This is a genomic window from Thauera sp. SWB20, assembly GCF_000831325.1.
GTDB lineage: Bacteria > Pseudomonadota > Gammaproteobacteria > Burkholderiales > Rhodocyclaceae > Thauera > Thauera aminoaromatica.
Map to the genome: position 1 here is coordinate 1 of NZ_JTDM01000016.1, position 55,632 is coordinate 55,632.

The following is a 55,632-nucleotide window of genomic DNA, read 5'->3' on the forward strand; positions in this document are numbered from 1 at the left end:
CCCGGGAGGGGAGTGAAATAGATCCTGAAACCGCATGCATACAAACAGTGGGAGCCTCGAAAGGGGTGACTGCGTACCTTTTGTATAATGGGTCAGCGACTTACGTTCAGTTGCGAGCTTAACCGAATAGGGGAGGCGTAGCGAAAGCGAGTCTGATAAGGGCGTCAGAGTAGCTGGGCGTAGACCCGAAACCGGATGATCTATCCATGGCCAGGATGAAGGTGCCGTAACAGGTACTGGAGGTCCGAACCCACTAACGTTGAAAAGTTAGGGGATGAGCTGTGGATAGGGGTGAAAGGCTAAACAAATCCGGAAATAGCTGGTTCTCCCCGAAAACTATTTAGGTAGTGCGTCGTACGGACACTTGCGGGGGTAGAGCACTGTAATCGTTGGGGGGGTCATTGCGATCTACCCCGCGATAGCAAACTCCGAATACCGCAAAGTGATATACGGCAGACAGACATCGGGTGCTAACGTCCGGTGTCAAGAGGGAAACAACCCAGACCGCCAGCTAAGGTCCCAAATGCATGGCTAAGTGGCAAACGAGGTGGGAAGGCATAGACAGCTAGGAGGTTGGCTTAGAAGCAGCCATCCTTTAAAGAAAGCGTAATAGCTCACTAGTCGAGTCGTCCTGCGCGGAAGATGTAACGGGGCTCAAGCCATGAACCGAAGCTGCGGATGTGTCTTTGACACGTGGTAGGGGAGCGTTCCGTAAGCCTGCGAAGGTGTCTCGTAAGGGATGCTGGAGGTATCGGAAGTGCGAATGCTGACATGAGTAGCGATAAAGGGTGTGAAAAGCACCCTCGCCGTAAGCCCAAGGTTTCCTGCGCAACGTTCATCGGCGCAGGGTGAGTCGGCCCCTAAGGCGAGGCAGAAATGCGTAGTCGATGGGAAACAGGTCAATATTCCTGTACCGCTCTTAGATGCGATGGGGGGACGGAGAAGGTTAGCTCGGCCATCTGTTGGAATAGGTGGTTTAAGCGTGTAGTCGTGCCGCGTAGGCAAATCCGCGTGGCTTAGATGAGGCGTGATGACGAGGATCCTCGGATCCGAAGCGAGTGATACCCAGCTTCCAGGAAAAGCCTCTAAGCTTCAGTCTAAGAGTGACCGTACCGCAAACCGACACAGGTGGGCTGGTAGAGAATACCAAGGCGCTTGAGAGAACTCAGGAGAAGGAACTCGGCAAATTGATACCGTAACTTCGGGAGAAGGTATGCCCCTGGTACGTGAAGGCCCTCGCGGCCGGAGCGGAACGGGGTCGCAGAGAATCGGTGGCTGCGACTGTTTATTAAAAACACAGCACTCTGCAAACACGAAAGTGGACGTATAGGGTGTGACGCCTGCCCGGTGCCGGAAGGTTAAGTGATGGGGTGCAAGCTCTTGATCGAAGCCCCGGTAAACGGCGGCCGTAACTATAACGGTCCTAAGGTAGCGAAATTCCTTGTCGGGTAAGTTCCGACCTGCACGAATGGCGTAACGATGGCCACACTGTCTCCTCCTGAGACTCAGCGAAGTTGAAATGTTTGTGAAGATGCAATCTCCCCGCGGCTAGACGGAAAGACCCCATGAACCTTTACTGTAGCTTTGCATTGGACTTTGACGGGACTTGTGTAGGATAGGTGGGAGGCTTTGAAACCGGGACGCCAGTTCCGGTGGAGCCAACCTTGAAATACCACCCTGGTGTCGTCGAGGTTCTAACCCAGGCCTGTGAATCCAGGTCGGGGACCGTGCATGGTGGGCAGTTTGACTGGGGCGGTCTCCTCCCAAAAGGTAACGGAGGAGTACGAAGGTCACCTAGGTACGGTCGGACATCGTACTGATAGTGCAATGGCAAAAGGTGGCTTGACTGCGAGACCCACAAGTCGAGCAGGTGCGAAAGCAGGTCATAGTGATCCGGTGGTTCTGTATGGAAGGGCCATCGCTCAACGGATAAAAGGTACTCTGGGGATAACAGGCTGATTCCGCCCAAGAGTTCACATCGACGGCGGAGTTTGGCACCTCGATGTCGGCTCATCACATCCTGGGGCTGTAGCCGGTCCCAAGGGTATGGCTGTTCGCCATTTAAAGTGGTACGTGAGCTGGGTTTAAAACGTCGTGAGACAGTTTGGTCCCTATCTGCCGTGGGCGCTGGAAGTTTGAGAGGGCCTGCTCCTAGTACGAGAGGACCGGAGTGGACGCACCCCTGGTGTACCGGTTGTGACGCCAGTCGCATCGCCGGGTAGCTATGTGCGGAAGAGATAACCGCTGAAAGCATCTAAGCGGGAAACTCGCCTCAAGATGAGACTTCCCCGGGGCCTCGAGCCCCCTGAAGGGTCGTTGAAGACCACAACGTTGATAGGCCGGGTGTGTAAGCGTGGCAACACGTTCAGCTAACCGGTACTAATTGCCCGTGTGGCTTGATCCTATAACCTTCAAAACAAAACGAACTCAACCCCCTGGTTGCCAAAACAACGCAACCAGACAATCACACAACACTTCTTCCTAACTTTGGCCTGCAAACCACGCAGGCAACAAGTCAAAGTCTGACGACCATAGCTGTGTGGAACCACCCCTTCCCTTCCCGAACAGGACCGTGAAACGCACATGCGCCGATGATAGTGAGGTCCGCCCTCGTGAAAGTAGGTCATCGTCAGACTAACCACACCAACACAACGCCCCACGCACACATCCGTGCCTGGGGCGTCGTGCTTTACAGCTGCCGGATCCCCCCGCACTCCGCGAGTGCGTACGTGGCGGCAAGGCGCGCCCTCGGGCACAATCCAAAGCTGTACCGAGTTTCCGGGGATCGCGATGAAATTCGACCTCATCATCGTCGGCGGCGGTCTCGCCGGGGCCGCGCTTGCGGTAGCGCTGCGCCGTAGCGCACTGCGGATCGCCGTGATCGAACATGCTGTGCCGCGCCGCCCCGAAGGCTGGGACGCCCGCGTCTACGCCTACAGCCCGGTGAGCGCACGCTTCCTGGACCAGCTTGGCGTGTGGGCCCATCTGGACCACCAACGCCTCGCTGAAGTCGCCGAGATGCGTATCCACGGCGATGCGGGCGGCGAGCTCGTATTTTCGGCCTACGACAGCGGACTCGAGGAGCTTGCCTGGATCGGCGAGTCCAGCTTGGTTCATGTCGAAATCTGGGAGAGCCTCAAGCGCCAGCACAACGTCACGCTGTTCTGTCCAGCGGCGCCGGAGGCGCTCGAGATCGACGAAGATGCGGCGACGTTGCGCCTGGGCGACGGTCGCAGCCTGAAAGCCGCGTTGGTCGTCGGTGCGGACGGACGCGACTCCTGGGTACGCGAACGCGCCGGAATCGCCGCGACGATCACGCCCTACGGCGAGCGCGGCGTGGTGGCCAACTTCGTCTGCGAGCGCCCCAGTCGCGGTGTCGCTTACCAGTGGTTCCGCGCCGACGGCGTGTTGGCTTGGCTGCCCCTGCCCGGGCGTCACATGTCCATGGTGTGGTCCGCGCCCGACGCGTTCGCTGACGAGCTGCTCGGGCTCGAGGCCGAGGAGTTCTGCGCGCGCGTGGAGGGGGCTGGCGGCCGCGCGCTCGGCAAGCTCGAGCTCGCCGGCCAGCGCGCCGCTTTTCCGCTGCGTCTGATGCGCGTGGAAGAGACGGTGCGCCCAAGGGTGGCGCTGATCGGAGATGCCGCGCATGCGATCCACCCGCTCTCGGGACATGGCATCAACCTCGGCTTTCAGGATGCGAAGGCGCTGGCGGAGGTGCTCGACGCGCTACCGTCCTGGCAGGACGCAGGCGATCTTTCGGTGCTGCGGCGCTATGCGCGCATGCGTGCGGAAGAGCCCTTCCTGCTGCAGTACACGACGCATGCCCTGAGTCGCTTGTTCGGGCGCCAGGATCCCCTCTCGGCGACCCTGCGCAATCTCGGGATGAACCTGACCGGGCGGGTCCCGGTCTTAAAAAATGCGCTGGTGCGCTACGCTGCCAACGGTCGCTTCTGAACCCTGTGGAGAACTTGATGAAAGCCCTTTCCGTCCCGTCCCTGATCCGGCCCCTCGGCCTCGCCCTGGCGCTCGGTGCGACCACGTTCGCACACGCCGACGAAGCCGGGGTCAAGAAGAGCATGGAGGCCTTCATCGGCTCGCCGGCGGTGGAGAGGGTGACTCGTACCGACTATGCCGGGCTGTACGAGGTCGTGCTCAAGAACGGCCAGCTCGTGTATACCGATGCGAAGAACAGCTTCATCATCGACGGCAGCATCATCGATACCGCCACGCGCCGCGACGTGACCCAGGCGCGCCTCAATCAGCTCTCCGCGATCGACTTCTCCACCCTGCCGCTCGACCACGCGGTGAAGGTCGTGAAAGGCAAGGGCACGCGCGTGATCGCCACCTTCGAGGATCCCAACTGCGGCTACTGCAAGCGCCTGGGCAAGGAGCTCGCGCAGATGGACGACGTCACCGTGTACACCTTCCTGTATCCGATCCTGAGCGAGGACTCGCGTGTCAAGTCGGACAACATCTGGTGCGCGAAGGACAAGGGGAGGGCGTGGACCGACTGGGTGGTCGATGGCAAGGAGCCCGCCAAGGCGAGCTGCGATACCGCGACCATCACGCGTAACGTCGAACTCGGCCAGAGCCTCCGCATCAGCGGCACGCCGACGATCTTCCTCGCCGACGGCTCGCGCATCGGCGGCTACCTGCCGCGCGCCGAACTCGAAAAGGCGATGGACGCCGCCAAGCGCTGATCCCTCGCAGGGCGCGGGCGGACGGTCACGCCCGCGCCGCGGATCGGGTCAGTGCGGCATGGGCGGCTTCATCCCCCTCGGCAGCAGCACCCACATCCGCCCCTGCTGACGCATCTTCCCGGCCTCGCGGCCAGCCTCGGCACCGAATCCCCAAAAGAAATCGGCACGCACTGCGCCCTTGATCGCGCCCCCGGTGTCCTGCGCCATGACCAGGCGCTCGAGCGGGCGCTCGCTGAGCGGCTGCGTGGTCGAGAGGAACACCGGTGCGCCCAGCGGCACGTAGCGCGGATCCACCGCGATGCTGCGGCCCTCGGAGAGCGGCACGCCGAGCGCGCCCACCGGCCCGCCGCCAGAGGCGGGCAACTCGCGGAAGAAGACGTAGCTCGGGTTTGCATTGAGCAGTTCCTGCAGGCGCCGCGGGTTGTCCTGCGCCCAGCGCTTGATCCCATCCATCGAGGCCTTGTCCAGCGTCAGCTCGCCCTGGGCGACCAGCCAGCGTCCGATCGACTGGTAGGGATGGCCGTTCTGGTCGGCATAGCCGACCCGCACCAGGCTGCCGTCGGGCAGCTGCACCCGCCCCGAGCCCTGCACCTGCAGGAAGAAGAGTTCGATCGGATCGTCCGCCCACAGCAGCACCGGTGCCGGGACCTGGCGTTCGGAGAGCTGCTGGCGGTTCCAGTACGGCAGCACCTTGTTGCCGACGAGGCGGCCGCGCAGGCGCAGGCTCTTCAGTTCCGGATACACGTCGGCGAGCTCGATCGTCAGCATGTCCTGCGGCACGCCATGGATCGGCCAGGTGCTGCGTCCGCCGCGCGTGCGACTGCCACGGATCAGCGGCTCGTAGTAGCCGGTCACCAGCCCGTTCGCGCTGCCGTCGGGATTCACCACCTGCCAGGGCGTGAAGCGGCTCTCGAGGAAGCGACGCACAGTGCCGCCGTCGGGTGCTCCGCCCAGGCGGGCGGCCTCCTCGCAAGCTGCCTTCCACGGTGCCTGGCGCACCAGGGTGCTGCAGGAGGCGCGCAACGCCGGCCAGGCCGCCGACAGCTCGTCGCGCTGCCAGCCTTCGATCGCGCCCCAGTCGCTCGCCTGCAGCGCGGCTGCGGCTGGGGCGGCCGGGGCAGCCGGAGCGCCCGGCGTGGCGGCTGGTGCGGCGCCGGGGCAGGGCGCGCAGCTCGGACAGGGTACGCAGGGGCGCTCTCCGGAGGGTTCGGGCGTGCCGGGCAGGGCGGCGCAAGCGGCCACCAGCAGGGCGGAGAGGGAAGGGAAGAGGGCGTTGCGGGTGCGGCAGAGCATCTTGCGGGGCATTGGTTGAACTCGGCTGTCTTTGCCGCCAGTATACCGGGCCCCCACAGGCTGCCGGAGACGGAAGGTGTGGCTGATCTTTCTCGAACTCGGTGTCGCGCTCGCGCTGCTGCTGGTCGTAGGGCTCGCCCTGCGCCAGTCGTCCGCGCACGCGCGCGACCGGGACGATTGCGGAAACCCCGATGACCAAGGAACTCGCTGAGCTGCTCGCCCGCGCCGAAGGCGTGCTGGCGCGCCTCGAAACCCTGCTGCCCGGCCCTGCCGCCGCGCCCGACTGGGACGCCGCGGTCGCCTTCCGCTGGCAGCGCCGCCACGGCCGTACCGCGCTGCGCCCGGTGCGTGCGCCGCACCGCATCATGCTCGCCGACATCCAGGACGTGGACGAGCAGAAGGCGCGCATCGACCGCAACACCCGCCAGTTCCTCGCCGGCCGGCGCGCCAACAACGTGCTCCTCACGGGCGCGCGCGGCACCGGCAAGTCCTCGCTGATCAAGGCCCTGCTCAACGAATACGCCGCGCGCGGCTTGCGCCTGATCGAGGTGGACAAGACCGACCTGGTCGACCTGCCCGAGATCGTCGAACTGGTCGCCGGCCGGCCGGAGCGCTTCATCCTCTTCTGCGACGACCTTTCCTTCGAGGAGGGCGAGGACGCCTACAAGGCCTTGAAGAGCGTGCTCGACGGCTCGGTGTCGGCGATGTCGGACAACGTGCTGATCTACGCCACCTCCAACCGCCGCCACCTGATGCCGGAGTACCACGACGAGAATCTGCAGGCCCGCCATGTCGATGGCGAGGTGCACCCGGGCGAGGCGGTCGAAGAGAAGATCTCGCTCTCCGAGCGCTTCGGCCTGTGGATCTCCTTCTACCCCTTCAGCCAGGACGAGTACCTCGACATCGTCGCGCACTGGCTGCGCAGCTTCGGGGCGAGCGATGACGAAATCTCCGCCGCCCGCCAGGAGGCGCTGCAGTGGGCGCTGATGCGCGGCTCGCGTTCGGGCCGCGTCGCCTGGCAGTTCGCCCGCGACCATGCCGGTCGCCTGCAGGACGACGCGCGATGACGCGCAAGCGGGTGGAGGTCGCCGCCGGCGTGCTGCTGCGCGAGGACGGTTGTTACCTGCTCGGCCAGCGCGCGCCGGATGCGGTGTATGCGGGCTACTGGGAGTTTCCCGGCGGCAAGGTCGAGCCTGGCGAGAGCCCGGCGCAGGCTCTGGTCCGCGAGCTCGACGAGGAACTCGGCATCCGCGTCACGCGGCTGCGGCCCTGGCTGTGCCGCGAGCACCTCTACGAGCATGCCCACGTCCGCCTGCACTTCCACGAGGTTGCGGCCTGGGAGGGCGAGCTCGCCGACCGGGTGCACAGCGCCCTCGCCTGGGTCCGTCCCGAGGGCCCCGCGCGCGAGCCGATGCTGCCCGCCAACGGACCGATCCTGAAGGCCCTGCGCCTGCCGCGCACGATGGGCATCACCCAGGCGGCGGAGATCGGCGTAGAGGTCCAGCTCGACGCGCTCGAGCGTGCGCTCGCCGGCGGTCTGCGCCTGGTGCAGGTGCGCGAGGCGACGCTGCCCGATGCTGCACGCGAGGCCTTCGCGCGCGCGGCGCTGGCGCGCGTGCGGGCGCATGGCGGGCTGCTGGTGGTGAATGAGGACGAGGTGCTCGCGCGCCGCATCGGCGCCGACGGCGTGCATCTGCCGGCGCGCCGGCTGATGGCGGTGCAGGCGCGACTGGATTTCCCCTGGGTGGGGACGTCCTGCCACGACCGCGCGGAGCTCGAGCGCGCCGCGGCGCTGGAGCTCGACTACGCCTTGCTCGGACCGGTGCAGCCGACCCTGACCCATCCCGGCCAGGCGGGGATGGGCTGGGAAGGGTTCGCGAGCACGGCGGCGGGCCTGCCGCTGCCGGTGTTCGCCCTCGGCGGGCTGGCAGCGGATGACATGGAGCGTGCGCGCGATGCCGGCGCGCACGGCATCGCCGCGATCCGCGCGATCTGGAGGCCCGTCCGGGATTGAAGGCGCACGCGCCGCGAGGCGGTGGCGAATCCGCCCGCGCCGGCGGCGTTCAGCGCTGCGGCATCTCGCCCGCGCCGGGCGGCTGGTAGTCGATCTCGTCGAGCGGCGCATCGGGCGGCGAACTCGGCACACGGTAGCCTTCCGAGGCCCACTCGCCGAGGTCGATCTGCTTGCAGCGCGCCGAGCAGAACGGGCGCCAGCGACTCTCCGGCTTCCATTCGACGTCCTTGCCGCAGGTGGGGCAGCGCACGGTGCGGGCCCGGGTGTCCATGTTCACAGGCTGCAGAAGGTCAGTTCGAAGGCGACGTCGCGCTCGGCCACGCGTGGGCGTGCGACGGTCTCGGGCAGCATGAAGCGCACGTTGAGTGCGTACTTGTTGGCGCTGATTTCGGGCACCACGGTCTCGGACTGCGCCAGACGCACGCGCAGCATCTGTGCGGTGCGCCCCGCCATGGTGAGCTGGAAGGCGCCGGCACGTGCGTGCAGCGGCTCGGGGTGGCCGCTGGCGCGCAGCAGGCGCAGCACGATCTCGATGCCATCGCGGATCGGCGCTATCGGCTGGATCCAGGTGCCGAGGTCGCCGCGGCGCACGGCCGGGTCGCGATTGAGCCAGTAGTGGTAGGACGGCAGGTCGAACTGGCAGACTCCGCCCGGGATCGCCGCGCGGCTGCGGATGCTCATCAGCCACTCGTTCTCGCGCAGGTACTGGCCGATCTTGCCTGCCATCGCGAGCAGCCCGGTGGAGGCCTGCTCGATCTCGTAGAGCGCGCCGGCAAGCGCTTCCTCGGAGATCTCGGGGTTGTTGCGGAAGGACATCAGGATCTGGCGCTGGCGCTCGAGTTCCTGCACCAGGTCGACCTTCAGGTCTGCGCGGCTCGCCACTTCGAGCGTCTCGAAGATGGTCAGCAGCGCGACATGGTGGTCTTGCGGCGCCGTGCCCGCGGTGAAATGGGCAATCTTGAGGAGCAGGTCCTCCAGGCGCAGCAAGGTGCGGATGCGCTCGTTGAGAGGATATTCGTAGCTAATCACCGCAGCGTGTCCGCCTGTATCGCACCTGTTCAGAGTCGCGCCGATGATAGCACAGGCCCCCTTCCCACCATGGCGAGGCACGGTTTCAGTGCGTCGCCGCGGCGAGGTAGGCGGCGTGCAGGCGATCGACCTGTGCGTGCAGGGATGCGAGCGTGCCGGCGTTGTCGAGCACGTCGTCGGCGGCGGCCAGACGTTGCGCCCGACTGGCCTGCGCGGCCATGATGGCGCGGATCTGTTCATCGACGAGCCCGCTGCGCGCACGCACGCGCGCGACCTGCAGCGCCTCGGGACAGTCGACCACGCAGATGCGGTCGCAGCGCTCGCGGTAGCCGCCAGACTCGACCAGCAGCGGCACTGCGAGGATCACGTAGGGGCCGCTGGCCGCCAGGCACTGGCGGGCGCTCTCGGCGCGGATCAGCGGGTGCAGGATGGCCTCGAGGCGGCGGCGGGCATCGGGCTCGCGGAAGGCGAGCGCGCGCATGGCGGCGCGGTCGAGGCGGCCATCGGGCGCGATCATGGCGTCGCCGAAGGCGACGTGGATGGCCTCGATCGCGCCGCCGCCGGGGGCGGTGAGCTCGTGGGCGATACGGTCGGTGTCGACCACGCTCGCGCCGAGGGCGGCGAAGCGGTCGGTGGCGGCGCTCTTGCCGCTGCCGATGCCGCCGGTGAGGCCGACGATGTAGGGGCGCTTCGCGCTCATCTCCTTCTCCGAATCAGCGCGTGCAGGCCTGGCGCCGGGCGCGCAGGCCGGGCGCGGCCGATTCGACGATGCGCAGCTCGTTGGCCGGGACGTTGGCCTGGATGCGGTAGCTGGTGCCCATGCGCGGCTCGATGCCGGCGTTCTCGACGCCCTTGGCACGCAGTTGGCCGAGCAGGATGCGGGCGCGGTTCTCGGTCTTGAAGAGGCCGAGCGAGACCGCGTTCTGGTTGGGGCCGGACTCCTGCACGATGAAGGTGTCGCTGACGCCGAGCAGGTTGAGCTCGACGACGCGGCGCTCGGCCTCGCTGCGGTTGCGCTGCGGCGGGATGCGCACCCACCAGGCCTCCGGCGTCTCGCTGCGGCTGCGCGCCGCGGTGATGCCGATGCGGCGCAGGCGCTGGGCGAGGCGATCGGCCTCGCTCGCGCCGAGGTCGGCCCAGACGTGGCAGAGGGCGGGCGGCGCCGGCGAGGGGGCGGGGACCAGGGCAGGCTCGGCGGGCGGGGGCTCTGCCGCGGGGGCGATCTCGGCTGCCGGGGGATGGGCCGGCTCGGGTGCGACCTGCGCTGCGGGGAGCGTGGCGTCGTCCGTGGCGGCTCGCGCCGGGGCGTTGCCGGTCGTGGTGTCGGGTGGCGCGGCTGCGGTGGCCTCCGGCGCGGAAGGCGCGCGGGCGACGACCGCGGCGGGCGGGGGCGGTTCGGCGGCGACGGGCGCGAGGCCGGTGGCGCCGGTCTCGTTTGCCAGCCGGATACGCTCGGGATGCAACTGCGCGGCGATGCGCCCCGCCTCGCCCGCCGGCGGCTCGCCACCCAGCCAGCCGCCGATCGCCGCGAAGGCGAGGGCGTTGAGGATGAGCAGCAGGATGAGCAGGAAGCGCAGGGTCGTCATGCCTTGGTGTCGCAGGGGGGGCGGGGAAGGCGGGGCGCTCCGCCGGCCTTGCCGGCCGAGCGCGACCGCCAGCTCGTTCAGCCGACCTTGGGCAGGTGGGCGAGCGAAGTTGCCACCGCCTCGGCCGGGTAGTCGAAGTCCTCGAGCTTGCCCGAGAAGTAGCGCTCGTACGAGCTCATGTCGAAGTGGCCGTGGCCGGTCAGGTTGAACAGAATGGTCTTCGCCTCGCCGGTCGCCTTGCAGGCGAGCGCCTCGTCGATGGCCTGACGGATGGCGTGGCAGGACTCGGGCGCCGGGATGATGCCCTCGGCGCGTGCGAACTGCACCCCCGCCTCGAAGGTCGCCAGCTGCGGCACCGCGGCGGCCTCGATGAGGCCGGCGTGCAGCAGGTTCGACACCAGCGGCGAGTCGCCATGGTAGCGCAGGCCGCCGGCATGGATTCCGGGCGGCATGAAATCGTGGCCCAGCGTATACATCTTCATCAGCGGGGTGAAGCCGGAGGCGTCGCCGAAGTCGTAGGCGTACTGGCCCTTGGTCAGGGTCGGGCAGGAGGTCGGCTCCACCGCCACGCAGCGCAGCGTGGCGGCGCGCTTGTCGCCCGCGGCCTTGTCGGCGAGGAAGGGGAAGGCGATGCCGGCGAAGCTCGAGCCGCCGCCGCAGGGGCCGATGACGACGTCGGGATAGAGGCCGACCTTGTCGAGCTGCTTCTTCGCCTCCAGGCCGATGATGCTCTGGTGCAGCACCACGTGGTTGAGCACCGAACCCAGGGTGTAGTTGGTGTCGGCGCGGCCGGCGGCCTCTTCCACCGCCTCGGAGATGGCGATGCCGAGCGAGCCGGGGTTGTCCGGGTTCTCGGCGAGCAGGCGGCGGCCGGTCTCGGTGTGCGGCGAGGGGCTGGCGAAGACCTCGCCGCCCCAGGTCTGCATCATCAGGCGGCGGTAGGGCTTCTGGTCGTAGCTGACCTTGACCATGTAGATGCGCACCTCCAGCCCGAACATCTGCCCGGCGAAGGCGATCGACGAGCCCCACTGCCCGGCGCCGGTCTCGGTGGTCAGGCGGGTGATGCCGGCCTGCTTGTTGTAGAAGGCCTGCGGCACCGCGGAGTTGGGCTTGTGCGAGCCGGCGGGCGAGACGCCCTCGTACTTGAAGAAGATCTTCGCCGGGGTGCCGAGCGCCTGCTCCAGGCGCACCGCGCGACACAGCGGGCTCGGCCGCCACAGGCGGTAGATCTCGCGCACCTCCTGCGGGATGGCGATCCAGCGCTCGGTGCTCATCTCCTGTTCGAGGATCGCCGGCGGGAAGATGACCCCCATCTGCTCCGGCGTGGCCGGATGGCCGTCGGGGCCGAGCGGCGGCGCGAGCGGCGTCGGCAGATCGGCGGCGACGTTGTACCAGTGCGTCGGGATGTCGGCGGCGTCGAGCAGGATGCGGGTGGCTTCCATCGTTGTTTTCTCCCTTTCGATTCTTGTCAGTGGGTGGGCGGGGCGGGCAGGGTGGCGACCGTGCCCAGGCCGGTCAGCACCAGATTGTCGGTTCGTCGCAGCGGAATCTCGAGCAGGTCGGCGAAGCTGTCGGCGGCGCCGCCGCCGAGCAGGCAGAGCGCGCCGGGGTGCTCCGCGATCTGGCGGAACATGCGCTCGACTGCGCCGGTCTGGGCTTGCAGGCAGCCGGAGCGGATCGCGTCTACCGTGCGTCGCGGTTGCCACGCGAAGCGACCCTCGGCGAGCGGCAGCTGAGCCGTGCCGCGGGCGAGCGCCTGCTGCATCAGCTCGACCCCGGGCAGGATCAGGCCGCCGAGGAAGTCGCCCGCCGCGGAGAGCAGGTCCACCGTGGTCGCGGTGCCGGCGGTGACGACCAGGCAGGGGCCGGCATGGCTGTGGCGGGCACCGATCAGCGCCGCCCAGCGGTCGGCGCCGAGACGCTCGGGGTTCTCGTACAGGTTGCGCACGCCGGCGCGCGCGGCGGTGGGCAGCAGCCAATCGACCCGCAGCGGTGCGCAGGCCGTGGCGATGCGCGCGGCGACGCTGGTGCCGGCGACGTTACAGCCGAACACGCGCGCGAGTCCCGGCCAGGCGCGGCAGGCGGCGGCGAGCATGTCGATCTCGGCGTGGCCGACTGCCCCCTCGGCGAGGGCTCGCGCGGGGGCGTCCGCTGCGATCACGCGCCATTTCACCCGGGTGTTGCCGGCATCCACGAGCAGGATCATCGCGAGCCGTCCAGCAGCGGACGCAGCGACACGTCGCCGGCGAGCACCCGCTGCACGCCGTCCCCGGTGCGCAGCAGCAGGGCGCCGTCGTCGTCCACCCCGGCGCAGGTACCCTGCAGCGTGGCGGACTCCCCGCGGACCGCCACCGGTAACTCGGCGAAGGCGTTGCGCTGCTCCCAGGCGCCGCGCAGGGCGGGGAAGCCCGCGGCCGCGTAGGTGTCGAAGAGGCGGTGGAACTCGCCGAGGATGGCCGCCAGCAGGACCGGACGCGAGGGCGGTTCGCCGCCGAGCGCAGCGGCGAGGTCGGTGACGCCGGCCTGGTCGGGAATGGCGGCGTCGGCCGGCAGGCGCAGGTTGAGACCGATGCCGATCACCGCCGCGGGCGGGCGACCGCGCACGGGGAGGAGTTCGACCAGGATGCCGGCGAGCTTCTCTCCGTGCACCAGCACGTCGTTGGGCCATTTCAGCTGCACCCCCTCGACGCCGAGCTGCTCGAGCGCGCGCGCGAGCGCCAGCCCGGCGGCGAGCGAGAGTCCGGCCGGCGCCGGGGTACCCGGCGCGAAGCGCCACAGCAGCGAGAAGGTGAGGCTGGCGCCCTCCCAGGACAGCCATTGCCGCCCGCGCCGCCCGCGCCCGGCGGTCTGGCGGTCGGCCACGAGCACATGCACACGACCGTCGTCGGCGGGCGGCGCATCCACGAGACGGGCGTTGGTCGAGTCGCAGCACTCCACCCATTCGAGGGCGAAGTCGCGCGCACGCGCGCCGAGGAGGGAGGCCAGTTCGGTCGCGCAGGCGCGCGCCGAAGGCGTGGATGGACGGATGGAGGACAAGTGCGGAAGCGGCGGATCGAAAACCGCATTATCCGCCAAGACCGTGGGGGATGCGCTTCCCGCGGCATGGATGCGCTGCGCCCCGTGCGCCGGCCGCGCCAACGCGCCCCCGCATCGAGGCGACCGGGGCGATCAGCGCCCGCTTTCCTCCGTCTCCGGCGCGCGCTCCTCGTCCATGCCCAGCTCCTGGATCTTGCGGCTGATGGTGTTGCGGCCGATGCCGAGCAGCTGCGCGGCCTCGATGCGGCGGCCGCCGGTGGCGGCCAGCGCACGACGGATCAGGGTGCGCTCGAAATCGCGCGTGAGGCGGTCGAACACCTCTCCGGGGCGCGAGGCGATCAGGCGGTCGGCCTCGCTGCCCAGGCCCTCCATCCAGTTCGATGGCGACTCGCGGCCGGGTTGCTCGCGCATCTCGGGTGGCAGGTCGGCGACCTCCACCACCTGCGCCGGCGCCATCACGGTGAGCCAGTGGCACAGGTTCTCGAGCTGGCGCACGTTGCCCGGGAAAGGCTGAGCCTGCAGGTATTCGAGCGTGGCCTCCGAGATGCGCTTGCGCTCGACGCCGAGCTCCTGCGCGCTCTTCTGCAGGAAGTGCCGCACCAGCAAGGGGATGTCCTCATGGCGCTCGCGCAGCGGCGGCAGGCGCAGGCGGATGACGTTTAGGCGGTGGAAGAGGTCCTCGCGGAACAGGCCCTGGCGCACGCGCTCCTCCAGGTCCTGGTGGGTGGCGGCGATCACGCGCACGTTGGCGCGGATCGGTTGCTGGCCGCCGACGCGGTAGAAGTGGCCGTCGGAGAGCACGCGCAGCAGCCGTGTCTGCAGCTCGGCCGGCATGTCGCCGATCTCGTCGAGGAACAGCGTGCCGCCGTCGGCCTGCTCGAAGCGGCCGCGGCGCTGGGTGGCGGCGCCGGTGAAGGCGCCGCGCTCGTGGCCGAAGAGTTCGGATTCGAGCAGGTCGCGCGGGATGGCCGCGGTGTTGATGGCGATGAAGGGCGCGTCGCGGCGCGGGCTGTGGCGGTGCAGGGCGCGCGCGACCAGTTCCTTGCCGCTGCCCGACTCGCCGTTGATCAGCACGGTGGCGTGCGAGTGGGCGAGCCGCCCGATGGCGCGGAAAACCTCCTGCATCGCCGGGGCCTGGCCGAGGATCTCGGGGGCCAGGGTGGCCTCTTCGCTCGCACCGTTCTGGTGCGCGGTCTGCTCCAGCGCACGACGGACGAGCGCGACCGCCTGGTCGACGTCGAAGGGCTTGGGCAGATACTCGAAGGCGCCGCCCTGGAAGGCCGCGACTGCGCTGTCGAGGTCGGAGTAGGCGGTCATGATGATGACCGGCAGCTGCGGGTGGCGCTCCTTCACCTTCTGCAGCAGGTCCAGCCCGGACTCGCCGGGCATGCGGATGTCGGATAGCAGCGCGGCCGGCGGCTGCGGTGCGCGCTCGAGCTCGGCGAGCGCGTCGCCGGCGGAGCTGAAGCTGGCGTGGTCGATGCCCTCGCGGCCGAGCGCCTTTTCCAGCACCCAGCGGATCGAGCGGTCGTCGTCGATGATCCAGACGGTGTTCATATCGTATGCACTATTCTGGTGCGCGCTCAGGCACGCTCGGTAATCGGCAGCAGGATCGTGAAGCAGGTGCGCCCGGGACGGCTATCCACCTCGATCATGCCCTGGTGTTGCTCGATGAAGCTCTGTGCGAGCGACAGGCCCAGACCACTGCCGCCCTCCCGCCCCGAAACCAGCGGATAGAAGATGCGATCGCGGATCTCCTCGGGGATGCCGGGGCCGTCGTCGATTACTTGCAATTTGAGTGCCAGTTTGTGACGGCGCTTGGCGAGCGTGACCTGGCGCGCGATGCGGGTGCGCAGCAGGATCTCGCCGTGGCCGCCCAGCGCCTGTGCGGCGTTGCGCACGATGTTGAGCACGGCCTGGATGAGCTGCTCGCGATCGGCGGTGAGCTCGGGCAGGCTGAGGTCGTAGTCGGGGACGATGCCGATCGAAGGAAACTCGGCGAGGATCAGGCGGCGCACGCGTTCGAGCACGTCGTGGAGGTTGATCGAGGCCGGGCGCATCATGCAATGCGAACTCAGCAGGCGGTTCATCAGGTCCTGCAGGCGGTCGGCCTCGGCGATGATGACGTCGGTGAATTCGCGCAGCTGCGGGTCGTCGAGTTCGTGCTGCAGCAGCTGGGCCGAGCCGCGGATGCCGCCGAGCGGGTTCTTGATCTCGTGCGCGAGGTTGCGGATGAGCTCGCGGTTGGCCTGCTGCTGGTGCAGCAGCTGCTCCTCGCGCGCGACGCGCAGCTGCGCGTCGATCGGGCGGAATTCGAGCAGCAGGCGCACGCTTGCGGTGTCGACCGGCGTCACCGTGCAGTCGAGCCGCAGCGGCTCGGCGTCGCCGCGCTGCACGCTGATGTCCTGGCCGGTGTAGCTCCAGTTGGTGCGCAGCGCGTTGTCGAGCGCCGCGGCCAGGCCGGGCGGGCTGCCGAGCAGGCGTTCGAGCGGTTGGCCGAGCAGCTTGCGCCGGCTGATCGCGAACAGGTTCTCCGCGCCCGCGTTGAGGTAGCGGATCACCAGCCCGGCGTCGACGAGCACGACCGCCGAAGACAGCAGGTCGAGTCCGGCGAACGGGCTGCTGGGGCTGCTGGCGGCGTGGGTGGGGTGCGATGGCATGGGCGCGTCCTGTTGTTCGGTCGAGGACATGCAAGAAGCGCGCCAGGTCCGGGTCATCGCAGGCCGGAGATCTCCCGGCGCAGTGCATCGACATTGCGCTTGTGCAATTCGACGCGGTCCTTGAAGGGTCGCACGCGGTCGAGCACCTTCTGGTAGTTGCGCTCGTCGCCGAGACGGATGGATTCCTGCTCGGCGAGCGCCTTCTCGGCCTCGGCCAGCTTCTGCTCCTCGGTGCGCAGTTCTTCCTGCAGCACCTGGCGGCGGGCGTCGTCACGGCCGCGCTGCTCGTTGGGGCTCACGCGCGGGAAGTCGCCGCCCGTGGGCGTCTCGCGTGCCGCCGGAGCGGCGGGACGGCGCACGGGGGCGGGCACCGAGGACACCGGCTGGTCGGACTGCAGGCGCACGCAACCGCGCGCGAGTGCGCGATCGTTGGTGTAGGTCACCCTGCCGTCGGCATCGGTGCACTTGTAGATTTCGGCATGGGCCGGCGCGGCAAGGCCGGCGAGCAGGAGCAGCGGGAGGATTCGATACGGTCGCATGCGCAGGTCCGGAGGGGCGCGGGGACGGCAGTAACGGGCTGCAATGCCGTCATCCTTGCGGGTCAGGCCCGATTAGACCCCAGAAAAAAGGGACGGGCAACGCCCGTCCCTTCCGTCCTGCGCAGGATTTCCCGGCTTACAGGCTGTAGTACATGTCGAATTCCACCGGGTGGGTGGTGATGCGCATGCGATCGACCTCTTCCATCTTGAGCGCGATGTAGGCGTCGATGAAGTCGTTCGAGAACACGCCGCCGCGGGTCAGGAACTCGCGATCCTTGTCCAGGTACTCCAGCGCCTGCTCGAGGCTGGTGCACACGGTCGGGATCAGCGCGTCCTCTTCCGGCGGCAGGTCGTACAGGTTCTTGTCGGCCGGGTCGCCCGGGTGGATCTTGTTCTGGATGCCGTCCAGGCCCGCCATCATCAGCGCGGCGAAGCACATGTACGGGTTGGCCAGGGGATCCGGGAAGCGCGACTCGATGCGGCGGCCCTTCGGGTTGGCGACGTAGGGGATGCGGATCGAGGCCGAGCGGTTGCGCGCCGAGTAGGCGAGCTTGGTCGGGGCCTCGTAGTGCGGCACCAGGCGCTTGTACGAGTTGGTGCCCGGGTTGGTGATCGCGTTGAGCGCGCGGGCGTGCTTGATGATGCCGCCGATGTAGTACAGCGCGGTCTCGGACAGGCCGGCGTAGCCGTTGCCCGCGAACAGGTTCTTGCCGTCCTTCCAGATCGACTGGTGCACGTGCATGCCGGAGCCGTTGTCGCCGACGATGGGCTTGGGCATGAAGGTGGCGGTCTTGCCGTACTGGTGGGCGACGTTGTGCACGATGTACTTGAGCACCTGGGTCCAGTCGGCGCGCTGGGTCAGCGTGCTGAACTTGGTGCCGATCTCGCACTGGCCGGCGTTGGCCACTTCGTGGTGGTGCACCTCGACCGGCACGCCGCAGGCCTCGAGCGCGAGCACCATGGCGGCGCGCACGTCGTTGAGGCTGTCGACCGGCGGAACCGGGAAGTAGCCGCCCTTGACGCGCGGACGGTGGCCGGTGTTGCCGCCTTCGAACTTGTCGGCGGTCGACCAGGCGGCCTCTTCCGAGATGATCTTGCTATACACGCCCGACATGTCGACCGACCACTCGACCGAGTCGAAGATGAAGAACTCGGGCTCGGGGCCGAAGAAGGCGGTGTCGCCGATGCCGGTGCTCTTCAGGTAGGCCTCGGCGCGCTTGGCGATCGAGCGCGGGTCGCGGTCGTAGCCCTTGCCGTCGGAGGGCTCGATGACGTCGCAGGTGATGACCAGCGTGGTCTCGTCGAAGAAGGGGTCGATGTATGCGGTCGACGGCTCCGGCATGAGGATCATGTCCGAGGCCTGGATGCCCTTCCAGCCGGCCAGCGAGGAGCCGTCGAAGGGGTGGCCGTGCTCGAAGTGCTCTTCCTCGAAGGCCGACACCGGCAGGCCGACGTGATGCTCCTTGCCGCGAATATCCGTGAAGCGCAGGTCCACGAAGCGCACTTCGTTTTCCTGGATCATCTTCATGACGTCTTGGGCGTTCATTTTGACTCCTGGTGAGATGAGGCGTTGTTGCGTTGAGCGGGTGGTGCAGCGGCCTGGGGTCGATGCGCCGGATTCGTGTGAGCAGGGCTAAGCACTTAGCGTGCCAGCCCTATGTCAGCGCGCAGGGCATTGTGCCACAAGGCTGCGAGCCCGAAATCGGTGCCTCGGCCCGGTGCGGATGCACTTCAATGGTGCGGATGTGCTCCCTGAATGCACTACTATGGTGCGAGCTCCACGAAGACGCGGATGTTGCGGTAGTGCGGATGTTCCGCGAGCCAAGTCTGGCGGTGCGATCGCAGTGCATCGAGCGCGTCCGCATCGGGGAGGGAGGGCAGGATGATTTCCACTTCCACGCGCTGGCCGAGGTAGTGGATCTGCACCCGCCGAGGGTCGGCGAAGCCGGGGCCGAGGAGCTTGCGCATGTGCGCGAGGATTTCGTCGCGCTCGGGCAGGGGGCCGGGCGGCACCGCCTGCAGCTCGCCATCGTCCTCGGGGTCGATATGCACCAGCACGTCGCGCACCTCGGGGTGGGCGGCGCGCACGCGCAGGTACACCGCGTCGGACACGCGGTGCCCCTCGGAGACGGTCAGCCGTGGATCGACCTGGACGTGGGCGTCGCACAGCACGCGGTCGGCCATCCGCCGGGTACGCATTTCGTGCAGGCCGATCACGCCCGGCGTCTCGCGGATCGTCGTGCGCAGGCGCTCGAGCTCCTCCTCCGGCAGGCCGGTGTCGATCAGTTCGCGCACCGACTTCAACGCCAGGCGGATGCCCATGTGCAGGATCAGGAAGCCGACCACCGCCGCGGCGAGCGGCTCCAGGAAGGGGTAGCCGGCCAGGCTGCCGCCGATGCCGGCGGCCACGACCAGCGAGGACGCCGCGTCCGAGCGTGCATGCCAGGCGTTGGCCTCGAGCATCGGCGCGTTGAGGCGGCGTGCGGCGGCGAGCGAGAAGCGGAACAGGCCTTCCTTCGCGGCGAGGGTCAGCAGTGCCATTCCCAGGGCCGCCGGATGCAGTACCGGCAAGGCCCCGATGTTCTGCAGGCGGATCCCCGAACTCCACAGGAAGCCGACGCCCACCGCCGCCAGGACGGAGCCGAGCACCAGCGTGGTGACGGTCTCGATGCGGCCGTGTCCGTATGGATGGTTGGTGTCGGCCGGATCGGCGCTGTGGCGGCCGGCGAGCAGCACCAGCAGGTCGGTGATCAGGTCGGAGAGGGTGTGGGCGGCGTCGGCCACCAGGCTGAACGCGCCGGCGAACAGGCCGATGACGACCTGGCCCATGGTGAGCACCGTGTTGGTCACGATGGCCACCAGGGTGGCACGCTGGATGCCACGGCTGCGGGCGAGGTCGTCCGCGCCCGCAGAGGGACGCGCAACCGGGGAGGAGGCTTGGCGGGAGTGCATGAGGGGGGCGCGGCGGACGCGCTATACTTCGACCGCCCTCATTTTAGACGGATGTTCGCATGGGAACCCTGTCGGAACTGTTGACGCTCGCCCACGAGCGCGCCGAAAGCCTCGGGCTGCCCTACCAGGGCGCGCTCACCCCCGCCGAAACCTGGCAGGTGATGCAGCTCGCCCCCGGTGCCAAGCTGGTCGATGTGCGCACGCGCGCCGAGCTCGACTGGGTGGGGCGCGTGCCCGGCGCGATCGAGATCGAGTGGAAGAGCTATCCCTCGATGCAGGAGAACCCCAACTTCCTCGCCCAGTTGAAGCACCAGGTCGACCCCGAGGCGCTGGTGCTGTTCCTGTGCCGTTCCGCCGTGCGCTCGGACTCCGCCGCGCGGCTCGCCGGCGCCAACGGCTACGCCAACTGCTACAACGTGCTCGAAGGCTTCGAAGGCGACAAGGACGCCAACAACCAGCGCAACCGCATTGGCGGCTGGCGCCTCGCCGGCCTGCCCTGGTACCAGGGCTGAGCGGCAACAAATCCTTACCCGGCCCCGCCCGCCGCGGTCGAACCCGCGGCGGCATGCGGGGTCCGACGCCCGCAACCCCGGGATTGCCCCCTCCCAACGGATCCGGATACCGAAACAATGCAAGTCTCCACCATCAGCTTCGACCGCTTCAACGTGCTCGCCGACAACGAGGCGCAGGAGCGCATCCGCGCCGCCCGCGCACGCCTCGGCGAGCGGGCGGTGCTGCTCTGCCACCACTACCAGCGCGCCGACGTGTACCAGCACGCCGACCTCACCGGCGACTCGCTCAAGCTCGCGCGCCTGGCCTCGCAGACCGATGCCGAGTACATCGTGTTCTGCGGCGTGCACTTCATGGCCGAGGTCGCCGACATCCTGTCCAAGCCCAGCCAGATCGCCATCCTGCCCGACCTCGCCGCCGGCTGCTCGATGGCCGACATGGCGAGCCTGGCCAAGGTCGAGCGCTGCTGGCGCGAGCTCGCCGAGGTGCTCGGAAAGCCCGACGAGCTCATCACCCCGGTCACCTACATCAACTCGGCGGCCGACCTCAAGGCCTTCTGCGGCGAGCACGGCGGCATCGTGTGCACCTCGACCAACGCGCCGACCATCCTCGACTGGGCCTTCTCCAAGCGCGAGAAGGTGCTGTTCTTCCCCGACCAGCACCTCGGGCGCTGGACCGGCTTCAAGAAGGGCATCCCGCTCGACGAGATGGTGGTGTGGGACCCCGACCTCGAGTACGGCGGCCTCACCCCCGAGCAGATCCGCAAGGCGAAGATCCTGCTGTGGAAGGGGCACTGTTCGGTGCACCAGATGTTCCAGCCGGTGCACATCGACCGCTGGCGCGAGAAGCACCCGCACGGCTTCGTCATCTCCCACCCCGAGAGCATGCTCGAGGTGTGTCAGAAGTCCGATTACGTCGGCTCCACCGAGTTCATCCTCAACACCATCACCCAGGCGCCGCCCGGCACGCACTGGCTGGTGGGCACCGAGCTCAACCTGGTGAGCCGCCTCGCCGAGGAGATGAAGCCGCAGGGCAAGGTGGTGCAGTTCATGGCGCCCACGGTGTGCATGTGCTCGACCATGCAGCGCATCGACCCGCAACACCTGGCGTGGACGCTGGAGAACCTCGCCGAGGGCAAGGTGGTGAATCAGATCAAGGTGCCCGCGCACGAGGCCGAGCTCGCGCGCATCGCGCTCGACCGCATGCTCGCGGTGTCCTGAACACGCGATCCGCGCTCGCAAGAACCGGGGGCGTCTCCCGCGAGGGGGCGCCCCCGTTGCGTCCACCGGGCGCCGTAGCCGCCTCAGCCGCGCGGCCAGAGGACCATCTGCGTGCAGCGGAAGAGCGCGATCACCCGCCCGCTGGCCTCGTCGGTGACGGTCGCGTCCCACACCTGGGTGGTGCGTCCGAGGTGCTGGGCGGTCGCGCTGCATGCGATCGCGCCCTCGCGCACCGTCCCCAGGTGGTTGCTCTTGAGCTCGATGGTGGTGAAGGAGTCCGCGCCCGCGGGCAGGTGGGCGATGGTCGCGTAGCCGCAGGTGGTGTCGGCCAGCGCGACGACGCTTGCGGCGTGGAGGAACTCGTTCGGTGCCGCGTGCAGCTTCTTTACCGGCATCCGGCTGTTCAGCCGGCGCTCGTCGAGCGCCAGCATCTCGATGCCGAGGTAGCCGGGCAGGTACTCGCCGCCGGCCTCGTTCAGGGTGTGGATGCTGACTTCGGGACGCAGTGCGCTCATCTGGGGCTCCTTCATGAAGACTCGCAATGGAAAGCGTTGATGAGGATAGTCTTCTTATTGCTTCCGGATAAGTCGATAATCTTGTTCGTTGCGTCAACGGATCATTGACATGAACTGGTTACCGGCCTGGGAGAGCTTCGTCCGCGTGGTCGAGGGCGGCAGCATGGCGGCCGCTGCGCGCACGCTCGGCTGCACGCGCGCCCAGGTCAGCAAGCAGGTCGCCGAGCTCGAACGCCGCCTCGGCGCCGCCCTCTTCGAGCGCTCCACCCGGCGGCTCGTCCTCACCCCCGCCGGGGAGGTGTTCCTGCGCCACGCGGCGCGCGCACTGGAGGCCGTGGACAGCAGCGAGATCGCGGTGCGCAACCTCGGCGAGCGCCCGAGCGGCACGCTGCGGGTGAGCGCGACGCTCGCCTTCGGGCGTCACTTCGTCGCGCCCCTGCTGCCCGTCGTCACGGCGGCGAACCCCGGGCTGGAGATCGAGCTGGTGCTCACCGACCGCCTGGTCGACCTGGTGGACGACCGCATCGACCTCGCGCTGCGCATGACCGCGCGGCCGCCGGAGGATGCGGTCGCGCGCCACCTGCTGCGCCTGCGCTGGGTGCTCTGCGCGGCGAGCGCCTATGTCGAGCGCCACGGCAGCCCGCGCGAGCCGGCCGAGCTGGCGCAGCATGCGTGCATCGGCCACCCCGCGATCGGCGCCGCCCCCTGGGGATTGGTCGCCGCGGCTGGCGCGCAGGCCCGCGTTGCGGTGCGCAGCCGCGTCCGTTTCGACAGCCTCGATTGCACGCTCGACGCGGTCCTCGCCGGCCACGGCATCGCCATCCTGCCCGCCTACCTGTGCGAGCCGGCGCTGCAGGCCGGCAGCCTGCGCACCGTGCTCGACGGCTGGGAGCCCGCGTTCGACGCCGGCCGCGACCTGTACGCCTGCTACACGCCGGGCAGGGTGGGGGTATCCAAGGTGCGCGTCTTCATGGATGCGTTGCAGCAGCGGCTGCAGCCGCTGCCGTCGTGGGCCTGCGCCGCGGGTGTGGGCGGGTGAGACAGGCGGTGAAAGCCTCGGCGAAAGGTGGCGAGCCGGGGCGGGCGGCCGACGAAGCCGTGCCGTCGATCGTGCGCCGGAGGCTTTAACATCCGCTTCCCGCCCGCATATGATGTCGCGTGGCCTTCACCCCGGCCGGAGTCGCCTCCGCTCATGCCCCTGCGTATCTGCTCCTACAACATCCACAAAGGTTTCTCGCAGTTCAACCGCCGCATGGTGGTGCATGAGCTGCGCGACCGCCTGCGCAGCCTGGATGCCGACCTCGTCTTTCTGCAGGAGGTGCAGGGCCTGCACCTTGGCCATCCGGCACGCCACCCCGACTGGCCCGCGCTGCCTCAGCACGAGTTCCTCGCCGAGGACGCCTGGCAGCAGATCGCCTATGGCGGCAACGCGATCTACGACCATGGCCACCACGGCAACGCGATCCTGAGTCGCCACCTCATCCTCAGCACTGCCAACCAGGACGTCTCCGACCATCGCTTCGAGCGCCGCGGCCTGCTTCACTGCGAGGTGCAGCTGCCCGAGTTCGACGTGCCGGTGCATTGCGTGTGCGTGCATCTGGGCCTGATGGCGGGCAGCCGGCGGCGCCAGATGGAGGCGCTCGCCGAGCGCATGGAAGAGCTCGCCCCGGGCAACGCGCCGCTGATCATCGCCGGCGACTTCAACGACTGGCGCAACCGCGCCGACGACCTGCTCGGGCGCCGGCTCGGGCTTGCCGAGGCCTTCGGCAGCGGACGCGGGCGACCGGCGCGCAGCTACCCGAGCACGCTGCCCTTCTTCCGCCTCGACCGCATCTACGTGCGCGGCTTCCGCGTGCGCCAGGCGCAGGTGCATTACGGCGCGCCGTGGGCGCGCATCTCCGACCATGCGGCACTGACCGCCGACCTGGAGCCGGTGGGCTGATGCAGTTCCTCGCGGGCAACGCGGTCGCGTTGCTGGAGAACGGCGAGCAGTACTTCCCGGCGCTGGAAGCCGAGATCGACCGTGCCGAGCGCGAGATCTTCCTGCAGAGCTACATCTTCGAGGACGACGGTACCGGCGCGCGCATCGCCGCTGCACTCGCACGCGCGGCGGGCCGCGGGGTCGCGGTGCGGGTGATGGTGGACGGCTTCGGCGGGCGCAGCTTCGTCTCGCGGCTGATGCCGCGCCTGCGCGAGGCCGGCGTGCAGGTGCTGATCTACCGCCGCGAGCTGCGTACCCTGTCGCTGCGCCGCCATCGCCTGCGCCGGCTGCACCGCAAGGTGGTGGCGATCGACGGCCGCGTGGCCTTCGTCGGTGGCATCAACGTGGTGGACGACTTCGATGCGGGCGCGCTGCCGCACCCGCGCTACGACTACGCGGTGCGCGTCGAGGGGCCGGTGCTCGCGCCGGTGGTGGCCTCGGCGCAGCGCCTGTGGCGGCTGGTGGCGTGGGCGAGCTTTCGCAGGCGCGCCGCCCAGCCGCTGCTGGCGCCGCCGCTGACCGACGCGGCGGGCTCGATCCGCGCCGCTTTCGTAGTGCGCGACAACCTGCGCCACCGCCATGCGATCGAGGAGGCCTATCTCGATGCGATTGCCGGCGCGCGCGAGGAGATCGTGCTCGCCAATGCGTACTTCTTCCCGGGGCGGCGCTTCCGCCAGGCGCTGATCGACTCTGCGCGGCGCGGCGTGCGGGTGACCCTGCTGCTGCAGGGCGTGTCCGATCACCCGATGCAGGTGTATGCGACGCGCGCGCTGTATCCGATCTTCCTCGACGCCGGCATCCGCCTGTTCGAATACCACCGCAGCCATCTGCACGCCAAGGTGGCGGTCATCGACCACCAGTGGGCCACCGTCGGTTCGAGCAACATCGACGCCTTCAGCCTGCTCCTTGCGCGCGAGGCCAACGTCTTCGTGGACGATCGCGGTTTCGCGGCGGAACTGCGCGCGAGCCTGGAGACGGCGCTGTGCGCCGGCGCGCGTGAACTCCGGCGTTCGGACTGGCGGCGCCTGCCCTTGCTGCGCCGCGGGCTGAGCTGGCTCGCCTACCAGCTCGTGCGCCTGGCGATCGGCATCGCCGGCTACGGCGGCGCACACTGAGTTCGCGACGACGCCGGCGCGAATGTCGGGCGCGGCGTGCTCGGCTTCAGCCGATCAGGCGGCGGTGCTCGATCTTGGTGCAGCGGTCGCTCACCACTTTCAATCCGGCAGCGGCAGCCTTTTCCGCGGCTGCGGGCGCGATCACCCCGAGCTGCAGCCACACGCTGCCGGCGCCCACGGCGATGGCCTCGTCCACCACCGCCATCACGTCTGCCGGCTTGCGGAACACGTCGACGATGTCGATCTTGCCCGGCACCTCGTGCAGGCTGGGATAGCACTTCTGACCAAGCACCTCCCCGTAGGCCGGGTTGACCGGGACGATGGTGTAACCGGCGCGCTGCAGGTAGTGCGCGACCTCGTGACTGGGGCGATCCGGCTTGGCCGAGATGCCGACCACGGCGATCGTGCGCGCCTGCTGCAGCAGGCCGCGGATGGCCTCGGGTTGCGTGCTGATGTCGTTCGGATGCATGGGGTTTCCTCAGGAGAAGCCGTCGGCCACCGCCTGGCGGCGGCGCGGCACGGCAGCGAGCGACCAGTGGGCCCGCGCCCACGCCCACGTTTCGGCGAGCGGCGCGGTGGCGAGCATGTCGGGTGGATTGTGGCCGAGAAAGCGCAGCGCGGCCATCAGGGCGACCTGCGGCGGATGCGCGTCGATCGCGCGCGCCAGGGTCTGCTTGGAGAGCTTCTCGCCCGCGGCGTTGGTGGCCAGCGGCAGGTGGGCGTAGGCGGGCACCGGCTGGCCGAGGAGGCCGAGCAGGTGGATCTGACGCGCGGTCGAATCGAGCAGGTCGGCGCCGCGCACGACGTGGGTCACGCCCGCCTCGGCGTCGTCCACCACCACGGCGAGCTGATAGGCGAAGAGCCCGTCGGCGCGCTTGACCACGTAGTCGCCGGCGTCGGCGGCGAGGTCGATCTCCTGCTCGCCCTGTACCGCGTCGCAAAAACGCACCACCCCTTCCGCACGCACGCGCCAGGCGCGGCCCGCGCGCCCCGGCGGCAGGCCGCCGCGGCAGGTGCCCGGGTAGCGGCGCGAGCCGTCGCGCGCGAGCGGCTGGTCGGCGAGTTCGCGTCGGGTGCAGGCGCAGGGATAGGCGAGGCCGGCGGCGCACAGGCGCGCGAGCGCGGCCGCGTAGGCGTCGCCGCGTTCGCTCTGGCGCACGACCGCGCCGTCCCAGTCGAAGCCGAAGCGTTCCAGCGTGGCGAGGATGCCCTCGGCAGCGCCGGGGACCGTGCGCGGGGTATCGACATCCTCGATGCGCAGCAGCCAGCGTCCGCCGTGGGCGCGCGCATCCAGGATGCTGCCGACCGCGGCGACCAGCGAGCCGAAGTGCAGCGCGCCGCTGGGCGAGGGGGCGAAGCGGCCGACGTAGCGACCGACGCAGGGGGCGGCGGGGTGGCCTGTACCGGGGCAGGGGGAAGGGAGGGGCTGCTGCATGGCGAGGATCGTATCGACCGGGCGGGCGCTTGTGCAACGCGCGGCGGCCAGATTCGCGGGACCGACATTCGAGGCCGCCGACCCGTTCGGCGGCGTCTCGCGCCAAGGGTGGCTGCGGCGCGGTATCCGGAGCCTAAGCCCCGGCTGCGGTGGATTGCGTCAGGGGGGCGGAGTGGTCGTCCCGCCATCGAGTGCATCGAACGCCGCGAAGCGCGCAGGATGCAGGCCGGCGGCGGCGAGGTCGGCGAGGTACTCGGTGGAGGCGAGGTAGGCGAGCTCGGCCTCGCGCGGGGTGGTGAGCGGATCGCAGGCGCGCAGCGCGGCGTCCACCCGGCCGGGGTGTACGTGCACCAGCGGGCGCGGGCCGGTGGCGGCGAGGAAGCGGCGCATCTTCGGCGCGAACGGGCGCTCCGTGGAAAAATCATGCAGGCCGCTGAAGCCCGCGTTGCAGGGCAGGCCGGCCTCGCGCAGGCGGCGGTGGAGCCCGCGCCCGAGGGCGGAGATGAACCAGGCCTTGTCCACCGCCTCGCGGCGTCGCAGGCAGCGCAGCGGCGGCTCGACGCAGTCGCGCACCCACACGCGGCCGCGCGGGTGGCGGCGCAGCAGCTCGGCGATCAGCGCTTCGCGCACGCCAGGCAGCACATGCACGTGCTGGTGGCCGTCCACATGGTCGGGTGCGTCGCCCCAGGCGTCCTCGAAGGCGTCGAACTGGGCGCGGATCTCGTCCGCCACGGCGTCCGCCGGCAGGCGGCGGGCGAGGGCGGCGGCGAGCAGGCGGCCGAGCGGCGGCAGGCGCTCGCCCCAGGCCCGCCGTGCCGCGGCGCTGAGCGGAGGCTGGTCGGTCAGGGTCAGGTGCAGGCCGACGTCGGCCGGCGCGCGTGTCATCAGTGCGCGCAACGGCGGCGCGGCGCGGCGCCAGTCGGGCAGCGCGCTCATGCAGCTCGTGGCCGACAGCCGGCCGGTCTCGACGAGCGCGGCGATGGCTTCGCTGACACCGGGGGCGAGGCCGTAGTCGTCGGCGCACACCACGATCGGACGGGTGCCTGGAGCGGCAGGGCGGGAGGGGGCTTGCATGTGATCGGCGCTGCGGGCGGAAAGCCCGCAGTATCCCGCACCCGGTCCTCCCGCGGTGCAGTCCGTGCGGCGTTGCCCGTCCCTGCGAGCCAGCCGTGCTCCGGGCGCGCCGGGCAGGGCGCGAATGGTTTATCGTGGACGCCTTCGCTCCGGCTGCGGAGCCCACTCGCCGGTTGTTCCATCGTGTCGCACTCCGACTCGCTCGATGCCCACCCCCATGTGCCGCCCGCCTCCTCGGCACACCCCCGACTCTCGGTCGTGGTCCCGCTCTACAACGAGGGCGAAACGGTGGAGGCGCTGCATCGGCGCCTGTCGCAGGTGCTTGCGGCGCTGGAGCTGTCCGACTGGGAGATCGTCTGCGTCGATGACGGCAGCCGCGACGACACCTATGCCCGCGTGGCCGCCCTGTGCGCGGGTGACCCCCACCTCAAGGCGATCCGCTTCGCGCGCAACTTCGGCAAGGAGGCGGCGATGGCCGCCGGGCTGCAGGCGGCTGGGGGCGACGTGATCGTGCTGATGGACGGCGACCTGCAGCATCCGCCCGAGCTGATCCCCGAGATGCTTGCGCGCTGGCGTGGCGGGGCGATGATGGTCACCGCAGTGCGGCGCTCGCGCGTCACCGATCCCTGGCTGCGGCGCAAGCTGACTCGCGGCTTCTACGCCTTCTTCAGCAAGGTCTCCGAGGTCGAGCTCGCCGAGGGCGGGGGCGACTTCCGCGTCTTCGATCGCGCGGTGGTCGACGCGATCAACAGCCTGCCCGAGCGCACCCGCTTCATGAAGGGGATCACCAGCTGGGTGGGCTTCCGCCAGGAGGTGGTCGAGTTCGAGCCCGCGCAGCGCGCCGGCGGCGTCTCCGGGTGGTCGATGCTGCGCCTGCTGCGCTATGCGATCGACGGCCTGTCCGCCTTCAGCACCCTGCCGCTGCGGGTCTGGTCGGTGATCGGCCTGATGATGGCGGGGCTCTCGGGCTTGTACGGACTTTTCCTCGTGCTGCGCACGATGCTGTTCGGCATCGACCTGCCCGGCTACGTGTCGCTGATGGTGTCGGGGCTGTTCATGTCCGGCATCCAGCTCATCAGCCTGGGGGTGCTCGGCGAGTACGTGGGGCGCATCTTCACCGAGGTCAAGGGCCGGCCGCTGTTCCTGGTGTCGGAACGGCTCGGCTTCGAACGCAGGCCGGAGCGCGATCGATGATCCCGCCAGGCGGGACGGCGGGTGCGCCGGCCGCGGCGGCATCCGTCGGGGCGCATGGCGCGATCGCGCGCGGGCTCGCCCTCGCCGTGCTGGCGCTGGCCGGGGTGTTCGTGCTGCTCACCTTCGACCAGCACGGCATCAGCAACGACGAGGAGGTCCAGCATGTCTACGGCCGCCTGCTGCTCGACTTCTACGCCTCCGGCTTCGCCGACCGCCAGGCCTTCGAATACAAGAACCTCTATCTTTACGGGGGCTTCTTCGACCTCCTCGCGGCGGCCTTCGACCGCGCCGGGGTGGCCGAAGGGCCGGCGCTGTGGGACCTGCGCCACCTGATCTCGGCCGTCTTCGGTCTCCTCGGGCTGGCCGGCACCTGGCTGCTCGCGCGCCGGCTCGCGGGCGAGTGGGCGGGGCTGGCGGCGCTCGTGCTGTTGTCGATCACCGGCTCGTGGTCGGGCGCGATGTTCACCCACACCAAGGACATCCCCTTCGCCACCACGATGCTGTGGGCGCTGTACTTCAGCGTGCGCGTGCTCGACACGCTTCCCGCGCCGCCGTGGCGCGTGCTCGCGGGGCTGGGTGTGGCGCTCGGCTGCGCCTTCGGCCTGCGCATCGGTGCGGTGTTCGCGGTGTTCTACCTTGGCGTCGGCGTGCTCGCGGCGACGGCCTTGCAGCCGGGCGGGCGGGTGCGTTTCCTGCTTCGCGGCGTGCTGGCGCTGCTGCCGGCGGCGGCGATCGCGCTGGCGCTGGGCGCGCTGTTCTGGCCGTGGGCGGCGATGGAGCCGGGTAACGTGCTCACGGCGATGCGCGCGTTCTCGCATTTCAGCTTCGAGCTCGACACCGTGCTGGCCGGGCGCGTGATGAACGTCGGCGAGGTCCCGGGGCATTACCTCGCGGCCTACCTGCTGGTGCGCCTGCCGGAGCTTTTCCTCGCCGGGCTCGCGCTCGCGCTGCTGCTCGGCGTGCGCGCCGTGCCGGCGCTCGCTGGCGAGCAGGCCCTGCGCGCGGCCCTGCCGTGGCTGCCGGTGGTGCTGGCAGCGCTGTTCCCGCTCGTCTACACCCTGCTTGCGGCGCCGCCGCTGTACAACGGGCTGCGCCATTTCAGCTTCGTGCTGCCGCCACTGGCGGTGCTGGCGGGCATGGGGCTCGTGCGCGCATGGCACGGCCTGAGCGTCCGTCCGCCGCTGCTGCGCCGCGCCGTGCTGGGCGCGTGCGCCCTGGCGGTCCTCGGCCAACTCGGCCAGCTCGCCCGCCTGCATCCCTACGAGTATCTCGCCTACAACCGCCTCGCGGGCGGCGTGCAGGGGGCGGTCGGGCGCTGGGAGCAGGACTACTGGGCGAGCAGCCTGCGCGAGGCGGTGCACGCCCTCAACGCCCTGGTCGCGCGTGTGGAGGGGGGGCAGGGCGACACTATTCCGTGGCCGTGTGCGCCGAGCCGCTGCAAGCCCAGGTGTGGCTCGCGCCCGGGTTGCGCGCGACGCGCGACTGGTGGGGGGCGGACTTCTACCTCTCCCCCACCCACATGGGTTGCGACGAGGCCATGCGGGGCCGCGTGGTGGCGCAGGTCGAGCGTGCGGGGCTGGTGCTGGCGGTGGTCAAGGATCGGCGCGCGCTGGTTGGCGAGGAGCGGCGGCCCCGATGAGCCCGTCCGGCGGATGCGCGCGCTTCCTGCGCTTTGCCGCGGTGGGGGTGGTGGGTACGCTCGCCCACTACGCGCTGTTGCTCGCGCTGGTGGAGGGCGCGGATGCGCCGCCGCTGGTGGGGGCCATCGCCGGATTCATGCTTGGCGCGCTGGTCAACTACGCCCTCGCGCGCCGGCTGGTGTTCGCGTCCACGCGCAGCCACGCCCAGGCCCTGCCGCGCTTCTTCGCCGTGGCGCTGGCCGGGCTGGCGTGGACGACGCTGCTGATGAGTCTCTTCATGGAGCTGCTCGGCCTGCACTACCTGCTCGCCCAGGTGCTGACGACCGCGCTGCTGCTGCTGTGGCACTACGCCGGCAACGCCCTGTGGACCTTCCGCCGCGGCCGGCGCGACACGGAGAGCCGATGAGCGCACAGGCTCCCGCCGGTACGCCGCCGCATCGCCTCGAGGCCGACCTCCTGCTCGTGCTCACCACGTTGATCGCCGCGGCGGGCTGGATCTTCTCCAAGGAGGCGCTCACCGGCATGCCGCCGCTGATCTTCATCGGCCTGCGCTTCGCCATCGCCGGGCTGGTGCTGGCACTGTTCTCGCTGCCGCAGCTGCGCGCGCTCGATCGGCGCGGACTGCGCAACAGCCTGCTCGTCGGCGCGCTGTTCGCCGGCGGCATGGTGCTGTGGATCCTCGGCCTGTCGCACAGCAGCCACCTCGGCGAAGCCTCGTTCATCTCCAGCATGGGCATCGTCATGGTGCCGGTGTTCGCGCGCCTGTTCTTCGGCGACCGTCCGCCGGCGAGCACCTGGTTCGCGCTGCCGCTCGCACTCGCCGGCTTCGCCTGCCTGTCGCTCGACGGCGGCTTCGAGGTCGAGCTCGGGCAGTGGTTCTTCCTCGGCGCGGCGCTGGTGTTCGCGCTCATGTTCAACGTCAATTCGCACATCGTGCGCAACGTGCCGGTGCGCGCGCTCAGCGTGGTGCAGATGCTCGCCGTCGGCGTGCTGGTGCTGCCGCCGGCCTTGCTGATCGAGACCTGGCCGCAGGCCTGGAGCGCGCCGGTGCTCGGCTGGCTGCTCGCGAGCGCGCTGCTCGCCACCACGCTGCGCTTCCTGCTCCAGCTCCACGGCCAGAGCCTGACCACGCCCAGCCATGCGGCGCTGATCATGATGCTCGAGCCGGTGTGGACCGCGCTCGCCGCGGCGTGGTGGTTCGCCGAGACCATGAGCACGCTGCAACTCGCCGGCTGCGGGCTGATCTTCCTTGCCCTCGTGGTGAGCCGCTGGGCGTGGATCCGCGGCCTCTTCGGCGGGCGCGGCTGAACGATCGGGGAGAGAGATTCCATGGCTGTCCGTACCCTTCTGCGCATGGGTGATGCGCGCCTTCTGCAGCCGGCCGCGCCGGTCGGCGAATTCGGCACGCCTGCGCTCGCCGCGCTCATCGAGGACCTGTTCGACACCATGGCCGCGCACGGCGGTGTGGGCCTGGCCGCGCCGCAGATCGGCGTCGGCCTGCAGGTGGTGATCTTCGGCTTCGAGCGCAGCGAGCGCTACCCGGACGCCGCGCCGGTGCCGCGCACCATCCTGCTGAACCCGGTGATCGTTCCTCTCACGGAAGAGCGCGAGGAGGGCTGGGAGGGCTGCCTGTCGGTGCCCGGCCTGCGCGGCATGGTGCCGCGCGCCACACGCATCCGCTACACCGGCTACACGCCCGCGGGCGAGCCGATCGAGCGCTTCGCCGAGGGCTTCCATGCGCGCGTGGTGCAGCACGAGTGCGACCACCTCGCCGGCGTGCTGTATCCGATGCGGGTGCGGGATTTCCGCCGCTTCGGGTTTACGGACGTGCTGTTTCCGGAGCTGCAGGGATAGCCAAGGCCTGGCTTTATCCCCAGGACGGGGGTGGCGGCCCGGACTGCTATCCTGATGATTGTTTCGATCACGTCCAGAGGGGTCGTCCGATGAGGCTGAAAACCTGTCTCGGTTGCGGGGTCGTCGTGCTCGCATCGCTGTGGCTGTCGCTGGCGCATGCGGCGGACAAGGCCGTCCTGTTCGAGAATGTCTTCGTCTTCGACGGCAGGAGCAGCGAGCGGGGCCGCTCGCCGGTCAACGTGCTGGTGGTGGGCGACACCATCCAGACCATCTCGGCGGCGCCGATCGCGCCGCCCGCGGACGCCGACCTGACGCGTGTCGCCGGCGGGGGCCGCACGCTGATGCCCGGCCTGATCGATGCGCACTGGCACTCGATGCTGATCGGCCAGAAGCTGGTCGATGCGATGACCAGCGACGTCGGCTATACCAATCTGCGTGCGGCGCAGGTCGCCGAGGCGACGCTCATGCGCGGCTTCACCACGGTGCGCGACATGGGCGGGCCGGTGCAGGGCCTGCGGCGTGCGATCGAGGAGGGGCGTTTCCCCGGGCCGCGCATCTTCCCGTCGGGCGCGATGATCTCGCAGACCGGCGGCCATGGCGATTTCCGTCTGCCGCACGAGGTGCCGCGCGCCGCCAGCCAGGGTCTCAGTCATACCGAACTTACCCGCACCGCCGCCATTGCCGATGGCGCCGACGAGGTGCTGCGGCGCACCCGCGAACAGCTGATGCTCGGCGCGACGCAGATCAAGCTGATGGCTGGCGGTGGGGTGACGTCGATCTACGACCCGATCGACGCCACCCAATACACCCAGGACGAGATCCGCGCCGCAGTGGCTGCGGCAGAGAACTGGGGCACTTACGTTACGGTGCACGCCTACACCAGCCGTGCGGTTCAGGTCGCCATCGAGGCCGGGGTCAAGGCGGTGGAGCACGGCCAGCTGGTCGATGAGGAGACGGTCAGGCTGATGGCGCAGAAGGGGATCTGGTGGTCGCTCCAGCCCTTCCTCGACAACGAGCTCGCCAACCCGCAGGCCGGGGCCAACCGGGTCAAGCAACTGATGGTGGCGGCCGGCACCGATCGCGCCTACGCGCTGGCGCGCAAGCACGCGGTGAAGGTGGCCTTCGGCACCGACATCCTGTTCTCGGGGGACAACGGAGAGGTGCAGAACGCACGCCTGGTCTCGCTCGAGCGCTGGTATCCCCCCGGCGAGGTCCTGCAGATCGCGACCGGCCACAACGGCGCCCTGCTCGAGCTTACCGGCGAGCGCAACCCGTATCGCAAGCCGCTCGGGGTCGTCGCCGAGGGCGCGCTCGCCGACCTGTTGCTTGTCGATGGCGACCCGACGGCGGACCTGTCGCTCATCAAGCGTCCCGAGTCGAGCTTCGTCCTCATCATGAAGAACGGGCGCATCTACAAGAACCTGCTGCCCTGAGCGGCGCCTTCGCTGCCCCCCATGCGTTCGAGTTTGCTCATCCGTGCCGGCATGGTGGCGCCGGTCACCATTGCGCTGCCGCCGACGGCGGGCGCACAGCCGCCAGCCTCCGCCGACTTCCTCGACGCCGAAGGGGGCGCCGGTCAGACGTTAAACAAAAAATGCGGCCGCAAAGCGTTGCTAGATGTGGTATTACCCTTGCTTTGCCTCACTTTGTAGTCACTTATATATACACTTTGATCGTTGCTGTACGAAGCGAGGCCTCTTTATCGTTTGTTCAGGCCGCTTCGTCACCTTCGGATTTTTTGTCGCAAAAATTCCCTTCTGGGAGTCCGTGACCGCTCCTGGGTCACTACCTGAAACTTCCTGCACTGACTTTCAATGTGCAGGAGGTAAGGACAGTGAAAATTCTACGCCGCAAGGCCGTCTGCGAAAAGCTTGGCGGCATCAATGACGTAACGCTCTGGCGGATCACTCGCGATGATCCGACATTCCCAGTATCCGTCCAGCTTAACAAAAGAGTCGTCGGCTGGCTTGAGCACGAGATTGATGCGTGGCTCGAACAGAAGGCCGCTGCCGCCCGCGCTGTCAGCAACAACGCTGTCTATCCCTGATCGCCGCGATTCCGCAGGCCAGAAGGCAGGGGTCGATGATGCGCAGCCTAGGAAAAGCCGCAGCTCTTGATGGACAGATTGATCGACTGCGACGTTCGGCTTACCTCAGCAGTAGAGGCATCTCTCCAACCGGGCAGTTCCAGCTCGACCTGATCTTTCCGAACTCAATGGAAAACAGAGATGACCTGCGGCACATCCCCAATGACTACGCAAGATCATCTCTGTTTACTGTTGGCAACAAGCGAGTGCCGCGCCGGGCGTTCATGCACGAAACACTATTCCATTACAACGAGCACATTTCAATTCTCTACACAGGCATCGAACTCCGCGCAGAAGATGACGAACTCGTGTGGCTGCAAATCCTGAACTATGCCCAAAAGGTGGCGCTCGGTGAGCCGTTCGAATTTTCCGTCAAAAACTTGGTGGCGGACGTCGGTTGGCACAAAAATGGCCGCTATTACGATAAGGCCCGTGAGTGCATCAGCCGTCTGAAGGCCAGTGAAGTTCTGGCGCTCAACAGTAAAGCGTATGGAAGGAGCGGTGCGATTTCACTCATCCAGAACTACATAGTGCTCAACGACGAGCATGGTAAGCCAACCCACTATCGAGTCTGGATGAATCCCAACTTAATTTATTTGTTTGCTGGCAATACGTTTACCAGCCATTCTTGGACTGCCTACCGGGGCTTGTCGCCGGTCGCGAGGCGCTTGGCAGACTACATTGAAAGCCACAGGCATCCGTACCCCTTGGCTCTAACAAGGTTTCGCGCCATGTGCGGGTCAAACAACAAAGACATAGCCGATTGGCGACGAACCGTAAGAAAGGCATGCGCTGAGGTGCAAGCCGCCCAGATTGCCAAGATAGCTTTTCTATCCAGCGATGACTACATCTGCTGTGGGGACGGGTAATCCGAAAAAAGCAGCTTGACACTTTTCTTCTAGGCCCGCAATTGCGGGCTTTATTGAGTCCGGAAATTTTCCTCGGAGTGGCGACTCGAAGTTATCCACAGAAACAACGTTTGGATGCCATTTCTCGTGACAGATGACCCATGCAGCGTGACAGATGACCCATGTTGGTTTTGCAGTTTATGGGTCATCTGTCACGGTTTCGAGCTGCTTACCCAGCGATCTTGCGGCTCTTGATAGGTCGTCTGTGGATAACTGCTCGACCGCCATCAGCATGTCTGAAAAAACGTGGATTTTCGTGACAGATGACCCATGAAATTTTGGGCCGGCATAAATTTTGAAACTCAAAAGCGTGACAGATGACCCATAAAAGCGTGACAAATGACCCATGAAAACGTGACAGATGGCCCATCTCACACAGATCAAATTCCATCGTAACCTACTGTTTTAAATGAAAATTTAACTTCACCAGCAAAGCCGCTAACCTTCTTTTTAACCATTTCTTTAACCAAAAGAAGCCTTCGCTCCCTCCGGTCGCTGCGCGTCCGCCCGTGGATAACTCGCAAGCGAGTTCCCCACCGGCTCCCTTGCTGGGGCTACTCGCATTTTTCAAATGCCTGATGGGCTACTTGGGGTCGGCTGTTTCCAATATGCCTTCGGTGGGCCTGGCCGGAGCCCACCCGTCCCTTTCAGATGACATCGTAACGTTACGATAACGTAGCGTTACGATGTTACGGTGCAGGCTCCTGCCCGGCAGCCGGTGCTTCCAGCAGAACAGAAGGCTCCACCCCCAGCGCCTCGGCCAGCTTGAAGATGTTGAGCAATGCGATGTTGCGCTGCCCACGCTCAACCCCCCCCAGATAGCTGCGTGCCAAGCCACTTTCCAGTGCTAGGCGTTCTTGCGACCACCCTCTGGTCTTTCTGATTTCTATCAGCTTCAGGCCGAAGCGTAGTCGGGGATCAAGGGCCATATTTCTCTCTTCTTAAAGAGAAATGACTCTATGAGTACCCCCTCTATAGGGCTACGCCCGATAAGTACCCGCACTATGAGTGACAATTGAATGCAGGCGCCATAAAATGGCCTCTATAAGTAACAAAATGGAGGAAATGACGTATGGCAAGCGTCTGGAAGACTGCGGGGATGGGAGCGGCGGCGCTGGCAGTTCCTGTGGCTGGGCTTTCAGGTCTCGCTGCCGCTGGTCTTACGCTGATTCTTGTACTGGCGATGTTCGGCGTGGGGCCTGCGCGCCTGTCACAGACATCGCTTTGGGGGCTGTTGACCAGTGAGCTGATGCTCTATCTGCTGATTTCGCTGGCACTCTTCGCGCTGTCCTTCCGATTTCTGGCGCGTCTGCAGGCCCGCTGCCAGGCCCTTGTCACCAGAATCAACACCCAGCATGGGCTGTCATTCGATGCTGGACATCTCCTGGGTTATCCCGCGCCGGCATTCCTTGTTTTTGACTCCCAGAATCGCAAGATCGCGGCCTGCGATGTGGTCAATGACGCATACAAACTGCACGACTTCTCCTGGCTGCTCGGCTGGCAGATGACCTGGCGCGAGGTCGAGAGCATGGAGATGAACGGCGGCAGCCGTCAGGTCAACGCCAGCGGCATGAGCGTGCCGACCTTCGAGCGCACGGTACGCGCCAAGGACTTCGCCGTCGAGCTGCAAACCGCCGATCCGCAACAACCACTGCTCAGCTTTCCCATGAGCCGTCGGGCGGCGGAAACCTGGTGTGCCAGGCTCAACGCCCTCTTCAACGGATAACCTCGCGAGGAACTGCGATGAAACACTACCGGAGCTTGCTGCTTCTGCCTTTTGTATTGACGGGTTGTGCCACAACCGACATGCAGGGGGCGCTGGATTCCCTGAACGGACTAGGACACTCCATTGGAACCAGTCTGGCGCAAGCGGCTACGCCTGCAGGCGCGGCAAACCGCAACAGCGTGCTGGGGACTCCACTGCATAACGCCTTGCGCCAGAATCTGTCTACCGACGGTCGCGCCCCGGAGTGGCCCAAGGTAGTGATCAGCAATCTGCAAATTCCGGCTGATCAGATGACGCTGACCCGTAGCCTTACGCTCAAAGCCAGTGATTGCATTCGCTTTGACGCCGTGCTGTGGCACGACGCCAAGCGTTCCGAGCGCTTCAGCAATCTGTCGCTATGTGCACCGGAGTTGCCGAAACAGTCGAACAATTTCGTGCTCACCTGGAAGAGCTTTTCCATCTCCGGAAAAACCAGCGGCCAGGTTCGCACCGACGGCCCAACCCCGCCGTACAGCAAGTTGCCCAGTGACCCGGCGATGGAACGCTGGTTGATGAATCAGTTCGGCCTTTACTATGTGGGTTCGCTATTGACGCTGGTCGGCTATGACTCCAATTTCACGATCGATGACCGTCGCTTCTGGATCAGGAACATCAAGGGATGAACGCACTGCTACTTGCCGCCCTGCCGCTTGTGCTGATGGACGGCCAAGCACCAGATATCGATCACTGGTTGCGCATTGAGCCGGCCATCGCCGCCGCCGTGGAATGCCGTCAAACCTTGCCGCTGCACATGCTGGACGGTATTGCACCCAATGCTCCCGGCAGTTGGTCGCTGGTGCCGACGCGCAGCTTCACGGTGTTCGGGTTGCCGGTGCAGCGCATCGAGCTGTTCATCGACCCGGATGGTGAGCTGGGTGCAAGCTATACAGCGGTGATTGAAAAGCGCAGCCTGCAGCAGGCGCGCAAGCAGCTCAACCTCATCAGCGCGCGCGAGCGCATAGGCCAGCTCTCGGCAGATCAGCCCAATGATGAAGTACAGCTGGTCTGCACGGTCGCCGCAACGGAGCAAGGGTGAGCATTCAGCGCATCCTCTCCGGCGGCCAAACCGGCGTAGACCGGGCAGCGCTGGATTTCGCCATTGCCCGGCAAATTCCGCACGGCGGCTGGTGCCCGGCAGGCCGACGGGCCGCTGATGGCGTCCTGGATGCGCGCTACCAGCTGCAGGAAACCGAATCCAGCGGCTATCGTCAGCGCACCAAGTGCAATGTGCTGGATGCGGATGCTACGCTGATCATTTACCGAGGCAGACTGGAAGGTGGCAGCTTGCTCACTCGCGATCTGGCGACGGGACACGGCAAGCCGCTGCTACTGTGCGATTTGCATGCCCCTACAGAAGAGCTGTTGGCTGCATGGCAAGACTGGTTGCTTAGCCATCCCGTCACTATTCTCAACATTGCTGGCCCGAGTGAAGCGCGCAACCCCGGTATTTACCTGCAGGCGAGCGCGCTACTGGAGCTTTTCTGGAGCAAGGAACATGAGCCGATCTGATGCCCGCTGCGCGACACCCTATATCTACTCGGGTGAGTTGCAGATTCGCCCCGAAGTGGATGCCGCGCTGGCTGCGCTGAAAGACAAACCTTACACCGCCATCCCCAGCTGGAAAAACGATGGAACCTGGGAGCTGTGGACGGTGGAAGGCGACGGCGAAACCGAACCCTGCATCATCAGCGGCCCATCGACCACTTACCCCTGCGAGGCCGATGCACTGGCCGCCGGTGCGGCCTGGCTATCCGGACAACGCTGAGCAACCTCAATTCCATCCCTCGCTGACAAAGCCAACGCCACGGCGGCTGATCTCGACCAGCGGTCTGATGTCTTGCACCTGGACGATTCCTCGGTCATCACGAGCTGCCGAACCCAAAGCCCGCTGCAGAACCAGACGCACACTGCGCGGTGGCAAGGCTTGCAGACGGGACAGGACATCATCATCCAGTCGCTCGGCAAAGGCGTTACCCCAGCTCGACTCGTCGCGGAGTCGGTTGTAAATCGACTGCGCAATGCTTCTGACCTGCTCCGGCCTGGGCGGTTGAATGTGCAACACCGTCAGCCGTGAGCGTAGCGGCCCCGGAATCGCCTCCAGCTCATTCGCGGTCGCCATCCAATTCACATGACTGGCGTCGATGGCAAAGTCGCGGATCGACAGGTCGATGAAATCTCGCGCACTGCGCGGTTCCAGCAAGGTATAGAGCGCGGCCAGCGGGTCGTATTGCGGTCGCCCGTTGCTGGCCTTATCCAGCTCATCGAGCGCCACCACCGGGTTGGCCAGTGGCTGGTAGGCCAGCAGCTCAAAGAGCTGGCCTGGCTCGGAATTGCTCCAAAATGATTCGGAACCGGCGAGCGGCGAACTTGATTGCGTACTCGCCATGTCGAAGACCCGGAACGGTAGCACGGTAACCGTCCGAGCGACCCCGTTCCCCGGCGGTGCCGAGGGCTTCAGAGGTCGACGACGTGCCTGAGCAGTCCGAACGACACGCGCCAGCCGGGCTCGTTCTCGCAGTCGACGCTGGCCGTCTTCTGATTGATGCGCACGATGGTGCCGATGCGCGTCTGCAGATGGCGATCCTCGAAGCTGACGCGATCGCCGACGCGGAAGTCCTCGCGGGTGGGACGTTGGGCGGGCTTGGCGGTTGGCACCTGAGGCGCGGCGCGGCTGTCGGCAGGGAGTTCGATCGCTGCATAGGGCAGCGTCCAGGTCGCACGGGTGGCGTCGTCCTGCACCGTGACTTGAGTGTCCTTCATCGCCACCACGGTGCCGCTTCGCAGTTGCAGTGCGGCACCCGGGGCTTTCCCGTCCACGAAACGCACCCGTTTCCCCAGGTTCAGATGCAGCCGGATCTGCACGATCCGCGACGGATCCGACATCAGACGCTCGATCACGCGCGACAGGTGGAACAGTTCGAGCGAGCTTGCGCGGTTGAGGGCTTCGAGGGTGGCGGGATCCATCAGGGCGCGGGCTTCCAGTTCATCGGCAGCAGTTCGTCGAGCCGGTCCATGCGGTGGCCGGGCAGGCGCGTGAGCACATCCTTCAGGTAGGCGTAGGGCTCAATGCCGTTCAACCGCGCCGTCTCGATCAGCGAGAGTGCCACGGCGGCGGCCCGTCCGCCACGTGGACTTCCGGCAAACAGCCAGTTCTTCCTCGAGATCGCCACCGGCCGCATCGCCCGCTCGGCGGTATTGTTGTCCGGCGCGAGCAGGCCACTGTCGGCAAACACGGTGAGCGCTGTCCAGTTCGACAGCGCGTAGGCAAACGCACGTCCCAGCGGCGAGCGCGGCAGCAGCGTCGGCTGGTGATGGGCGAGCCAACGGTGGAACGCGGTCAGCACCCGCCGGGTGCGCCCTTGGCGCACGCGCAGGCGTACGTCCGGGTCGGCCTCGGCCAGGCGACGCTCGATGCGGTAGATCAGCCCGATGAAGCGCAACGCGTCATCGGCCAGCCCGGGCGGCGCCCCCTTGGGGGCGGCCTTGATCACATCGAAGAACTTGCGCCGCACATGCGCCCAGCACGCCACATGGGTGACGCCCTCGCGGAAGCTGGCGTGGTAGCCGCTGTAGTCGTCGGCCTGCAGGTAGCCGCGCCACGCGCCCAGGATCCGGCGCGGATGCGTCCCGGATCGATCGGCCGTGAAGTCGTAGAGGGCGGCCGGAGCCACCTTGTGCCACTGACCCTCATCGTCCTTCTGTTGCCCGCCGGCCAGATAGACCCACATCCGGGCGGTGATCGTCTTGCCGGGGGCCTGAAGGGCCAGCGTGGTGTCGTCGGTGAAGATCACCGGGCTCGAGAGTACGTGGCGCTGCAGGGCCGGCATCAACACGGCGAGCAACTCGGTCGCATCGAGCACCCAGTCGCACAGCGTCTGACGTGACAGGGCAACGCCTTGGCGCGCAAAGATCCGCGACTGTCGCGCCAGCGGGCAGTGATCGAGGTATTTCGACACCATCACGTGGGCGAGCAGCCCGGCGCCGGCGTTGCTCCTGAGCAGCGGCGAGCCCTGGGCCGTAGCAGTGCGCACGGTACTGCGGCCGTCGGCGCTCTCGCAGCGGTACTTCAGGCGCACGTTCTGGATCACTTCGAGCCGGGCGGGGATGTACTCGAGCAACTCCGAGACCTCCTCGCCGATGCGCTCGAGCGAGGCGTAGCCGGCCTTCTCGGCATCGGAGAGGTCGTGCTCGACGCGCCGGCGCGGCAGATCCGGGCTGATCGCCGGCCGCCCGCCCTTGCGCCGGGTGTGAGCGCCGACCTCGCGCCGCTCCTCGGCCGGCACAGGGAACTGTACTGGGTCGGACCACAGTTCTGCCTGCCCGAGGTGGATCACCTCGCTGCGCGGCCCGAACAGGCGCCGCCGCAGCTCGACCAACTGGTGACGCAGGGTATCGAGCTGGGCGTCGAACTGCGCACGCATCGCCTGCATCTGCTGCCCCAGCTCGAGCACCAGATCCTGCAGCGGAGCAACCTCCGTGGGCAGGCTGGCGCGATCGATCGGGGCAGGCAGGTTCATGGGCCATGAGCATGCCAGCACCGGCACCTCGGGTGAATGCGGTGAATCACCGATTGCCCACGCGGCCGCGACTTACCCCACGACGCTGGCCGCCACCGGCGCCAGGCGGCGTGTCCGCGACAGATCGATACCATCGAGCCAGGCCAGCAACTCGCTCATCGCCAGGCCCTCAGCCGACAGCCGCGCGGGGTCGGTGAAACGCCCGCGCTCCAGGCGCTTGTACAGCACCCAGAACCCATGGCGGTCCCACACCAGCAGCTTGGCCTTGTCGCGGCGCCGACCGATGAACACGAACACCTGACCCGAGAGCGGGTTCATGCCCATGCAGCGCGACACGATCTGCGCGAGCCCATCGATCGACTTCCTCATGTCCACCGCTTCGCTATAGACGTGGGCGCGGATCGCCGAGGACAGGATCACGGCAGCCGCGCCAGCACGCGATCGAGCACCTGCCGCGCAGCCGCCCCGTGCAGGCGCAGCGTCATCGATTCGGGCAGCACGACTTCGATCTGCATCGCATCGACCTGCCCCGAGGAGGCTGGCTGCACGAGCGCGATGAACCGGCCGCCGGCTTCGCCGACTGCCGACCCTGCCTCGACAGCGGCCAGGCGGTTGATGCGGTGCCGGAACGTCGACAGCGCCAGGCCGGTGGCCTGGCAATACTGCGGAATGCTCAAGCCTTGCCGGCGCCGCTGCTGCTCATGCGAGCGCCAGAATGCATCGTCGCGATGCACGCGCCGCTGAACGCCCGCTTCGCCACGGTCCTGAGCCGGTGGTTCTTCCAGCGCCATCAGTCTGTCCTGCTCCATCATCGTCGCTCTCCTGAAGTGAATTCGGGAGCCGCAACGATCGGCGATTCAGCGCTGACCGGGAACTACGGGGTTGCTCGGACGGTTACGTAGCACGAGCTGATCGGCAAGCCAGCGTGCCGCCTCGGTTTTGCCGATGCCCGCCGGGCCGACCAGCAACACGGCAGGCCAGGACACCCGGCCATCGCCCAGACTGGACAAGGCGAAGTGATCACGCATCAGCTCGGCCAGTTCATGGAAGTTTGGAAAGGCCTGCGCGAACTCATCCAGAAGGGCTTTCCAGTCCGGGGGCAGCAGGCCCAGTTGGCGGCTACCATGGCCCGCCCGCTTGATCCGCTCCGCCATCGCCTGTGCGCGCTTGAACTTGTCGTCGCCTTTCGGTCGGTGGCGATCCACGAACGTCTCCAGCCCGGCTTCATCGAGAAAGACGATGCTCGGCAAGGGCATTGATTTAGCGGTTTCTGTCGGCTGCTCCTGAACCTGTTCCGGTTTGGCTTCACTCGGGACGGGCTCATCTTCAACCGCTATGGCGGCGCGTACATCTTCGGTCGTCACCTTGCCCAGATCGAGCACCACCTGCTGTACACCCTGTTCGACGATGAGCTGGCGGCTGCGGCGCACTTCTTCGGCAAACAATCCTTGGATGCCGTCGTGTTGCGGGCAGCGTTTCGGACGGATGCCGTCCCCGACAACCTGTACACCGCAAACGGGGCATTTTTGCAGCGAAAGGTGCTTGGTCTGGGCAATCAGATCGAACACGGCTGCTGCACGTTCGCTGTGGCGTCGCGGCGGCTGGTAATGAATGGCCAGGCGATCCCGGTTGCAACTCACCGACAGTGAGCCCTTGCGTGCGACCACTGTGGGCGGCAGCAGACATTCCACCTGGGCAAACAGATGTGCCACCACGGCCAAATGCCCCGGCGCGGGTTCGACGATTTGCCGGGCAAGCCAGGGGTGTCGCGCCTTGAGCGCAGCAATGGCGGCTTCGTATTCCCGCAGGCGCAACGGGCGGGCTTGCTTTGGTTTGCGCATGATGGCCTCTCAGATTGCCTAACTATAATTTACTATAAGTGCGATTTACGCGAATCGCCAAGCTCCGTACTCTCGTCTTGTCAGCCAATAAGTCTTATAGTGATTTACAGTGAATTTAGAGATCCCGACATGCCAACCCTTGCCAACGAACAATTGCCAGGCTTTGCCGCCGCCTTGATACGACTGCGCGGGGAAACGCTGGGGCGGATCGCTGAAGCCACCGGTATCCGCACTGCCAACCTCTCGGTCTGGCTACGTGGCAAAGAGCAGGTGATCTCCGCCAAACGACTAGTCGGCCTGTTGCACCACCTCGGTGTGGAAGGCGGGCGCCTGCGTAGCGACGTGTTGCACCAGTGGCAGGATCGTGGGGCACTGGATGACAGCAAGCTCGTGCTAGGCAAGCTGCTGGCCGACAAGCAGTCGGTGTGGTTGTTTCAGGATGAGCAGCCGGGGCTTATCAAGACCCGCTTTCTGTTGGCTGGCGATGTGCTGATCCGCATGGAGATCGAGCCGGGCGTCGATCAAGCCCTTGATTTGGCGACAGTCGTCAGGGTGGATCGTGTCATCAGCACCCCTACAGCATTGGCCGGGGTACCAATCGACTCGTTGGCATCTGCGCGCAACGTCCTCTTGGCCCTGGCGGAGCAGACCGCATCGGACGTGGGTGACGAAGAGCTGCTGGAAGGGCTGATGTTCCGTCTGACCGAAACATTAGGCAGTAATGTCACTTCAGCGCAGGGCTGGCAACAACTGGAGCAGGCGCTGCGCTTTGCATTCAACGCAGGAGCCCAGCCTGGCGACATCGCCAAGCTGGTTGATAGCCATTTCCGCAGCGGCGGCAACGCGGACATGCCGCCAGCTCAGTAGGCAAAAAAATACGCTGCTTCCAGCCTCTGGGCTTTCAAATCGAACTGCGCTGATCGCAATAACCGTTGGCTGGTCACATGCCCCGTTACTCCCTATCTGGCACTACGTTGTTTCCAACAAGGCGCAACGTTCTTTCCAATGCTCTGTTGTTCGGGCACATGATCAGGCAGCGAAAAGCTAATTTCCGGCCACGTACATTCCAAAGTTGTACAACGTACATTCCAAATCCCTCGACTGTTATTGCTTATCTTGTGCCCAGGTTAGTGAGTAACGGGGCATGGGTCTTTGTGACCAGCAAAAATTATCTGTGCGATCAGATCGGGCTGCCGGCTAACTGTGTAAACAGTGTGGCGGCATGCTGGCAACAACGTGGCAACCTTGTGCGAACAATGTGTTGAATGGGTGGCAAGGATGGTGGCGACAATGTGGTCACCCTATGGCGACAGTGTGTAGCCATGGTGGTGACAGTGCGGCACTGCGCCCCTTGTTACCACATTCAACTCACAAGGGCAGTAGCCAAGAACAATCTTGCTGCTTCCGCAGCATTCAAATGATAGACTCCAAACGACTTAAGACGACTTTCAACTGCAACCTTCGAGCGCCATCGACATGAGCACAGAACCGTGGGTTACCGCCGATCACGTCGCCCAGCACTTGGGCGTGGCCAAGGACACCGTGTACCGCTGGCGCGAGCGCAAGGGTCTGCCCGCACACCGCGTGGGGCGGCTGTGGAAGTTCCAGCTCTCCGAGGTGGATGAATGGGTGCGTGCAGGCGGCGCAGATGAAGATGTCGGTGAGCCGGGGAGTCGGCATACATGAGCTCCATGGCATTCCCCCGCCAGAACAACGGCGGTAGCAAACCGTTTGGGTCTTTGAGGCAAGGTTCATGACGACCACAGAACAACAAATCGAACTCGATCTGATCGCCAAGCTCGGCGACCTCAAGTACACCTATCGCCCCGACATTCGCGACCGTGCCGCGCTCGAAGCCAACTTCCGAGCCAAGTTCGAGGCGCTGAACCGCGTGCACCTGACTGACAGCGAGTTTCAACGCTTGCTCGACGGCATTATCACACCCGATGTCTACGCCGCTGCCCAGCGGCTTCGCAACATCAACAGCTTCGAGCGCGACGATGGTACGCCGCTGAACTACACCTTGGTGAACATCCGGGACTGGTGCAAGAACGACTTTGAGGTCGTCAACCAGTTGCGCATGAACACTGACAACAGCCATCACCGCTACGACGTGATGCTGCTCATCAACGGCGTACCGGTGGTGCAAATCGAGCTGAAGACCTTGGCGGTCAGCCCGCGCCGGGCCATGCAGCAGATCGTTGATTACAAGACTGACCCCGGCAATGGCTATAGCAAGACACTGCTGTGCTTCCTGCAGCTCTTCATCGTCAGCAACCGCACTGACACTTGGTATTTCGCCAACAACAACGCACGGCACTTCAGCTTCAACGCAGATGAGCGCTTCTTGCCGGTTTACCAGTTTGCCAGCGAAGACAACAAGAAAATCACGCTGCTCGATAGTTTTGCCGAGAAGTTCCTAGCCAAGTGCACTCTAGGGCAAATGATCAGCCGCTACATGGTGCTGGTGGCCAGCGAGCAGAAGCTGCTGATGATGCGGCCATACCAAATCTATGCCGTCAAAGCCATCGTGGAGTGCATCCACCAGAATTGCGGCAACGGCTACATCTGGCACACCACCGGCTCAGGCAAGACGCTGACTTCGTTCAAGGCGTCCACCCTGCTCAAAGACAATCCGGACATCGACAAGTGTCTGTTTGTGGTGGATCGCAAAGACCTGGATCGCCAGACTCGCGAGGAATTCAACCGCTTTCAGGAGGGCTGCGTCGAAGAGAACACCAACACCGAGACACTGGTGCGCCGCCTACTGTCGGATGACTACGCCGATAAAGTCATCGTCACCACCATTCAGAAGCTGGGCCTGGCTCTGGATGGGGCCAACAGACGCAACTACAAGGAGCGGCTGGAGCCATTACGCAACCAGCGCATGGTGTTTATCTTTGATGAATGCCACCGCTCACAATTTGGCGACAACCACAAAGCCATCAAGGAGTTCTTCCCCAACGCCCAGCTTTTTGGCTTTACCGGCACACCCATCTTCGAGAAGAACGCCAGCTACCAGCAGATCGAAGGTCAGCAGGCCAGTTACCGCACGACCGACGACCTCTTCCAGCGTTGCCTGCATCAATACACCATCACCCACGCCATCGAAGATCGCAACGTCCTGCGCTTTCACGTGGATTACTTCAAGCCCGAAGGCAAGAATCCTCCCAAGCCTGGTGAAGGTGTGGCCAAGCCCAAGGTCATTGAAACCATTCTCGCCAAGCACGATGCAGCGACCAATGGCCGCAAGTTCAACGCGGTGTTGGCAACGGCCAGCATCAACGATGCCATCGAGTATTTCGAACTGTTCGCGGAGATTCAAAAACAAAAGACCGAGCAAGACCCTGAGTTCCGTCCGCTGAACATTGCCTGCGTATTCTCTCCACCTGCCGAGGGCAACAAGGACGTACAACAGATTCAGGAAGACCTGCCGCAAGAGAAAGAAGATAACCAGCAAGACCCCGAAGGCAAGAAGGCGGCGCTCACGCGCATCGTGACCGATTACAACGCGCGCTTTGGCACCAACCATCGCATCAGCGAGTTCGACCTGTACTACCAGGATGTGCAAAAGCGCATCAAGGATCAGCAGTATCCCAACAGCGATCTCCCCGCCGCGCAAAAGATCGACATCACCATCGTGGTGGACATGCTGCTCACCGGTTTCGACTCCAAGTACCTCAATACCCTATACGTGGATAAGAACCTCAAGCATCACGGCTTGATCCAGGCGTTTTCGCGCACCAATCGCGTGCTGAACGACAGCAAGCCCTATGGCAACATCCTCGACTTCCGTCAGCAGCAAAAGTCGGTCGAAGACGCGATAGCACTGTTTTCCGGCGAGAAGATCGACAACCCGCGTGAAATCTGGCTGGTGGAATCCGCAGCAGAAGTCATCCGCAAGTACGAAGCTGCCGTGGCGGGCATGTCGCGCTTCATGGCCGACAAAAACCTCGTGTGCGAACCCGAGGCGGTATACAACCTCAAGGGCGATACCGCCCGCATCGAGTTTGTCAACCGTTTCAAGGAAGTGCAGCGGTTGAAAACCCAGCTCGATCAGTACACTGATTTGGCACCCGAGCAGAAAGCGCACATTGACACCGTCCTGCCGCCCGACCAGTTGCAGAGTTTCCGCAGTACCTACCTGGAAACCGCCAAGCGTCTGAAAGAAATACAGAGCAAGGAAGGCGATCAGGCTCCGCCAGAAGTGCAGCAGCTTGATTTCGAATTCGTGCTCTTCGCCTCAAGCGTGATCGACTACGACTACATCATGAGCCTCATCGCCAAGCTGACCCAGCAGAAGCCCGGCAAGCTCACCATGAACCGTGAGCAGCTCATCGGCCTGATCCAGTCCGATGCCAAGTTCATCGACGAGCGTGAGGACATTGCCGAGTACATCCGGGGCTTACCGGTCAACGAAGCATTGGATGAAAAGCAAATCCGCAGCGGATTCGACCGCTTCAAGGCAGAGAAAAAAACACGGGAACTCACCGATCTCGCCAACCGCCACACACTGGACGCATCAGCGCTGCAAGCCTTTGTCGATGACATTTTGCGCCGCCGCATTTTCGATGGCGAACGCCTCTCCGAGTTGATGGCCCCGCTGGAACTTGGCTGGAAAGCCCGCACGCAGAAAGAGTTGGCCCTGATGGAAGAGCTGACACCACTGCTGCACAAGCTCGCCCAGGGTCGAGAGATTGCTGGTTTGGCTGCCTATGAGGAGGGGCGATGATGGGAACCGTCTTTACACAGGGGGCGCAGTGGGTTCGTGCGGACTTCCATCTGCACACCCGCGCAGATCGTGAGTTCAAGTACACAGGCGATGACAACTTCTACAACAGCAATTATGTGAACGCGCTGGAGAAAGCAGGTATCCAGCTGGGCGTCATCACCAATCACAACAAGTTCGATTTTGAGGAGTTCAAAGCGCTGCGCAAGACAGCGCAGAAGAAGGATATTGCGCTGTTGCCCGGCGTCGAGCTGTCGGTCAATGACGGGGCCAATGGCATCCACACCTTGGTTGTTTTTTCCGACGACTGGTTGGCCGATGGTCATGACCATATCAACCCCTTCCTGGGCGTTGCGTTTGAAGGAAAAATCCCTGCCCAGTACGAGCAGGAAAACGGGCGTTCCTCTCTGTCACTGTTGGAAACCATCAAGAAGCTGGAAAGCTATCACCGCGACTTTTTCCTTGTCTTTGCCCATGTCGAAGCACCGAGCGGACTGTGGGCCGAATTGGACGGGGGGCGTCTTGCCGAACTGGGCCAGAACGAATTCTTCCGCCGTCGCACGTTGGGCTTCCAAAAGGTACGCACGTACAACAAGCTGCAAGAGAAAAGCAAACCCTGCCGGACTAAAACGCAGCAGCATCTAGGTGGCTGGTACCCCGCCGAACTGGAAGGCTGCGACGCCAAATGCATCGAAGAGATTGGTCAGGGCAAAGCCTGTTACCTCAAATTGGGTGAACTGTCCTTTGAGGCGGTCAAGTTTGCTCTGAGCGATTCTGCTTCGCGGGTCGCCACGGAGCCGCCCAAGCATCTCGCATCGCACATCCGCAGCATTCACTTTGACGGGGGCATCCTTGACGGGAAAACGCTGCATTTCTCGCCTGAACTGAACACGTTGATCGGCATCCGGGGCAGCGGCAAGTCTTCCATTCTGGAAGCAGTGCGCTACGCCCTCGATATTCCTCGCGGGGAGAAGGCGCAGGACACCAAGTACAAGGATGAACTGATCCGCCACACTCTGGGCAGCGGCGGCAAGGTGACGCTGACGGCCTGTGACGTATACGGACAGGAATTCACCATCTCCCGCATTTTTCGCGAAGCGCCGAACGTCTATCTGGACGGCAAATTGCAGCCCGGTGTATCGATCCGGGAAACCGTACTGCGCCGTCCGATCTACTTCGGGCAGAAAGACCTTTCCAGCACCGGCGAAGGTTTCGAGACCGATCTAGTGGAAAAGCTGGTGGGCGAAAAGCTCCGCACACTGCGAGACGAAATCGAAACCCAACGCCAGCATGTGCGTGATGCAGCAAGTCGCTGGCTCAAGCTCAACAATACTGCCGAACTCAGGCGTGATTACCAGTCCCAGCTCACCGATGCCAACTTCCGGCTGAAGAAATTTGAAGAGTACGGGGTTGCCGACAAGCTGCAAAAGCGCCTTGGCTTCCAGCAGGATGCCAGTGCACTGGCACGCATGAAGGAGCGGGCAGACAGCTTTGTGCTCGCCCTCGGGCAATTGATCGCCGAGCACGAAGACGATCTGCGTAATGCCACGAGCTACGTCTCCAAGCAGAACCCCGATTTCTTCACGGCTTATTACGCCGAATTTGCCAATCTCGTTGCCAAAGTCGATCAGCTCAAGCAAATCGAGCAAGAGGCCCGCGCTGTTACCTCCCGGCTTCAATTCAAACAAGGCGAGTTCGATGCCGCGCGCCAGAGTCTTCAGGAAGAGTTTGCCCAGGTCGAACGTCAGCTGGCTCAGGAACTCAAGCAGACCGGCATGACGGCCATCCAGCCGGATGACTTCCTGACCCAACAGCAGCGTAAAACCAAGGCGGAGCAAATGCTGGAGGCGCTCGCCAAGCAGGAAAGCCAGCAAAGCAGTATCCGCGACGCACTGTTTGCCGAGATCGACAAGCTCAACGGCCTGTGGCTGCGCGAGTTCAACGCCATCAAGGCCGAACTGGATCGGGTGAACGCTGGCCATACCGCCTTGCAGATCGAAGCCGACTTCAAAGGCGACAAGGAAGCCGCCATCGGCTTCATGCAGCAGCTCTTCAAGGGCAGCAACATCCGCGAAACCACCCTGCGCGCCGTGATGGAGGACTATGCCGATTTCGGCGGCCTGCTGCGTGATTTGCCAAACGCCTTGAAAAAAGCGGGCAGCACGCCGGAGGTGTTCGAAAAGACCTTTATGCAGAACCTGACGGAGTTCGTCACCTGGCAGGTGCCCAACCGTTTCGTCATTCGCTATCGCGGCAAGGAACTCAAGCACCACTCGCTCGGGCAGCGTGCTTCCGCGTTGCTGCTATATGTGCTCAGCCAGCGCCAGAACGACGTGATCATCATTGACCAGCCGGAAGACGATCTGGACAACCAGACCATCTACGACGACGTGATCAAGCTGCTGCGCGAGATGAAGCCTCACGCCCAATTCATCTTCGCTACCCACAACGCCAACTTTCCGGTGCTGGGTGATGCGGAGCAAGTGCATGCCTGCCGCTATCAGGATGAGCAAGTCACCGTACAAAGCGGCAGCATCGACGCTCGTCCGGTGCAGGACGCCATCATCAACATCATGGAAGGAGGCCAGGAAGCCTTCAACCGACGCAAAGAGGTTTACAACCTATGGAAACCACAGAACTGATCGACTGCTTGAGCCGTGGCGAAGACAGCCGCCATCAGTTCAAAGAGAACTTCACCAATGCCGACGCGCTGGCGGCGGAGATCGTGGCCTTCGCCAACACCGCTGGCGGGCAGATTTTCATTGGCGTGCAAAACGACGGCACGGTGCTGGGCTTGTCTCACGCGGACATTGACCGCCTGAACCAGCTCATCTCCAACAGTGCCTCACAAAACGTGCGGCCTGCGGTGAACCCGCTCACCGAAAATGTGCCGCACCCCAACGGCACCGTAATGGTGGTCACCGTTGTGGAAGGCGTCAGCAAACCCTACATGGACAAGAACGGCGCCATCTGGGTAAAGAACGGCTCGGACAAGCGCCGAGCCACCTCGCGTGAAGAAATCCAGCGCCTGTTCCAGCAGGCGGGTCTGGTGCATGCGGATGAGACGCCTGTGGCGGGCTTGAGCGCGGGCGATGTGGACCTGCCCTATTTCGCAACCTTTTTCGAACAGCAATTTGGCGAGCCGCTCGCCCAGCACAAGCAACCGCTGCCGCAGCTCTTGACCAACATGAACCTGATGAACCACGGGCAGCTCAATGTGGCGGGCAGTCTGCTGTTTGCCAAAGCGCCGCAGTACGCACTGCCTGCCTTCATCGTCAAGGCGGTGGCTTTTGTCGGCAATGAGATCGAAGACCAGCGCTACATCGACAGCCGCGACATCACCGGTAAGCTGGCCGATGTATTCCAGCAGACGCTCGGCTTCATCGTCGCTAACACCCGTGCCACTCAGGGTGAACAGGGCTTCAACTCCCAAGGCCAATCGGAGATTCCGCGCATCGTCTGGGAAGAGCTGGTCGCCAACGCGCTCATCCACCGCGACTACTTCATCAGCGCGCCGGTGCGCGTGCTGGTGTTTGCCGATCGGGTCGAGATCATCAGTCCCGGTCATCTGCCCAATAACCTGACCATCGAAAACATCAAGGCAGGCAACTCCAATATGCGCAACCCAATCCTGGCGTCCTTTGCCGCCAAGCTGCTGCCCTATCGCGGACTGGGCAGCGGCCTGCTGCGCGCCTTGCGGGCCTGGCCGCAGATTGAACTGATCGACGACCGGGCGGGGAATCTGTTCAAGGCCATCGTGAAACGGCCGCAGGAGCAAGCGGCATGAGTGGCAATAAAAAACAGCCCTTGGTGCCTCGGTTACGGTTTCCTGAGTTCAAGAATACAGCCGAGTGGCAAAGTCCTACATTGGGCGAAGTATCTGAACCGGTTGAAGAACGGGTGGGCGAGCGAAAACTCACGCCGGTGAGTATCTCTGCCGGAATTGGTTTTGTACCACAGGCAGAGAAATTTGGACGGGATATTTCCGGGAGCCAATACAAGCTATACACCGTAGTGCGTGATGGTGACTTTGTTTATAACAAGGGGAACTCTCTCAAGTTCCCACAAGGTTGCGTATACGATCTTCAAGGTTGGGGTGAAGTTGCAGCACCTAATGTTTTTATCTGCTTTCGCTTGAAAAATGGATACGAGAATGGCTTTTATCGTCAATGCTTTGAACGGAATGTGCATGGCATCCAGCTGAGAAAGCACATTACAAGCGGAGCAAGGAGCAATGGACTGCTCAATATCAGTAAGGAGGCTTTTTATGGCGTGGCAATTCCAGTGCCAAGCCATGCAGAACAACAAAAAATCGCTGACTGCCTGTCTTCGCTGGATGATCTGATCGCGGCGGAAACTTACAAGCTCGACACCCTCAAGACCCACAAAAAGGGCCTGATGCAGCAGCTTTTCCCCCGCGAAGGCGAAACCGTGCCACGGCTGCGGTTCCCGGAGTTTCGGGAGGCGGGGGAGTGGAAACCTAAGACTATCGGTAATTCATGCGAGTCGTTTAGTGGCGGCACACCAAGTACAACAAATAAGAGTTTTTATGGTGGCGAGATTCCATTTATTCGATCGGCTGAAATCGACAAAGTTAAGACGGAGCTTTTTTTAACCAACGAAGGACTAGAGAATTCAGCAGCCAAGCTGGTTAGGGCGGGCGACATTCTAGTCGCTTTGTATGGGGCTAACAGCGGTGATGTGGCGCTATCGAAGATCAACGGCGCTATAAATCAAGCCATTCTTTGCCTAAGGCACGAAACCAGTGACAGATTTGTTTATCAATACTTGTCGCACAAGAAGGAATGGATCATTGCAACCTTTATTCAAGGTGGGCAAGGAAATCTTTCTGGAGAAATCATTAAGGCAATCAGTTTGTTTTTTCCAAATCCAAGTGAGCAAGAACATATCGCCGACTGCCTATCCTCCCTCGACGATCTCATTACCGCCCAAACCCAGAAAATCGACGCCCTCAAGACCCACAAAAAGGGCCTGATGCAGCAGTTATTCCCTGTGCTGGATGAGGTAGGCGCATGAAGCCCGCCCAATCCTTCGCCGACTTGCCCGCGCTGGCCGCTCATCTGCGCAGCGAGCTGGAGAACAAGAAGACCATCCTGCTCTATGCCTACAACGGCACCGGCAAGACGCGGCTGTCCATGGCCTTCAAGGACAGGGGCAAGCAGGACGACGCTCGCGATACCCTGTATTTCAACGCATTCACTGAAGACCTGTTCCACTGGAACAATGATCTGGCAGGCGATGCGGACCGGCGCTTGCTGCTCAACAGGGATTCGCGCTTCTTTCAGGGGCTGTTCGATCTGGAGATGGACAACCGCATCCGCCCATTGCTGCGGCGTTACGCGGATTTCGACTTCCGGATCGACACCGAGGGCCCAGAGTGGGCGGTGCGCTTTTCGCGCTTGGCGGATGGCCAGACCGCTGACAACATTAAGGTGTCACGTGGCGAGGAAAACATCTTCATCTGGTGTTTTTTTCTGGCTGTGGTCGAACTGGCGATGGACGCCGATATCGAGGCGTACCAATGGGTGAAGTACCTGTATATCGACGACCCGATCTCGTCGCTGGATGAACACAACGCCATTGCCGTCGCCAATCACTTGGCGCAGTTGCTCAAGCGGCAGGACAATCGGCTCAAGACAGTGCTCTCCACGCACCACACCTTGTTTTTCAATGTGCTCTGTAACGAGCTGGGCAAGGCGCGCCGCTATGTGATCAACAAGCACCCGCCCAGCGGCGGCTATCTGCTACGGCCCGAAGAGGGCGATACGCCCTTCTTCCACCACGTTGCGGCCTTGGCGGAACTCTATCAGGCTGCACAGGAAGATCGCTTGTTCACGCACCATTTCAACATGCTGCGCACGATTCTGGAGAAGACGGCGAGCTTCCACGGACACAAGAACTTCTCGGCCTGCATCAAGCAAGAAGATGATGACCCCGACGGCATTTTGCACGCGCGCCTGATCAACATCCTCAGTCACGGCAACTACTCGCTGTATGAGCCGCAGCAGATGCTCGATGAGAACAAGGCTTACTTCAAGAAGATTCTGAACGACTTCCTGAATTGCTACCCCTTCAATCCCGATTTGTTCCCTCAAGTTTCTGAGGTCGCAACAGCAGGTACACCATGACTGAGTTCGAAAAACAAAAACTGGGCAAGACCCTCTGGGCCATCGCCGACCAGCTGCGTGGCGCGATGAATGCGGACGACTTCCGCGACTATATGCTGGCTTTTCTCTTCCTGCGCTATCTGTCGGACAACTACGAGGCCGCCGCGCAAAAGGAGCTGGGGGCGGACTATCCAGAGCTTCCTTCCGATGTGTTGAGGCAGACCGGCGTGAATACGCCACTTCAAGCGTGGTACGAGGAAAATCTGGACGACGTACCCGAATTCGAGAAACAGATGCGCCGCAAGGTGCATTACGTGATTGAGCCGCAATACCTGTGGGGCAACATCGCCGAGATGGCGCGCACGCAGGATGCCGAGCTGCTGCATACCTTGCAGAAGGGCTTCAAGTACATCGAGGAAGAGTCCTTCGCCAGCACCTTCCGGGGCCTGTTCTCGGAGATCAATCTGGCGTCGGACAAGCTGGGCAAGACCTACAGCGAGCGCAATGGCCGCCTGTGCAAGATCATCGCCGAGATCGCCAAGGGGCTGGGGCAGTTCTCTACCGATAGCGACACGCTGGGTGATGCCTACGAGTACCTGATCGGCCAGTTTGCGGCAGGCTCGGGCAAGAAGGCCGGCGAGTTCTACACGCCGCAGCGCATTTCAGACATCCTGTCGGCCATCGTCACGCTGGACAGCCAGGAGCCAGCCACCGGCAAGCGCCCGCATCTGGATAGCGTCTTCGACTTTGCCTGCGGCTCGGGCTCCTTGCTGCTCAATGTGCGCCGTCTGATGGGGCCGCATGGCATTGGTAAGATTTACGGCCAGGAAAAGAACATCACCACCTACAACCTAGCTCGCATGAACATGCTGCTGCACGGGGTGAAGGACTCGGAGTTCGAGATTTTCCATGGCGATACCCTGCTCAACGAGTGGGATATGTTGCGCGAAACCAACCCAGCGAAGATGCCGAAGTTCGACGCGGTGGTGGCCAACCCGCCGTTCAGCTATCGCTGGGAGCCGAGCGAGGCGCTGGGCGAAGACGTGCGCTTCAAGAATTACGGCCTGGCACCGAAGTCTGCTGCTGACTTTGCCTTCCTGCTGCATGGCTTCCACTTCCTCAAGCAAGATGGTGTGATGGCGATCATCCTGCCCCACGGTGTGCTGTTCCGTGGCGGTGCCGAGGCTCGCATTCGCACCAAACTGCTCAAGGATGGGCATATCGACACCGTGATCGGCCTTCCGGCGAACCTGTTCTTCTCCACTGGCATACCGGTGTGCATCCTGGTGCTGAAAAAGTGCAAGAAGCCGG

General features: G+C 65.1%; 53 protein-coding genes, 2 rRNA genes and 2 pseudogenes (1 of these 57 only partly in view). 33 read left to right on the plus strand and 24 right to left on the minus strand.

Annotated features, from left to right (window positions below):
- From PO78_RS07485 to PO78_RS07500, 4 genes are all read left to right on the plus strand, one after another.
- Positions 1-2,404: ribosomal RNA gene (locus PO78_RS07485) — 23S ribosomal RNA — on the plus strand; the annotation flags it as partial.
- Between the two features lie 117 nt (positions 2,405-2,521).
- Positions 2,522-2,635: ribosomal RNA gene (gene rrf, locus PO78_RS07490) — 5S ribosomal RNA — on the plus strand.
- 155 nt (positions 2,636-2,790) lie between these two features.
- Entirely contained in the window at positions 2,791-3,954 is a 1,164-nt protein-coding gene (locus PO78_RS07495) for a UbiH/UbiF family hydroxylase (protein ID WP_004327260.1), read from the plus strand.
- Positions 3,955-3,971: 17 nt separating this feature from the next.
- Positions 3,972-4,700, plus strand: coding sequence for a DsbC family protein (locus PO78_RS07500; protein WP_004327259.1), 729 nt, complete (start codon positions 3,972-3,974; stop codon positions 4,698-4,700).
- Between the two features lie 48 nt (positions 4,701-4,748).
- Here PO78_RS07500 and mltA read toward each other — a convergent pair whose 3' ends face one another.
- The gene (mltA, locus tag PO78_RS07505) at positions 4,749-6,005 is read right to left on the minus strand and encodes a murein transglycosylase A (RefSeq protein ID WP_441351352.1); all 1,257 of its coding nucleotides are present in this window, start codon (positions 6,003-6,005) and stop codon (positions 4,749-4,751) included.
- Between the two features lie 64 nt (positions 6,006-6,069).
- Here mltA and PO78_RS23520 point away from each other — a divergent pair, with 64 nt between their 5' ends.
- Genes PO78_RS23520 through PO78_RS07515 form a run of 3 tightly spaced genes read left to right on the plus strand, consistent with a single transcriptional unit; the run spans position 6,070 to position 8,007 of the window.
- Entirely contained in the window at positions 6,070-6,204 is a 135-nt protein-coding gene (locus PO78_RS23520; RefSeq protein ID WP_012586053.1) for a hypothetical protein, read from the plus strand.
- Positions 6,185-7,060 carry an ATP-binding protein gene (locus PO78_RS07510; protein ID WP_004326477.1) on the plus strand — a complete coding sequence of 292 codons (876 nt, stop codon included), beginning with the start codon at positions 6,185-6,187 and terminating at the stop codon, positions 7,058-7,060. Before PO78_RS23520 ends, PO78_RS07510 begins: the two co-directional genes overlap by 20 nt.
- Positions 7,057-8,007 carry a Nudix family hydrolase gene (locus PO78_RS07515; protein WP_043742992.1) on the plus strand — a complete coding sequence of 317 codons (951 nt, stop codon included), beginning with the start codon at positions 7,057-7,059 and terminating at the stop codon, positions 8,005-8,007. Before PO78_RS07510 ends, PO78_RS07515 begins: the two co-directional genes overlap by 4 nt.
- A gap of 49 nt (positions 8,008-8,056) precedes the next feature.
- Here the strand turns inward: PO78_RS07515 and PO78_RS07520 are convergent, their stop codons facing one another.
- The 12 genes from PO78_RS07520 to PO78_RS07575 form a co-directional block, all read right to left on the minus strand.
- Positions 8,057-8,278: a DNA gyrase inhibitor YacG gene (locus PO78_RS07520; protein WP_004326475.1), complete on the minus strand. Its 222-nt coding sequence runs from the start codon at positions 8,276-8,278 to the stop codon at positions 8,057-8,059.
- A 2-nt stretch (positions 8,279-8,280) separates the two neighbouring features.
- Positions 8,281-9,036, minus strand: a complete 756-nt coding sequence (zapD, locus tag PO78_RS07525; protein WP_004326474.1) for a cell division protein ZapD — start codon at positions 9,034-9,036, stop codon at positions 8,281-8,283.
- Positions 9,037-9,121: 85 nt separating this feature from the next.
- Entirely contained in the window at positions 9,122-9,736 is a 615-nt protein-coding gene (coaE, locus tag PO78_RS07530) for a dephospho-CoA kinase (RefSeq protein WP_043742994.1), read from the minus strand.
- A 13-nt stretch (positions 9,737-9,749) separates the two neighbouring features.
- Positions 9,750-10,622 carry an SPOR domain-containing protein gene (locus PO78_RS07535; RefSeq protein ID WP_043742995.1) on the minus strand — a complete coding sequence of 291 codons (873 nt, stop codon included), beginning with the start codon at positions 10,620-10,622 and terminating at the stop codon, positions 9,750-9,752.
- A 77-nt stretch (positions 10,623-10,699) separates the two neighbouring features.
- Positions 10,700-12,064: a TrpB-like pyridoxal phosphate-dependent enzyme gene (locus PO78_RS07540; RefSeq protein ID WP_004314452.1), complete on the minus strand. Its 1,365-nt coding sequence runs from the start codon at positions 12,062-12,064 to the stop codon at positions 10,700-10,702.
- A 26-nt stretch (positions 12,065-12,090) separates the two neighbouring features.
- Entirely contained in the window at positions 12,091-12,828 is a 738-nt protein-coding gene (locus tag PO78_RS07545; protein WP_043742997.1) for a type III pantothenate kinase, read from the minus strand.
- Positions 12,825-13,658 carry a biotin--[acetyl-CoA-carboxylase] ligase gene (locus PO78_RS07550; RefSeq protein WP_012586051.1) on the minus strand — a complete coding sequence of 278 codons (834 nt, stop codon included), beginning with the start codon at positions 13,656-13,658 and terminating at the stop codon, positions 12,825-12,827. The genes PO78_RS07545 and PO78_RS07550 overlap by 4 nt, the downstream gene beginning before the upstream one ends.
- 132 nt (positions 13,659-13,790) lie before the next feature.
- A complete protein-coding gene (gene ntrC / locus PO78_RS07555; RefSeq protein WP_004314449.1) occupies positions 13,791-15,215 on the minus strand; it encodes a nitrogen regulation protein NR(I) in 1,425 nt (474 codons plus the stop codon).
- A gap of 26 nt (positions 15,216-15,241) precedes the next feature.
- Entirely contained in the window at positions 15,242-16,318 is a 1,077-nt protein-coding gene (gene glnL / locus PO78_RS07560; RefSeq protein ID WP_004314448.1) for a nitrogen regulation protein NR(II), read from the minus strand.
- Between the two features lie 53 nt (positions 16,319-16,371).
- Entirely contained in the window at positions 16,372-16,857 is a 486-nt protein-coding gene (locus PO78_RS07565; RefSeq protein ID WP_004314447.1) for a DUF4124 domain-containing protein, read from the minus strand.
- Between the two features lie 136 nt (positions 16,858-16,993).
- Complete coding sequence (gene glnA / locus PO78_RS07570; RefSeq protein ID WP_004314445.1) at positions 16,994-18,403, minus strand: type I glutamate--ammonia ligase; 1,410 nt, start codon at positions 18,401-18,403, stop codon at positions 16,994-16,996.
- Between the two features lie 218 nt (positions 18,404-18,621).
- A complete protein-coding gene (locus PO78_RS07575; RefSeq protein WP_043742999.1) occupies positions 18,622-19,809 on the minus strand; it encodes a cation diffusion facilitator family transporter in 1,188 nt (395 codons plus the stop codon).
- A gap of 59 nt (positions 19,810-19,868) precedes the next feature.
- On the opposite strand from PO78_RS07575, the gene PO78_RS07580 reads away from it, so the two are divergent.
- Entirely contained in the window at positions 19,869-20,321 is a 453-nt protein-coding gene (locus tag PO78_RS07580) for a rhodanese-like domain-containing protein (RefSeq protein WP_004314441.1), read from the plus strand.
- Between the two features lie 117 nt (positions 20,322-20,438).
- Positions 20,439-21,539: a quinolinate synthase NadA gene (gene nadA, locus PO78_RS07585; protein WP_043743002.1), complete on the plus strand. Its 1,101-nt coding sequence runs from the start codon at positions 20,439-20,441 to the stop codon at positions 21,537-21,539.
- An 83-nt stretch (positions 21,540-21,622) separates the two neighbouring features.
- On the opposite strand, the gene PO78_RS07590 is transcribed toward nadA, so the two are convergent.
- Positions 21,623-22,054: a PaaI family thioesterase gene (locus tag PO78_RS07590; protein ID WP_004314437.1), complete on the minus strand. Its 432-nt coding sequence runs from the start codon at positions 22,052-22,054 to the stop codon at positions 21,623-21,625.
- A gap of 109 nt (positions 22,055-22,163) precedes the next feature.
- On the opposite strand from PO78_RS07590, the gene PO78_RS07595 reads away from it, so the two are divergent.
- The 3 genes from PO78_RS07595 to clsB all read left to right on the plus strand — a co-directional run bounded on the left by PO78_RS07595 (position 22,164) and on the right by clsB (position 25,150).
- Complete coding sequence (locus PO78_RS07595) at positions 22,164-23,093, plus strand: LysR family transcriptional regulator (protein ID WP_043743004.1); 930 nt, start codon at positions 22,164-22,166, stop codon at positions 23,091-23,093.
- 153 nt (positions 23,094-23,246) lie between these two features.
- Entirely contained in the window at positions 23,247-23,996 is a 750-nt protein-coding gene (locus tag PO78_RS07600) for an endonuclease/exonuclease/phosphatase family protein (RefSeq protein WP_004314434.1), read from the plus strand.
- On the plus strand, positions 23,996-25,150 hold the full coding sequence (clsB, locus tag PO78_RS07605) for a cardiolipin synthase ClsB (protein ID WP_004314433.1): 1,155 nt from the start codon (positions 23,996-23,998) through the stop codon (positions 25,148-25,150). Before PO78_RS07600 ends, clsB begins: the two co-directional genes overlap by 1 nt.
- Positions 25,151-25,196: 46 nt before the next feature.
- On the opposite strand, the gene PO78_RS07610 is transcribed toward clsB, so the two are convergent.
- From PO78_RS07610 to PO78_RS07620, 3 genes are all read right to left on the minus strand, one after another.
- Positions 25,197-25,619, minus strand: a complete 423-nt coding sequence (locus PO78_RS07610; protein ID WP_043743008.1) for a CoA-binding protein — start codon at positions 25,617-25,619, stop codon at positions 25,197-25,199.
- A gap of 9 nt (positions 25,620-25,628) precedes the next feature.
- A complete protein-coding gene (gluQRS, locus tag PO78_RS07615) occupies positions 25,629-26,585 on the minus strand; it encodes a tRNA glutamyl-Q(34) synthetase GluQRS (protein WP_082047706.1) in 957 nt (318 codons plus the stop codon).
- 159 nt (positions 26,586-26,744) lie between these two features.
- Positions 26,745-27,659 (minus strand): ChbG/HpnK family deacetylase, encoded by a 915-nt coding sequence (locus PO78_RS07620; protein WP_012586048.1) that lies wholly within the window; start codon positions 27,657-27,659, stop codon positions 26,745-26,747.
- 183 nt (positions 27,660-27,842) lie between these two features.
- On the opposite strand from PO78_RS07620, the gene PO78_RS07625 reads away from it, so the two are divergent.
- From PO78_RS07625 to trfA, 8 genes and pseudogenes are all read left to right on the plus strand, one after another.
- The gene (locus PO78_RS07625) at positions 27,843-28,853 is read left to right on the plus strand and encodes a glycosyltransferase family 2 protein (protein ID WP_012586047.1); all 1,011 of its coding nucleotides are present in this window, start codon (positions 27,843-27,845) and stop codon (positions 28,851-28,853) included.
- Positions 28,850-29,554: pseudogene (locus tag PO78_RS23335) on the plus strand (glycosyltransferase family 39 protein); the annotation flags it as partial. The gene PO78_RS07625 and the pseudogene PO78_RS23335, both read left to right, overlap by 4 nt.
- A gap of 934 nt (positions 29,555-30,488) precedes the next feature.
- Entirely contained in the window at positions 30,489-30,899 is a 411-nt protein-coding gene (locus PO78_RS07635) for a GtrA family protein (protein WP_043743011.1), read from the plus strand.
- A 53-nt stretch (positions 30,900-30,952) separates the two neighbouring features.
- Positions 30,953-31,801: pseudogene (locus tag PO78_RS07640) on the plus strand (DMT family transporter); the annotation flags it as partial.
- A gap of 21 nt (positions 31,802-31,822) precedes the next feature.
- Entirely contained in the window at positions 31,823-32,347 is a 525-nt protein-coding gene (gene def / locus PO78_RS07645) for a peptide deformylase (RefSeq protein ID WP_012586046.1), read from the plus strand.
- Positions 32,348-32,436: 89 nt separating this feature from the next.
- Entirely contained in the window at positions 32,437-33,780 is a 1,344-nt protein-coding gene (locus PO78_RS07650) for a metal-dependent hydrolase family protein (RefSeq protein ID WP_043743014.1), read from the plus strand.
- Positions 33,781-34,181: 401 nt separating this feature from the next.
- On the plus strand, positions 34,182-34,394 hold the full coding sequence (locus tag PO78_RS22190) for a helix-turn-helix transcriptional regulator (RefSeq protein ID WP_058133021.1): 213 nt from the start codon (positions 34,182-34,184) through the stop codon (positions 34,392-34,394).
- Positions 34,395-34,429: 35 nt separating this feature from the next.
- Complete coding sequence (gene trfA / locus PO78_RS22195) at positions 34,430-35,302, plus strand: plasmid replication initiator TrfA (RefSeq protein WP_212591743.1); 873 nt, start codon at positions 34,430-34,432, stop codon at positions 35,300-35,302.
- A 728-nt stretch (positions 35,303-36,030) separates the two neighbouring features.
- On the opposite strand, the gene PO78_RS07655 is transcribed toward trfA, so the two are convergent.
- Positions 36,031-36,270, minus strand: a complete 240-nt coding sequence (locus PO78_RS07655; protein ID WP_011806687.1) for a helix-turn-helix domain-containing protein — start codon at positions 36,268-36,270, stop codon at positions 36,031-36,033.
- Between the two features lie 143 nt (positions 36,271-36,413).
- Here PO78_RS07655 and PO78_RS07660 point away from each other — a divergent pair, with 143 nt between their 5' ends.
- From PO78_RS07660 to PO78_RS07680, 5 genes are read left to right on the plus strand one after another with little or no spacing between them, the layout of a single operon-like run.
- Positions 36,414-37,067 carry a hypothetical protein gene (locus PO78_RS07660; protein WP_043743018.1) on the plus strand — a complete coding sequence of 218 codons (654 nt, stop codon included), beginning with the start codon at positions 36,414-36,416 and terminating at the stop codon, positions 37,065-37,067.
- Between the two features lie 17 nt (positions 37,068-37,084).
- Positions 37,085-37,729 (plus strand): hypothetical protein, encoded by a 645-nt coding sequence (locus tag PO78_RS07665; protein ID WP_043743021.1) that lies wholly within the window; start codon positions 37,085-37,087, stop codon positions 37,727-37,729.
- The gene (locus PO78_RS07670; RefSeq protein WP_043743025.1) at positions 37,726-38,142 is read left to right on the plus strand and encodes a hypothetical protein; all 417 of its coding nucleotides are present in this window, start codon (positions 37,726-37,728) and stop codon (positions 38,140-38,142) included. The genes PO78_RS07665 and PO78_RS07670 overlap by 4 nt, the downstream gene beginning before the upstream one ends.
- Complete coding sequence (locus tag PO78_RS07675; protein ID WP_043743028.1) at positions 38,139-38,615, plus strand: putative molybdenum carrier protein; 477 nt, start codon at positions 38,139-38,141, stop codon at positions 38,613-38,615. The genes PO78_RS07670 and PO78_RS07675 overlap by 4 nt, the downstream gene beginning before the upstream one ends.
- Positions 38,602-38,871 (plus strand): hypothetical protein, encoded by a 270-nt coding sequence (locus PO78_RS07680; protein ID WP_043743031.1) that lies wholly within the window; start codon positions 38,602-38,604, stop codon positions 38,869-38,871. Before PO78_RS07675 ends, PO78_RS07680 begins: the two co-directional genes overlap by 14 nt.
- Positions 38,872-38,877: 6 nt before the next feature.
- Here the strand turns inward: PO78_RS07680 and PO78_RS07685 are convergent, their stop codons facing one another.
- The 6 genes from PO78_RS07685 to PO78_RS07710 all read right to left on the minus strand — a co-directional run bounded on the left by PO78_RS07685 (position 38,878) and on the right by PO78_RS07710 (position 43,464).
- Positions 38,878-39,492, minus strand: a complete 615-nt coding sequence (locus PO78_RS07685) for an AAA family ATPase (RefSeq protein ID WP_197068747.1) — start codon at positions 39,490-39,492, stop codon at positions 38,878-38,880.
- 68 nt (positions 39,493-39,560) lie between these two features.
- On the minus strand, positions 39,561-40,070 hold the full coding sequence (locus PO78_RS07690) for a hypothetical protein (RefSeq protein ID WP_043743033.1): 510 nt from the start codon (positions 40,068-40,070) through the stop codon (positions 39,561-39,563).
- Positions 40,070-41,623 (minus strand): IS66 family transposase, encoded by a 1,554-nt coding sequence (gene tnpC / locus PO78_RS07695; protein ID WP_114649551.1) that lies wholly within the window; start codon positions 41,621-41,623, stop codon positions 40,070-40,072. Before tnpC ends, PO78_RS07690 begins: the two co-directional genes overlap by 1 nt.
- Before the next feature lie 72 nt (positions 41,624-41,695).
- Positions 41,696-42,043 (minus strand): IS66 family insertion sequence element accessory protein TnpB, encoded by a 348-nt coding sequence (tnpB, locus tag PO78_RS07700; protein WP_043743036.1) that lies wholly within the window; start codon positions 42,041-42,043, stop codon positions 41,696-41,698.
- A complete protein-coding gene (gene tnpA / locus PO78_RS07705; protein ID WP_043743039.1) occupies positions 42,040-42,435 on the minus strand; it encodes an IS66 family insertion sequence element accessory protein TnpA in 396 nt (131 codons plus the stop codon). Before tnpA ends, tnpB begins: the two co-directional genes overlap by 4 nt.
- Positions 42,436-42,480: 45 nt before the next feature.
- A complete protein-coding gene (locus PO78_RS07710) occupies positions 42,481-43,464 on the minus strand; it encodes an ATP-binding protein (protein WP_197068748.1) in 984 nt (327 codons plus the stop codon).
- Between the two features lie 129 nt (positions 43,465-43,593).
- Between PO78_RS07710 and PO78_RS07715 the strand changes: the two genes are divergently transcribed.
- The 8 genes from PO78_RS07715 to PO78_RS07750 form a co-directional block, all read left to right on the plus strand.
- The gene (locus PO78_RS07715; RefSeq protein ID WP_023109366.1) at positions 43,594-44,331 is read left to right on the plus strand and encodes a hypothetical protein; all 738 of its coding nucleotides are present in this window, start codon (positions 43,594-43,596) and stop codon (positions 44,329-44,331) included.
- Between the two features lie 609 nt (positions 44,332-44,940).
- Positions 44,941-45,150 carry a helix-turn-helix domain-containing protein gene (locus tag PO78_RS22200; protein ID WP_023109365.1) on the plus strand — a complete coding sequence of 70 codons (210 nt, stop codon included), beginning with the start codon at positions 44,941-44,943 and terminating at the stop codon, positions 45,148-45,150.
- 67 nt (positions 45,151-45,217) lie between these two features.
- Positions 45,218-48,196 carry a type I restriction endonuclease subunit R gene (locus PO78_RS07725; RefSeq protein WP_043743042.1) on the plus strand — a complete coding sequence of 993 codons (2,979 nt, stop codon included), beginning with the start codon at positions 45,218-45,220 and terminating at the stop codon, positions 48,194-48,196.
- Positions 48,193-50,835, plus strand: a complete 2,643-nt coding sequence (locus PO78_RS07730) for a TrlF family AAA-like ATPase (RefSeq protein WP_043743044.1) — start codon at positions 48,193-48,195, stop codon at positions 50,833-50,835. Before PO78_RS07725 ends, PO78_RS07730 begins: the two co-directional genes overlap by 4 nt.
- Complete coding sequence (locus PO78_RS07735; RefSeq protein WP_043743047.1) at positions 50,817-51,980, plus strand: RNA-binding domain-containing protein; 1,164 nt, start codon at positions 50,817-50,819, stop codon at positions 51,978-51,980. The genes PO78_RS07730 and PO78_RS07735 overlap by 19 nt, the downstream gene beginning before the upstream one ends.
- Positions 51,977-53,230 carry a restriction endonuclease subunit S gene (locus PO78_RS22205; protein ID WP_043743049.1) on the plus strand — a complete coding sequence of 418 codons (1,254 nt, stop codon included), beginning with the start codon at positions 51,977-51,979 and terminating at the stop codon, positions 53,228-53,230. The genes PO78_RS07735 and PO78_RS22205 overlap by 4 nt, the downstream gene beginning before the upstream one ends.
- Positions 53,227-54,342, plus strand: coding sequence for an AAA family ATPase (locus tag PO78_RS07745; RefSeq protein ID WP_043743052.1), 1,116 nt, complete (start codon positions 53,227-53,229; stop codon positions 54,340-54,342). Before PO78_RS22205 ends, PO78_RS07745 begins: the two co-directional genes overlap by 4 nt.
- On the plus strand, positions 54,339-55,632 hold the 5' portion of the coding sequence (locus PO78_RS07750; protein ID WP_043743055.1) for a type I restriction-modification system subunit M. Its footprint extends 329 nt past the window's final position; 1,294 of the gene's 1,623 nt are visible here — the first part of the coding sequence; it begins with the start codon at positions 54,339-54,341; its stop codon lies beyond the right edge, outside the window. Before PO78_RS07745 ends, PO78_RS07750 begins: the two co-directional genes overlap by 4 nt.

Bases quoted from the DNA above. Each gene is read 5' to 3' on its own strand.
- PO78_RS07510 (WP_004326477.1), top strand. From the start codon at position 6,185: ATGACCAAGGAACTCGCTGAGCTGCTCGCCCGCGCCGAAGGCGTGCTG.
- PO78_RS07565 (WP_004314447.1), bottom strand. From the start codon at position 16,857: ATGCGACCGTATCGAATCCTCCCGCTGCTCCTGCTCGCCGGCCTTGCC.
- PO78_RS07545 (WP_043742997.1), bottom strand. From the start codon at position 12,828: ATGATCCTGCTCGTGGATGCCGGCAACACCCGGGTGAAATGGCGCGTG.
- gluQRS (WP_082047706.1), bottom strand. From the start codon at position 26,585: ATGCAGCAGCCCCTCCCTTCCCCCTGCCCCGGTACAGGCCACCCCGCC.
- PO78_RS07745 (WP_043743052.1), top strand. From the start codon at position 53,227: ATGAAGCCCGCCCAATCCTTCGCCGACTTGCCCGCGCTGGCCGCTCAT.
- tnpC (WP_114649551.1), bottom strand. From the start codon at position 41,623: ATGAACCTGCCTGCCCCGATCGATCGCGCCAGCCTGCCCACGGAGGTT.
- coaE (WP_043742994.1), bottom strand. From the start codon at position 9,736: ATGAGCGCGAAGCGCCCCTACATCGTCGGCCTCACCGGCGGCATCGGC.
- glnL (WP_004314448.1), bottom strand. From the start codon at position 16,318: ATGCCATCGCACCCCACCCACGCCGCCAGCAGCCCCAGCAGCCCGTTC.
- PO78_RS22205 (WP_043743049.1), top strand. From the start codon at position 51,977: ATGAGTGGCAATAAAAAACAGCCCTTGGTGCCTCGGTTACGGTTTCCT.
- PO78_RS22200 (WP_023109365.1), top strand. From the start codon at position 44,941: ATGAGCACAGAACCGTGGGTTACCGCCGATCACGTCGCCCAGCACTTG.
- glnA (WP_004314445.1), bottom strand. From the start codon at position 18,403: ATGAACGCCCAAGACGTCATGAAGATGATCCAGGAAAACGAAGTGCGC.
- PO78_RS07680 (WP_043743031.1), top strand. From the start codon at position 38,602: ATGAGCCGATCTGATGCCCGCTGCGCGACACCCTATATCTACTCGGGT.
- PO78_RS07590 (WP_004314437.1), bottom strand. From the start codon at position 22,054: ATGAGCGCACTGCGTCCCGAAGTCAGCATCCACACCCTGAACGAGGCC.
- trfA (WP_212591743.1), top strand. From the start codon at position 34,430: ATGATGCGCAGCCTAGGAAAAGCCGCAGCTCTTGATGGACAGATTGAT.
- PO78_RS07650 (WP_043743014.1), top strand. From the start codon at position 32,437: ATGAGGCTGAAAACCTGTCTCGGTTGCGGGGTCGTCGTGCTCGCATCG.
- PO78_RS07665 (WP_043743021.1), top strand. From the start codon at position 37,085: ATGAAACACTACCGGAGCTTGCTGCTTCTGCCTTTTGTATTGACGGGT.
- PO78_RS07610 (WP_043743008.1), bottom strand. From the start codon at position 25,619: ATGCATCCGAACGACATCAGCACGCAACCCGAGGCCATCCGCGGCCTG.
- PO78_RS07580 (WP_004314441.1), top strand. From the start codon at position 19,869: ATGGGAACCCTGTCGGAACTGTTGACGCTCGCCCACGAGCGCGCCGAA.
- PO78_RS07620 (WP_012586048.1), bottom strand. From the start codon at position 27,659: ATGCAAGCCCCCTCCCGCCCTGCCGCTCCAGGCACCCGTCCGATCGTG.
- tnpA (WP_043743039.1), bottom strand. From the start codon at position 42,435: ATGATGGAGCAGGACAGACTGATGGCGCTGGAAGAACCACCGGCTCAG.
- PO78_RS07655 (WP_011806687.1), bottom strand. From the start codon at position 36,270: ATGGCCCTTGATCCCCGACTACGCTTCGGCCTGAAGCTGATAGAAATC.
- PO78_RS07595 (WP_043743004.1), top strand. From the start codon at position 22,164: ATGAACTGGTTACCGGCCTGGGAGAGCTTCGTCCGCGTGGTCGAGGGC.
- clsB (WP_004314433.1), top strand. From the start codon at position 23,996: ATGCAGTTCCTCGCGGGCAACGCGGTCGCGTTGCTGGAGAACGGCGAG.
- PO78_RS07710 (WP_197068748.1), bottom strand. From the start codon at position 43,464: ATGCGCAAACCAAAGCAAGCCCGCCCGTTGCGCCTGCGGGAATACGAA.
- PO78_RS07495 (WP_004327260.1), top strand. From the start codon at position 2,791: ATGAAATTCGACCTCATCATCGTCGGCGGCGGTCTCGCCGGGGCCGCG.
- PO78_RS07515 (WP_043742992.1), top strand. From the start codon at position 7,057: ATGACGCGCAAGCGGGTGGAGGTCGCCGCCGGCGTGCTGCTGCGCGAG.
- ntrC (WP_004314449.1), bottom strand. From the start codon at position 15,215: ATGAACACCGTCTGGATCATCGACGACGACCGCTCGATCCGCTGGGTG.
- PO78_RS07520 (WP_004326475.1), bottom strand. From the start codon at position 8,278: ATGGACACCCGGGCCCGCACCGTGCGCTGCCCCACCTGCGGCAAGGAC.
- PO78_RS07725 (WP_043743042.1), top strand. From the start codon at position 45,218: ATGACGACCACAGAACAACAAATCGAACTCGATCTGATCGCCAAGCTC.
- nadA (WP_043743002.1), top strand. From the start codon at position 20,439: ATGCAAGTCTCCACCATCAGCTTCGACCGCTTCAACGTGCTCGCCGAC.
- PO78_RS07635 (WP_043743011.1), top strand. From the start codon at position 30,489: ATGAGCCCGTCCGGCGGATGCGCGCGCTTCCTGCGCTTTGCCGCGGTG.
- PO78_RS07500 (WP_004327259.1), top strand. From the start codon at position 3,972: ATGAAAGCCCTTTCCGTCCCGTCCCTGATCCGGCCCCTCGGCCTCGCC.
- PO78_RS07715 (WP_023109366.1), top strand. From the start codon at position 43,594: ATGCCAACCCTTGCCAACGAACAATTGCCAGGCTTTGCCGCCGCCTTG.
- PO78_RS07575 (WP_043742999.1), bottom strand. From the start codon at position 19,809: ATGCACTCCCGCCAAGCCTCCTCCCCGGTTGCGCGTCCCTCTGCGGGC.
- PO78_RS07540 (WP_004314452.1), bottom strand. From the start codon at position 12,064: ATGGAAGCCACCCGCATCCTGCTCGACGCCGCCGACATCCCGACGCAC.
- PO78_RS07670 (WP_043743025.1), top strand. From the start codon at position 37,726: ATGAACGCACTGCTACTTGCCGCCCTGCCGCTTGTGCTGATGGACGGC.
- PO78_RS07735 (WP_043743047.1), top strand. From the start codon at position 50,817: ATGGAAACCACAGAACTGATCGACTGCTTGAGCCGTGGCGAAGACAGC.
- PO78_RS07660 (WP_043743018.1), top strand. From the start codon at position 36,414: ATGGCAAGCGTCTGGAAGACTGCGGGGATGGGAGCGGCGGCGCTGGCA.
- def (WP_012586046.1), top strand. From the start codon at position 31,823: ATGGCTGTCCGTACCCTTCTGCGCATGGGTGATGCGCGCCTTCTGCAG.
- PO78_RS07600 (WP_004314434.1), top strand. From the start codon at position 23,247: ATGCCCCTGCGTATCTGCTCCTACAACATCCACAAAGGTTTCTCGCAG.
- PO78_RS07685 (WP_197068747.1), bottom strand. From the start codon at position 39,492: ATGGCGAGTACGCAATCAAGTTCGCCGCTCGCCGGTTCCGAATCATTT.
- PO78_RS07535 (WP_043742995.1), bottom strand. From the start codon at position 10,622: ATGACGACCCTGCGCTTCCTGCTCATCCTGCTGCTCATCCTCAACGCC.
- PO78_RS07690 (WP_043743033.1), bottom strand. From the start codon at position 40,070: ATGGATCCCGCCACCCTCGAAGCCCTCAACCGCGCAAGCTCGCTCGAA.
- mltA (WP_441351352.1), bottom strand. From the start codon at position 6,005: ATGCCCCGCAAGATGCTCTGCCGCACCCGCAACGCCCTCTTCCCTTCC.
- PO78_RS07730 (WP_043743044.1), top strand. From the start codon at position 48,193: ATGATGGGAACCGTCTTTACACAGGGGGCGCAGTGGGTTCGTGCGGAC.